Raw genomic sequence first — 57671 nt, 5'->3', positions numbered from 1 at the left:
TTGTCCGGGTGGTAGCTGAAGGCCGGGCCCGAGGTGTCCAGGATCGAGTAGTCCTCACCTCGGCGCAGCCGCAGCGTCACCTCACCGGTGATCGCCGTGCCGACCCAGCGCTGCAGCGACTCTCGCAGCATCAGCGCCTGCGGGTCGAGCCAGCGGCCCTCGTACATCAGCCTGCCGAGCCGTCGTCCCTCGTTGTGGTAGCTCGCCAGGGTGTCCTCGTTGTGGATCGCGTTGACCAGCCGTTCGTACGCCGCGTGCAGCAGTGCCATCCCGGGCGCCTCGTAGATGCCCCGGCTCTTGGCCTCGATCACCCGGTTCTCGATCTGGTCGGACATGCCCATGCCGTGCCGCCCGCCGATCGTGTTCGCCTCCATCACCAGGTCGACCGGGGTGGCGAACTCCTTGCCGTTGATCGTCACCGGACGGCCCTGGTCGAAGCCGATGGTCACGACCTCGGTGGGGATCTCGACCTCGGGGTCCCAGAACCGCACGCCCATGATCGGGTCCACGGTCTCGATGCCGGTGTCGAGGTGCTCCAGGGTCTTGGCCTCGTGGGTGGCGCCCCAGATGTTGGCGTCGGTCGAGTACGCCTTCTCGGTGCTGTCACGGTAGGGCAGGTCGTGGGCGAGCAGCCACTCCGACATCTCCTTGCGGCCACCGAGCTCGGAGACGAAGTCCGCGTCGAGCCAGGGCTTGTAGATGCGCAGGTGGGGGTTCGCGAGCAGGCCGTACCGGTAGAACCGCTCGATGTCGTTGCCCTTGAACGTCGAGCCGTCGCCCCAGATCTGCACGTCGTCGTCGATCATCGCCCGGACCAGGAGGGTCCCGGTGACGGCCCGGCCGAGCGGCGTGGTGTTGAAGTAGGGGCGCCCGGCCGAGCGGATGTGGAACGCGCCGCAGGTGAGCGCGGCCAGGCCCTCCTCGACCAGGGCCGCGCGGCAGTCGACCAGGCGCGCGATCTCGGCGCCGTACGCCAGGGCGCGGCCGGGCACCGAGGCGATGTCGGGCTCGTCGTACTGGCCGATGTCGGCGGTGTAGGTGCACGGGACGGCACCCTTGTCGCGCATCCACGCGACGGCGACCGAGGTGTCGAGGCCGCCGGAGAAGGCGATGCCGACGCGCTCGCCGGTGGGCAAGGAGGTGAGAACCTTGGACATGGAACAAGAGTATGCGTCACGACGCATGACTATGCAAAATCCGGCCGGTCCCGTCTCACCAGGCGGTCCGGTTTTTGCCGAACATATTGAATATCGAGAGGTTTTCGCCGTCGGCCGATCGACGGCGGGGCGAGGGAGGACCGGCGGTGCTCGCGCCGCGCGTGACGTCGGGACCACGCGGACGCGAGCCGCGCCGGAGGGAGTGACCTGATCCTGATGGGGAGGTCAGCGCCCGGGTCCGCGGTTCCACCGGCCGCCGATCACGGCGACGGGTGGCTGGTGAGGTAACCGCCCATGGCGCGGAAGAAGTCGGTGGCGCGGTGCTCCCGGCCGTCGCCGGTACGGATCCGCTCCACCACCACCCCGTGCTCGGTGCCGCCGCGCGCGCCGGGACCGCAGACGATCGCCACCCCTTCGCCGTCCGGGCGGAACACCCGGCCGGGCGTGCCGCCCAGGCGGAGCCTCGACACCGAGGCGGCCAGGATCCCGATGCGTTCGCCGTTGAAGTAGGCGAACGTGTTGGGATAGGGGTCCGCCTGGGCCCGGACCAGGTTCACGATGTCCCTCGCCGGCCACGTCCAGTGGATCCTGCTGTCCTCGACCGAGCGTTTGTGGAAGAACGTGGCGTCGGCCGGATCCTGCTTGGTCCAGTCCGTCCGGCCCGAGTCGATGAGGGCGACGGCCTCCAGGGCCATCGGCGCGAACAGCTTCACCGTCTTGTGGAACAGGTCGGTGACGGTGTCGTCGTCCTCGACCGGGACCCGGCGCTGCAGCACGATGTCGCCGAGGTCGAATTTCTCGTTCATGAAGTGGACGGTGACGCCGACCTCGCGCTCACCGTTGATCAGGGCCCAGTTGAGCGGCGCGAAGCCCCCGTAGCGGGGCAGCAGCGCGTCGTGGATGTTGATCGCGCCGTGCTTGGCCAGGCCGTAGATGTGCGGCGCCACCCAGGTGCGCCAGTCGGAGGAGACCACCAGGTCGGGACCCAGCCCACGCAGCCGTTCGGCCACCTCCCCGTCGTTGGCGTACCGGCGTTCCAGCACGGGGATGCCGTGTTTCGCCGCGAGATCCGCCACCGAGTCGTCCCAGATGGTCTCGTACGCGTGGTCGCTCGCCGGGTGGGTGATGACGAGCGGGACCTCGTGCTCGGCCACCAGGGCCTCCAGGACCCGGTGACCCCATGTTTGGTAGCCCATGAAGACAAGACGCACGCCCTCTGTCCTTTCCGTTCCGTTCCGTTGATGAAGAGTGGAGTCGGGCCCGGCTACCCCTTCTCCCCCGGCCCGGTACGCAGTGCCCTGACCTCGCGGGTGAGCAGGAGCGGCAGGCACACCAGGGCCGCCAGCGAGCCGAGGACCCACAGCATCGGCCGGACGCCGAACACGTCGCCGAGCACACCGCCGGCGGCGGCGCCCAGCGGGAGCGTGCCCCACACCGCGAACCGCATGGACGCGTTCATCCGGCCCTGCAGCTCCGTCGGGGTGATCGCCTGCCGCAGGCTGACCTGGTTGATGTTGTAGACCGCGATTCCCGCCAGCATCAGCCCGATCGCGACGGAGACGAGCAGCGAACCGGCGCCCGGTCCCGCGGAGGCGATGAGCAGGATCGGCAGGACCGCCAGCAGCGCGGCCCCGACCAGCGTCGGCCCCAGCCCCAGGGCCCTGACCACCCGCGCGCTGACCATCGCGCCGAGCAGGGCGCCCGCGTTGCCCAGGGTCAGGATGAGCCCGAGTGTGCCGGGCGTGAGGCCGAGGTCGTCGAGCGCGAACACGACCAGCAGCGCGGTGAGCGCGCCACCGAGGCCGATCAGGTTCATCAGTCCCGTGCACACGGCGATCGCTCGCAGCGTGCGGTTGCCGAAGACGAACCGCAGCCCCTCGCCGATCTCGGCGGCCATCCTCCGCCTCGGGGCGGGCTCGGGTCCGGTGGCCGCGGGACGGCGGGTGATCATGCCGACCAGTACGGCCGACACCAGGTAGCCGACCACGTTGAACAGCAGCACGAGCGGGGCGACCAGCACGTGGACGAGCAGCCCGCCGAGGCTCGGTCCTCCCAGGTACGCGATCGACCGGGACACCTCCAGCCTGGTGTTGCCCGCGGGAATGTCCTCGGTCTCGACCACGGAGGGCAGGAACGCCTGGTCGGCGATGTCGAAGAACACCGTCTGCACCCCGACCAGCAGGCCGACGACCAGCATCAGCCCGATGCTCAGCATGTCGAACAGGTAGGCGAGCGGCAGGGTCGCGAGGACCACCATCCGCCCGACGTCGGTGAGGATCAGGATGCGGCGCCGGTCCCAGCGGTCCACCCACACGCCCGCAGGCAGCGCGACCAGCAGGAACGGCAGGGTTTCCGCGGCCGCGAGCAGGCCGACCTGGGTCGTGGACGCGTCGAGCACGGTCAGCGCGATCACCGGGATGGCGAAGAAGGTGATCTGCGAGCCGATCTGGCTGACCGTCTGGGCCGCCCACAGCAGGGTGAAGTCACGGTGACGCCAGAGACTTCGCCGGTCCGCGGTGGGCGTGGCCTTGCTGTCCATGGTGGGGGGTGTCCCTTTCTCCGTCGGCTTCTCTTCCGGCCTCTTCGTAGGCCCGACAGCTTCTCTTCCAGCCTCTTCGTGGATCCGACAGCTTCTCTTCCGGCTTCTTCGTGGATCCGTCGGCTCCTCTTCCGGCTTTTTCGTGGGTCTGTTGGCTTCTCTTCCGGCTTTTTCGTGGGTCCGCTCAGCCGGTGGCCAGGTGCTCGCGCAGCGAGCGCGGGCGCATGTCGGTCCACACCAGCTCGATCCGGTCGAGGCAGGTGTCGCGGTCGCCGACGGTCCCCTCCTCGGTCCATCCGGGGGGCAGGGCACGTCCGACGGGCCAGATCGAGTACTGGTCCTCGTCGTTGCGGACGACGCGGTAGTCGGTGGGATCGGTCATGGACACTCCTCTTGTCTGTTCGGGGATGTGAGCGTGTCTTGCCTGTTCAGGAAGGTGGGTGTGTCTTGTCTGTTCAGGGATTTGGGCGTGTCGCGGACAGCAGGTCGGCGACCGGCCGGTCCAGCCCGTCGGCCAGGGTGTCGAGTACGCGCCTGACGTGGTGCAGCAGCTCCACGGCGCGCTCGTCCGACACCTGCTCGCGGTAGTAGCTCACCTTCAGCAGCAGGGCGGGGTCCGGCCAGACGACCAGCCGCAGCGTCTCGTCTCCGGGGGCGCCGTTGGCGATCGGGTTCCAGCCCGCGAGCCGCGACTGCAGCCGCCCGTCGAACGGGAAGTTCTCGACGACGATCTCCGAGTCGTACAGCCGGTCGGCGTCGTCGATCCCGCACCAGCGCTGGACGTCCAGGGGCGAGACGTACTCGAACCCGGCCGCCTCCGCGTGGTTGTCCTGCAGACCGCGCAGCCAGTCCCGGCAGCGGGCCGCGTGGTCCACGACGACCCGGCTGGGCAGCCGGTTGTTGAGGCAGCCCACGATGTCCTCCGCGCCGCCGACCGCGTCGGTGCGGCCCGAGACGACGGTGCCGAAGACGAGGTCTCCGGTGCCGAGCGCGTGGCCGAGCGCGATCGCGTACGCGCCCTGTACCAGGGTGTGCAGGGTCAGCCCCGTTTCGGCCGCCCGCCGGTTCAGCAGGGCCGTGCGCCCGGCGGGCAGCCAGACGCGCTGGTCGGCGTGGATCGCACCACCGTCACCGGGCCCGCCTTCACCAGAACCGGGACCGAGCCCGCCGTCGCCACAATCCGGGCCGAGCCCGGTGGCGCCGGAACCCGGGCCGAGTCCGGTGGTGACCAGCCCGCGCGGTGCTCCGGCGAGCCTGCCGGTCCAGTACGACCGGGCGGCGGCCTCGTCACGCTCCTGCCACCAGCGGGCGATCACACCGGGCTCAGGCCGGGTGGCCAGGGTGACCGGCTCGCCCGCGCGGAACCCGTCGTGCAGGTCGAACAGGTCCCGCAGCAGCGCCGAGAACGACCAGCCGTCGAGGGCCAGGTAGCAGTAGTCCCACACCAGGAAGGCGGCCCCCGGCCCCCGGTCGAACACGGTCAGCTCGACCTGGCAGCGGCGCAGCGGATCGGCCGGGGTGCTCCTGACGACCTCCAGGTGCCGGTCGACCGCGAGGACCGCCTCGGCCGTGCCGAGCCCGCCGAGGTCCTCGCGGCGCACGCGGAGCGCGGCGTTGCGGTGCACCACCTGCAGGTCCCCGCCGTCGTACGCGCGCAGCGAGGTGCGCAGGGCCGGATGGTGCTCGACCAGCGCGTTCCACGCCAGGACCAGCAGGTCCACGTCGACGTCCGTGCCGCTGACGTCGAACGCCTCGTACACCCGGTACATCCCGGGCCGGGGCCGGTGCCGCAGCCGGTTGAGCCCCCAGCGCTGCATCGGCCCGGCCCGCTCGATCCGCTCGGCGTCGAGCAGCCCGGCCAGCAGCGCCGACCGGCTCGCGCCGTCGATGCCGAGATGGGCGGTCTCGGGCAGCCGGAACCTCCGGGGGGCCGGTCCGGCCTCGGTCACCGGCGGCTCGCTCTCCCCCGGCGTCCAGGTCGCGCCGAGCGCCCCGGCCAGCTCGCGGACCGTCTGGTGGGCGAACACGTCCCGCGCGGTGAACGGCATCCCCTCGGCCCTGGCCAGGGAGACCACCCGGATGCTGGAGATCGAGTTGCCGCCGACGGCGAAGAAGTTGTCGTCGGCCGAGAGGTCCTCGCGGCCGAGCACCTCCCGCCAGACGCGCAGGAGCGCCGCCTGCCCGGCGTCCATCGGCTCCGGCCCGCCCGTGGCCGGTCCCCGCTCCCGCCCCTGTTCCCGTCCCCGTCCCCGGACGGGCTCCGGCAGCGCGCTCGGCACGAGCTTGCCCCCGGCCGTACGCGGCAGATCGGCCAGCTCGACCAGGTAGGCGGGAACCTGGTAGCCCGGTATCCGCTCGACGAGGAAGCGTCGCAGGTCGTCGGTGTCGAGCGTGCCGCCGGGCCGGGCGACCACGTAGGCGATCACCTCGTGTGAGCCGTCGGTGCGCACCGCGCGGGCGGCCACCTCCTCGACGTCGGGGTGGGCGGCGACCGCCACCTCGACCTCCCTCAGCTCGACCCGGTGACCGCGTACCTTGACCTGGCCGTCGACCCGGCCGACGAAGCGCAGCACGCCGTCGGCGTCGACCTTGGCCCGGTCGCCGGTGCGGTACATCCGCGCGCCCGGCTCGCCGCCGAACGGGTCGGGCACGAACCGCAGCGCCGTCGCGGCGGGCAGGCCGAGATAGTCCCTGGCCAGGCACGGGCCCGCGACGTACAGCTCACCGGCCAGGCCGGGCGCGACCGGCCACATCTCCGCGTCGAGCACGTAGGCGCGCATGCCGCGCATCGGCAGGCCGATGGGCACCACGGGGCCGAGCCCGCCGTCGCTCACCGAGCCGGTGTGGGTGATCGAGGTGATCAGGGTCTCGGTGAGGCCGTAGGCGTTCACCACCGGCACGTCGGTACGCTCGGACCAGCGTTCGAGGTCGGCCACGTAGCCCGCCTCCGCGCCGATCACCACGGTGCGCAGCGCCGGGGGCAGCGGACGCGGGCGGCGTTCCAGGTCGCGCGCCCACTCGGCCCAGTAGGAGCTGGTGAAGTCGGCCAGCGTGCCGCCGCCGTCGGCGAGCACCCGTTCCAGGTCCACCGGGGCGATCCTGTTGTCCTCCAGCAGCAGCACCCCGCCGCCGACGCACCACACCGGCACCGTCTCCTCGAAGCAGACGTCGAAGGTGAGCGCGGCGAACTGCAGGAACACGTCGTCGGCGGTGATCGCGAGCCGCTCGGCGAAGATGCTCGCGTAGAACGCGAGCGCGTCGTGGCCGACCGCCACCGGTTTGGGAAGCCCGGTCGATCCGGAGGTGAACAGCACGTACGCCAGCGCGTTGAGAAGGGTCGCGGGCGCTCCCGCGTCTCCCTCCCCCGCGCCGCCGACGTCCAGGTCACCTGCCTCCGGGCCTCCCACCCCCACGCCACCGGCCTTCGCGCCACCGGCAGTGTCGATCCCGTCCAGGTCCAGCCAGGCGAGTTCGGTGGCGAGGTCGAGCCGCTGCGCGACCTCCTTGGCCGCCTCCGCGGACCCGGCCAGCCCGAGGCGCACCCCGGCCGCCTCCGTCATCGCGCGCAGCCGCCGGTCGGGCAGGGACAGGTCGAGCGGGACGACGGCCGCGCCCGCGTACCAGGTGCCGAGCACCGCGACCGCCCAGCCCACCCCGCGCGGCAGGGCGAGCAGCACGGTGTCGTCCGGTCCCGCGCCCGCCGCGCGGATCCGCGCGGCCAGGCTCCTGGCCCTGCCGTCGAGCTCGCGGTAGGTCACCTCGACGCCCTGGCAGGTCCTGGCCGCGACGGCGTCCGGGCACAGGGCGGCCCGTTCGGAGATCTGCAGCGGCACCGGCACCCGGGTCGGCAGGACCGGCCCCTCCGCCTCGACCGGCCCGAACAGCAGGCTTCCGCTCCCGCCCGCGTCCAGGTCGCGCACCAGCCGAACGTCCCCGTCGCCTTCGTCCGTCCCGTCGGCCACGAAGGACTCCAGCAGGGCCAGGTAGGATCCGGCCAGCGCGGCCACCGTACCCTCGTCGAACAGGTCCGTACGGTACTCCCAGTCGGCGACGACTCCCCCGGCGGTGACCTCCACCCCGAGGCCCAGCTCGAACTTGGCGTTCGTGCACGGCGTCGCCATCCGTTCGGCGGTGAGACCGGCGCCGAACCCGGGGGCGGTCGCGTCGAGCTGGTCGAGGCCGCACACCACCTGCACGATCGGCGCGTACGCCGTCGAGCGCGGGACCCGCAGCCGGTCCACCAGCTCCTCGAAGCCGACACCGCCGTGGCGCATCGTCTCCAGCACCCTGGCCCGTACCTGGTCGAGCAGGTCGGCGACGGTGTCGCCGGTGCCGACGCGCAGCCGCAGCGGGACGGTGGTGACGAACATGCCGACGGTGTCCGCGTCGTCCATCGACGTCCGCCCCGACGACGGCGAGCCGATCACCAGGTCGCGCTGCCCGGTCAGCCGGGCCAGCAGGACCGCGTACGCGGCGAGCACCACCATGTACGGCGTGACGCGCCACCGCGCGCAGGCGGCGACGAGCCGCCGCCACAGCCGGGGCGGGATCGTCCGGCGCAGCGCGGCGCCCGCGCTGCCGCCGCCCTCCGGCCGTGGCCGGTCCGCTGGCAGGTCGACGACCTCGGGAGCGTCGCGCAGCGCGTCCTCCCAGTACCGCAGGGTCTCCTCGCGGCCGGGCGGCACGGTCGTGTCCCGGCCGAACCAGGACGCGGGAGCGGGGAGATCTGCCTCGGTCCCGTCCGCGAGCGCGCGGTAGAGCAGGCCGAGGTCGCGGTACAGCACCCGCAGGGACAGGCCGTCGCACACCAGGTGGTGCGCCACCAGGACCAGCACGTGGTCGTCGGCGGACAGCCGCAGCAGGGCCGCGCGCAGCAGCGGGCCACGAGACAGGTCGAACGGCCTGTCCACCTCGTGGGCGAGCCTGGCCCGCGCCATCTCCCGCGCGGTATGCGGCGAGTGCGAGAAGTCCACCACCGGCATCGCGAGCACGACCGGCCCGGTGTCCTCCAGGAAGGGCCGCTCGCCCGCGACGACATGGCCGCGCAGGACCGGGTACCGGTCGAGCAGGGCCGTCAGCGCCCGGTGCAGCACCCCGGAGTCGAGCGGGCCGCGCACCCGCAGGGAGGTGTTGATGTGGTACAGCGCCGCCCCGCCGTCCGGCTGGACCGTACGCTCCCACTGCTCGCCGAACCAGAGCCCGAGCTGCGCCGGGGTCAGCGGCGCCCGGACCGGCGCGCCGGTCATGCCCGGACCTCTTCCGCGGGCGGGGTCACGGCGAGGTGGCCGACGAGCTCGGCGACCGTCGGGTGGGCGAAGAAGTCGGCGACCGGGAGGTCCACGCCGGTCGACGCCTTGAGCCGGTGGCGGATCCGCAGCACCGCGAGCGAGTGCCCGCCCAGGAGGAACAGGTTGTCGTGCCGGTTGACCTGGGGCACGTTGAGGATCTCCGCCCAGATGCCGCTCATGGTACGTTCCAGCTCCGCCCGCGACGCCCGGTCCCGGCCCGCCACCTCGCCCGCCGCCTCGCCCGCCGCCTCGCCGCCGGTGAGCGGTCCCGTGCCGTACGACGGTCTCGTGTCGTGTGACGGTTCTGTGCCATGCGACGGCTCCGTGTCGTGCGACGGTCCCGTGTTGTGCGGCGGTTCCGGCAGCCGTGCGCGGTCGATCTTGCCGGAGGTGGTCAGCGGGATCTCGTCGAGCACGACGTAGACGCGCGGCACCAGCCCCGGGGGCAGCTTGCTCGCGGCGTGCGCGGCGAGAGCCCCCACCGGCGGCGGCTCGCCCGTCGCGGGCCGCACGTAGGCGACCAGGGTCTGCGCGGGGGACTCGCCGCGTACCACGACGTAGGCCGCCGCGACGGCCGGGTGGGTGCCGAGCACCTGCTCGATCTCGCCGAGCTCGACGCGCAGGCCGCGGATCTTGACCTGCTGGTCGCGCCTGCCGAGGTATTCGAGCCTGCCGTCCAGCGCCCACCGCGCGCGGTCGCCGGTGAGGTAGAGCCGCCCGCCCGGCCGGGGGCCGTACGGGTCGGGGACGAACCGCTCGGCGGTGAGGCGGGGGCGGCCGAGGTAGCCGTCGCAGACGCCGTCACCGCCGATGGCGAGCTCGCCCTCGACGCCGCGCGGCAGCAGGCGCCCGCCGGGGTCCGCGACGTGGACCTCGACGCCGGGCCCTGGGGCGCCGAGCGGCCAGGGTCGGCCGGGCTCCGCGGTCACCGGGCCGCCGGTGACGAACACCGTCGCCTCGGTCGGGCCGTACAGGTTGCGGACCATCGGCACGCCCGCCTCCTCAAGCAGCCGTACGAGCGGCGCGGTGCCCGCCTCGCCGCCCAGGTTCACCGAGCGCACGCCCGCCGGGATCGCGCCCTCGCGCAGCAGCTCGGAGAGCATGCCGGGGACGACGTTGGCCTGCGTGGGGACCAGGCGCGCGGGCAGCGAGGGCAGCGCGAACAGGTCGTCGACAAGCACGATCGTCCCTCCGGCCGCCAGCGTCGGCAGGATCTCGTACACCGAGACGTCGAACGTCAGGGCGGTGGCGGCGAGCGTGCGCTCCATCAGCCCGTCCGGGGTCTCCGCGAGGGCCCAGCGCACGAAGTGGCCGAGGTTGGCGTGCGTCACCCGGCACCCCTTGGGGAGGCCCGTACTGCCCGAGGTGTACATGACCCACGCGGTCGAGGCGGGGTGCGCGGGCCGGAACGGGGGGCTGTCCGCGGGTTCGAGCGCCGAAACAGGGGGCGCGGCGTCGGCGGGTTCGAGCCCGGTGACGTCGATCGGCTCCCAGTCCCCCGGGGGCAGCAGGTGCGCCGTACCCGCGTCGACGAGGACCCGGCGCGCACCGGAGTCCTCAAGCATGTACGCGAGGCGGTCGGCCGGGTGGGCGGGGTCGAGCGGCAGGTAGCCCCGGCCGGAGAGCAGCGTGCCCAGCAGCGAGACCAGCGCCGACGGTGTGCGGCGCAGCAGGATGCCGACCGGCGCGCCGGTGCCCGCGCCGGACTCGTCGAGCGTCCGGGCGACGGACCGGGCCCGCCCGGCGACCTCCGCGTAGCTCAGCGTCCCGGCCGTCGTGCTGATCGCGGGCGCGTCCGGAGTGCGCGCGACCGAGGCGGCGAACAGGTCGGCGAAGGGCGTCGCAGGCGCGGCCGGACGGCCGGTTCCCAGGGCGAGCAGCCCGGCCAGGCTCCCCGGGCCGACCAGGTCCACCTCGCCGAGGCGGGCGCCGGGGTTCTCGGCCATCGTGGCGAGCAGGTGCAGGTAGGAGTCCGCCACCTCGGCGATGAACTCCCTGGCGAACAGGTCGCTGTTGTACTCCCACAGCAGGGTGACCCGGCCGTCGAGGCGGCCGTCCGCGCCAGGCTCCGCCTCGGCCCTGGGGATGACGACCACGTTGAGGTCGACCTTCGCCGAGCCGTTGTCGCGCTCGTAGACCGTCGCCGAGCAGCCGGGCAGTTCCAGGTCGGGCATCCTGGCGTCGTTGGCGCTGAACATGATCTGGAAGTAGGGGTTGGCCGCCGGGTCGCGGTCGGGGTTGAGCGCGCGCACCAGTTCCAGGAAGGGCAGCTCCTGGTTGGCCGTGGCCGCGCGCACGGTCGCGGTACTGCGGCGCAGCAGTTCCGCGAAGGTGGGGTCGCCGCCCGCGTCGCAGCGCAGCACGACCGCGTTGACGAACATGCCGATGACGTCCTCGGTCTCGGCGAGCTGGCGGTTGCCGAACGCCGAGCCGACCGCGAGGTCGTCCTGGCGGGTGTAGCGCCACAGCGTGGCGTAGAAGCCCGCGAGCATGGCGCTGAACAGCGTGGTGTGGTGGGTCCTGGCCAGCTCGCGGAGCGCGGCGACGGTCCGCGCCGACACCTCCAGCCGGACCATGCCGCCCTCGAAGCCCTGCGGTCTCGAACGGGCCCTGGTGGTGGGCAGCGACACCGCGGGCGGGCTGCCGGCCAGTGTCGCGGCCCAGTGTTCCCGCTGTCGCCGCATGACCTCACCGGCCAGCGCCCGCCGCTGCCAGCGCGCGTAGTCGGCGTACCGGAACTCGATCTCGGGCAGCCCGGCCGGTTCCCCGGTGACCTCGGCGGTGTAGGCGGCGCGCAGTTCCCGCATCAGCAGGCCGAAGGACCAGCCGTCGTGGACGAAGTGGTGCTCCACCAGGATGATCTCGTGGGTGGCCGGTCCGAGCCGTACCACCGTCCAGCGCACCAGCGGCAGCTCGCCGAGGTCGAACGGCGTGGTCATGTCGCGGACGACGAGCTCCTCCACCCTGGCCCGCCGCTCGGGCTCCGGCACGCCGGACAGGTCGACGAGGTGGACCGGCATCGGGCCCTCGGCGTGCACGCGCTGGTACGGCACCCCGTCGTCGTCGTGGAAGGTGGTCCGGAAGATCGATTGGCGGGCGGTGATGACACCGGCCGCGCGCCGCAGCGCGTCGAGGTCGAGATCGCCCTCCACGCGCATCGTCGTCTGCGCGTGGTAGGCGATGTTGCCGGGGGCGAGCCGGTCGAGGAACCAGACCTGTTGCTGCTGCGCGGTGAGCGGTACGCGGTCGTCGTCGCCGCCGCGCTCCATCGGAGGCAGGGCGGTGGGGACGGTGTCCGCGCCGGGGCCTCCCCGGTCGACGAGCGCGGCGAGCGCGGCGACCGTCGGGTGTTCCATCAGGTCGGCGACGGTGATCTCGGCCGGCCAGCGGGCGCGGATCCGGTTGGTGATCCGTACGGCGGCGAGGGAGTGGCCGCCGAGGTCGAAGAACGAGTCGTCGGCGCCGATCCGGTCGACGCCCAGCGTCCGGCTCCACATCCGGGCCAGCTCGGCCTCGGTATCGGTGACCGGCACGCGGAAGGGCACGTCGTCGGCGCGTCGCCACAGCTGGGACTTGGGCAGGGCGTCGGCGTCGATCTTCCCGCTGGGCAGCAGCGGGAGCGCGTCGACGACGACGTAGCGGCTGGGGAGGTGGCCGGTGGGCAGGGACCGCGCCAGGTGCTCGCGGAGCCTTCCCGCGGTGGGCACGCGGTGGGAGTCGACCGGCACGACGTAGGCGATCAGCCGGGTGTCGCCGTCGTCGCCGGTCTCGGCGCGCGCGTGGGCCGCGGTGACCTCGGGGTGGGAGCACAGGTGCCGGACGACCTCCCCGGGGTGCACCCGCTGGCCCCGGATCTTCACCAGGTCGTCGGCCCGGCCGAGGATCCGCAGCACTCCGCCCGCGTCGAGGACGCCGCGGTCGCCGGTGCGGTACAGGCGCGCTCCCACACGCCCCGACCAGGGGTCGGGGACGAACCTGTCGGCGGTGAGCCGGGGGTCGCCCCGGTAGCCGAGCGCCACCCCCGCCCCGCCGACGTGGACCTCTCCGGGCCGTCCGGCCGGGACCGGCTCCAGGTTCTCGTCGAGCAGGAGGATCTCGGTGCCCGGGACGGCCGTGCCGACGGGCAGGGTCGCCCCGTCGGTGCCCGCGTCGGCGTCGGCTCCGGTGAGCGGGTGCGTCGTCGAGGTCACCGTCGTCTCGGTGAGACCGTACGCGTTGATCGTCTCGACCCGGCTGAACCGGCGCCAGGTGGCGAGCGTCGCGGCGCGGCCCATGTCGCTGCCGATGACGAGCAGGCGCAGCGAGGGGGGTACGGCGCCGCCGCCCTGGTCGAGGTCGCGGACCCACTGCTCCCAGTAGGGGGTGGGGAGGTTGGCGACGGTGACCCGCTCGCGGGCGAGGAGGCCGGTGAGCTGCTCCGTGGTGATCGCCGAGGTCGGCGCGAGCACGAGCGTGGCCCCGGCCAGCAGGGTGGGGAAGATCTCCTCAAGGGCCACGTCGAAGCTGACGGTGGCGAACTGGAGGACCCGGTCCTCACCGGTCAGCGCGTACACCGCCCGGACGGCCCGCGCGTGGGCGCCGAGCGCGCGGTGCGGGACCTCGACGGCCTTCTGCGTTCCGGTGGTGCCCGAGGTGAACAGCACGTAGGCGAGCTGCTCGCCGTGCGGGAAGGGCCTGGCGAACGGTCCGGCGAACGGCCCGGAGCCGGGCTCGGCTCGCTGAGCGCGGTCGAGCTCGGAGAGCGTCCCGGCCTCGGACTCGCCGGGCTCGGCTCGCTGACCGGGGTGCGTCCTGGCCTCGGATTCGCCGGAGTCGAGGAGCGTCCGGACACCGGCCCGTTCGGCGACGGTGGCGCCCGCCGCGTCGGTGAGGCACAGGTCGGCGGTGGCGAGCATGCGCAGCCTGCGGTCGAGCGGCAACCCCGGGTCGACCGGCAGGAAGGCGGCGCCGGACAGCAGGACGCCGGTCAGCGCGGCGATCAGCCCCTCCCCCCTGGGCAGCATGATCGCGACCACCGTCTGCGCTCCGGTGGGGCCGAACGGGTCGCCGACGCGCGACGCGACGCTCAGCGCCCGTTCCCGCAGCTGCCGGTAGGTCAGTTCCGCCGAGCCCGCCCGTACGGCGATCCGCTCGCCACCCGTCCTCAACGACTCGGCGAGGACGGCGCACAGCGGGTGGGAGGAAACATCGGCGTCGTGGGGCTTGGGGTGGGGGTAGGGCTTGGGGTCCACACAGTCTCCCTGGTCGTCAACCGCGCTCAAGCAACGCCGGGCATGTGAGGACGGCACGCGGGGCTCGGAGAATGAGCCGTGCGCGGCGTTGAGCCGCCTCACCGGGCATCGGAGAACCGCCGCCCGAATCTCTGGATGTTCCCTGGTCTGTTTCGGCGGCCCCACACACACCGAACCAAGGCATGAAAACCCGGATCTGCTCGGACACTCATCAGCTGAGTTACGTCCGATCGCGACGCGGATAACGTCCGGGATACCTGTCGTTTACCCGCCGCACTTTCATTTCCAGAGCCATAGCAGAGCACAGCGGTTGTCACCTAACAACCCCGCAATACCTTCTTGTTATTCTGGCCGCACGTCGGAAAAATGGGCCTTGTCGTTCGTTCGAAATTGTTGTACCGATCCCCCCGCCCCGAGTCGGCGAACCGGCATGTGACGATGTTTTCGCAGATGGAAGCCTTGAGGTGGGTAACGCTCCCGAACGGGAGGCCGCGGTTCCCGGCGGGCCGTGCGGCGGAGAGATCACGCCGCCGCACGGCCCGGCTGCCCGGCGCACGAGCGGCGCCCCTACCGAAGGGCGGCGCGGAAAAATGGAACCGTCCATTGACGCGGGCAGATTTCCTGGTGCATCATTCAGGCGTCGTCAGGCCGTTATTGATGATTTTTCGCCGACGCCGTGATTCTTATATCCATCGCGCCATTCTCCGGGGTGCGTAACACGGTGACAGCCCGACTCCCGAGAGCGAATAGCGCTGGTCAGGCTGCCATCCCTTAGTCGGAATTTCACGATCAAAGGAACGGGCATTGACTGACAAGTTATGGGGCGGCCGCTTTGACGAGGACATCACCAGGGACGTTCTCGACTACACGCTCACCGTGGACGTCGACGAACGGCTCGTCTTCGCCGACCTGTGGCAGGACATCGCGCACGTGCTGATGCTGGGCGCCCGGGGAATCGTCACCGGCGAGGTGACGCGGGCGCTGCTCGGCTCGCTGCTGCGGCTGTGGGACCAGAGCGAACGCGGGGAGCTGAAACTGCGCCCCGAGCTTGAGGACGTCCACTTCAACATCGAGCAGAAGGTCATCGAGGATCTGGGGCGTGAGGTCGGCGGCCACCTGCAGACCGCGCGCTCCCGCAACGACCAGGTGTCCACGGACACCCGCATGTACCTGCGGCGGGTCCAGCTCGACGCGGTCGAGGCGAACCTGGAGCTGGTCGGCGAGCTGCTCGGCTTCCCCGAGGAGGAGCTGCTCGCGATCCTGCCCGGCTACACCCACGGCCAGGCCGCCCAGCCGATCTCCGTCGCCTTCTGGAAGACCGCGCACGCGAGCATGCTCCTGCGTGACGTACGGCGGCTGCGCGGCGCGTTCGACCGGACGGACGAGTCCCCCCTGGGCGCCTGCGCGCTGGCCGGCACGTCCTTCGCGATCGACCGCGAGCTCACCGCCCGGCTGCTCGGGTTCGGCGGCGTGCTCGGCCACGCGCTGGACGCCACCAGCGCCCGCGACCACCTCATCGAGAGCGCCTCGGCCTTCGCGATCGGCGGCAACAACCTGTCCCGCATGGCCGAGGAGATCGTGATGTGGAGCGGGCACGAGTACAGCCTGGTCGAGGTCTCCGACGCCTACGCCACCGGCAGCTCGATCATGCCCCAGAAGAAGAACCCGGTCGTCGCCGAGCTGGCCAGGGGACGCACCGGGCGGACGGTGGGCACCCTCGTCCAGCTCCTCACCATGTCCAAGGGGGTGACCCTCGGCTACAGCTGCGACCTCCAGGAGGACAAGCCGTACCTGTGGCACGCCATCGACACCTACCTCTCGACCCTGCGCATCGTGGCCGGGCAGACCCGGGGGCTGCGGTTCGACACCGCCCGGGGTGAGGAGCTGTGCTGGGACAACTTCTCCACGGCCACGGAGCTGGCCAACCACCTGGTCGCCGACCGGGGGCTCGCGTTCCGCGAGGCGCACCACGTCGGCGGCGCGCTCGTCTCCGCCCTCCTCAAGCGGGGCGCGACGCTGCGGGACACGGCCGCCGGGGCGGAGATCCTCGCCGGGCTCGGCCATCCCGTCGCCGAACCCGTGCTCGCCCGCCTCCTCGCCCCCCGGACCGCGGTGGCCGGCTACACCAGCCCCGGCGGCACCTCCCCGCGGAGTGTCGTGATCGTGCGCGCCGAACTGCGCGCGGCGGTGACCGCCCACACCGCCTGGCTCGACAGGACACGGCGAAGGATCCACGGCGCGTACGAGGCCGCCTTCGACGCGGCCCGCGACGTCGCGGGCGGAGCCGACGTCGGCAGGGCCCTCGGCCGCGTCGCCCCCGACCTGCCCACGCTCGACGGAGACCTGTCATGAAGATCGTTCTGGCCTACTCCGGCGGCCTCGACACGTCCGTGGCCCTGCACTGGCTCAGGCGGCGCCACGACGCCGAGATCATCGCGTTCTGCGCGGACATCGGCCAGTTGGAGCCGCTGGAGACCGTACGGGAACGGGCGCTGCGCACCGGCGCCTCGAAGGTCTACGTGGAGCCGCTCACCGACAGGTACCTGAGGGACTTCGCGCTGCCCGCGCTGCAGGCGCACGCGCGTTACGAGAACAAGTACCTGCTGGCCGCGCCGCTCTCCCGGCCGCTGATCGCCCAGCGCATGGTCGAGATCGCCCGCGCCGAGGGCGCCGACGCCGTGGCGCACGGCGCCACCGGCAAGGGCAACGACCAGGTGCGGTTCTACACCAGCGTGACCGCCCTCGATCCGGGGCTGCGGGTGCTGGCGCCGGTCATCGACTGGGAGCTGACCACCCGCGAGACGGAGCTCGCCTACGCGCGGGAGCACGGCATCGAGGTGTCGGTCAGCAAGGAGAACCCGTACAGCATCGACACCAACATCTGGGGCACCAGCATCGAGTGCGGTGAGCTCGACGACATCGACCGGCCTCCGCCCGGCCACGCCTGGCAGCTCACCGCCGACCCCAGGACCGCCCCCGACCGGGCCGAGCGGGTCACGGTGGGTTTCGAGGCCGGGGTCCCCGTCTCCCTCGACGGCGACAAGCTGGAGCCGGTCGACCTGGTGTCCCGCCTGACGGCGACCGCCGCCCGCCACGGGGTGGGACGCGTCGACATCGTCGAGAGCCGGATCGTGGGGTTCAAGACCCGCGGCATCTACGAGGCACCGGCGGCGACCGTGCTGATGGCCGCGCACGAGGAACTGGAGGCGATCGTCCTCGACCGTGAGACGCTGCACCACAAGCAGGGTCTCGCGCACCGCTACGCCGAACTCGCCTACTACGGCTACTGGTTCTCCGACCTGCGCCGCGCCCTGGACGGTTTCGTCGCCACGCTGCAGCCGAGGGTGACGGGCGAGGTGACCGTCGAGCTCTACAAGGGGACCTGCTCCGTCGTCGCTCGCCGCTCGCCGAACTCCCGCTACAGCGACGCGCTGGCCACCTACGAGGCGGGAGACACCTTCGACCACCGGTCGGGCGCGGGTTTCGCGTACGTGTGGTCGCTACCGCTCAGAGGCTCCTCACACTGACCCCACGACTCACACTGACCACGCGACCCACGCTGACCCCGCGACTCACACTGACCCCATGACCCACGCTGACCCCACGACCCACGCTGACCGCGCAGCTCGCGCTGACCCCGCGACCCGCGCTGCCCCCGCGCCGGTCCCCGGTGAGCGCCGAGCCGGTCCTCAGTGGGAGACGGTCAGCACGATCTTGCCGGTGGTACGGCCGGTCTCGCCCCGCTCGTGCGCCTCGGCCGCCCGCTCCAGCGGCAGGACGGTGTCGATCTCGACGCGCAGCCGTCCTTCGGCCACGAGCCCGGCGACGGCCCGCATCCCGGCGTGGTCGGGTTCGACGAGCGTGAACCCGGAGCGGACGCCGAGCCTCTCGGCCTCGTCGGCGGGCGGGACGTCGGCGGGCGAGGAGAGCGACACGAGGACGCCCCCCGCGCGCAGCACCCGCAGGGAACGCGACCCGTAGTCGCCGCCGACGGTGTCGAGGACCACGTCGACGTCGCGGACCGTCCCGGCGAAGTCGGCCCGGGTGTAGTCGATCACCTCGTCCGCGCCGAGGCCGCGCAGGAACGGGTGCTTGGCCTCCCGCGCGGTGCCGATCACGTACGCGCCGCGCGCCTTGGCGATCTGCACGGCCAGGTGGCCGACACCACCGGCGGCGGCGTGGATCAGCACGCGCTGCCCGGCCCGCAGGTCCGCGGTCTCGGTCAGGCTCTGCCACGCGGTCAGCGCCGCGAGCGGCAGGGCGGCGGCCCGTACGTGGTCGACGGCCGCGGGCCTGCGGGCGAAGTGGCGCGCGGGGGCGGCGACGTACTGCGCGTAGGCGCCCGCCTGGTGCGGGAACCTGGGCATGCCGAACACCTCGTCGCCCGGCCGGAAGAGCGTCACCCCGAGCCCGGTGGCCTCGACCACCCCGGACACGTCGTAGCCGAGGATGACCGGCTCGCCCCAGAGCCCGAGCCCTCCGGCGGCCCTGGCCTTCCAGTCGGTCGGGTTGACCCCGGCCGCGTGCACCCGGACCAGGATCTCCCCCGGTCCCGGGCTCGGGCGGTCCACCTCGATCTCGGCGAGGACCTCAGGCCCGCCCCAGGACCGGGGGCTCATCGCGCGCATCCGTACGGCGGGGGTGCTGTCGTTCATCGATCGTCCTGTTCCGTTCGCCGGGGCCGCACGCTGTCGTGCGGCCGGTCACCAGAGTGCGCGACGGACGGGTGGGACCGGCACTGGCTCGATGGCCATCATGTGACAGGATCTGGCCATGCACCGCGTCGTCGTCCTCGCCCTCGAAGGTGTCATCCCGTTCGAGCTGAGCATCCCCGCACGCATCTTCGGCAGCGCCGAGCGGCCGGACGGCGGGCCGCTCTACGAGGTGATCGTCTGCACTCTGGACGGGCGGCCGGTCGGCAGCGACGCGGGATTCTCCATCGCCGTCCGGCACGACGCGACGGCGCTGGCCACGGCCGACACGCTGATCATCCCGCCCTCCGGCGCGCTCGACGCGATCCGCGAGTACGAGTGCCTGCCCGGACCGCTGGCGGACGCCCTGGCGCTCGTCCGGCCGGGCACCCGCGTCGTGTCGATCTGCACGGCGTCGTACGTGCTGGCCGCCGCCGGTCTCCTCGACGGCCGGACCGTCACCACCCACTGGAGGGTCGCCGAGCACTTCCAGCGGACCTTTCCCCGGGTCAAGGTGGACCGCGACGTGCTGTTCGTGGACGACGGCGACGTCCTCACCTCGGCGGGGGTCGCCGCGGGGGTGGACCTGTGCCTGCACCTGGTACGCCGCGACCACGGCAGCGCGGTGGCCAACCAGGTGGCCCGCCACTGCGTCGTCCCGCCGTGGCGCGAAGGCGGGCAGGCCCAGTACGTCGAGCGGCCCGTCCCCGAGGCGTCGGCGGCCACCACCACCCCGACCCGCGTCTGGGCGCTCGAGCACCTGCACCGGCCGCTGTCACTGTCGGAGCTCGCCGGACACGCCCGGATGAGCGTACGCACCTTCACCAGGCGTTTCCGGGCCGAGGTGGGCGTGACCCCGGGCCGGTGGCTGAGTGCCCAGCGCGTGGAGCTGGCCCGGCGGCTGCTGGAGACCAGCGACCTGCCGATCGACCACGTCGCCGACCGGGCGGGGTTCGGCACCGCCAACTCGCTCCGCCAGCACCTGCGCGCCGCCCTCGGCACCTCCCCCGCGGCCTACCGCCGCACCTTCCACCAGGCCGTACAACCAACTGGCAGGATTTATCCCCATATAGGGGACAGAGATAATTAACGGGACGTCGTCAGGACACCGGTAGCATGGCGCTCCGACGACACGGCCCTCCACACGTCGCAGGGGAGCATGTTGTGGCAGGACGCCTCGCCTTCGCGCGGGCGCGAGTAGCCTCCGCGTGGGCACGCCTCGCCTCCGGGCCCGCGCGGGTCGTCTCCGGGCCTGCGCGGGAAGACGGCTCCGGGGACCGGGCGGCCGGGCTCGCCCCCCGGCTGGCGCTCCTCGTCGTCACGGTGGTGTTCGCCGGTTTCGTCGTGAACGCCTTCCAGTACGTGATCGCCACGAGCACGACGTTCGGCCACGTCGCGCCGGCCGCGTTCTGCCTGGTCGTGATGATGGTCCTGCAGCTGGGGCTGTTCAGCAATCCGCGCGTGGACACCCGGGGCGGGTGGGGCTACGCGGCGTTGCTCGCGCAGGCCGTCGTGACGCTGGCGCCCCTCGCGTTCTACGGCAGGGGCTGGACCGGCATGCAGGGCTTCCTCGCCGGTGACGCGCTGCTCCTCCTGCGCCCGATCGCGGGCTGGCCGGTGTTCGGCGTGATCGCGCTGGCCACCGGGCTCTTCCAGTACCGGATCACCGGGGCGACGCCGGAGGCCCTCTACATCACGAACCTGACCGCGGTGATCGGCCTCGTCGTCTACGGCCTGTCCCGGCTGCTGTCGCTGGTGCGGGAGCTGGACGAGGTCCGCTCCGACCTCGCGGGCCTCGCCGTGGCCCGCGAGCGCCTGCGCTTCGCACGCGACCTGCACGACCTGCTCGGCTTCTCGCTGTCCGCCATCACGCTGAAGACCGAGCTGGCCCAGCGCCTGATCCCCTCGCGGCCGGACCGGGCCCTGCGGGAGCTCTCCGAGATCCTCGACGTCTCCCGGCAGGCCCTGTCCGACGTCCGCGCCGTGGCCTCCTCCTACCGCGACCTGTCCCTCGACGACGAGATGGCCTCGGCCCGCTCCGTCCTCGCCGCGGCCGGGATCGCCGTCACCGTACGGCGCGAACAGGGCGATCTGCCCCCGAGGGTCCGTACCGCGCTCGCCACCGTACTGCGCGAGGGGGTCACCAACCTGCTGCGGCACAGCGAGGCCGGGACCTGCGGCCTCACCGTCGCCCGCGACGGGCGCGCCGTGTCCATCGAGATCGTCAACGACGGCGTCCGCGACGCCGCCGATCCCACCGGCCACGGCAGCGGCATCGGCAACCTCACCTCCCGCGTCGAGGCGCTGGGCGGCACCCTGACCTCGGCCTCGGGCCCGGACGGGACCTACCGCCTGCACGCCGTCATCCCACTGCGCGACGGGGACGACGGCGAGGACGACGACGTCCCCGCCACCGGCTCGCGGCGCGGGCGCCCCCGATACGATCCCGGTCCCGCCATGGCGCCCCGGCTGGGCCTGGCCGTCGCCACCGCGGTGTTCATCGGCTACGCGGTCAACGCCACGCTCTTCGTCGCGGTCGCGGGGCTGGGCCCCGGCGGCGTGTTCGTCGCCGAGAGCTGTGTGCTCGTCTCCCTGGGCCTGGTGCTCGGCTTCTTCAGCCGCCCGGCCGCCCGCGTACGGTCACCGCTGGGCCTCGCGCTGCTGGCCGCGCAGGCCGTGGTCACCTACCTGCCGGTCGCGCTGTTCGGTGACCCCTACCTCGGCCTGCCCGGCCTGCTGGCGGGCAGCCTGCTGCTCGCCCTGCCCACCCGGTTCGGCCTCCCCCTCTTCCTCGTCGTCATGACGAGCACGGGCGGCGCCCACCTCCTGCTGGGCGGCGACCCGATCAGCGTCACCTACGGCTTCCTGGTGACCATCAACCACGGCCTGGTGGTCTTCGCCCTGTCCCGCCTGCGCTCGATGGTGCGGGACCTGCACGAGGCCCGCTCCGAGCTGGCCGACCTGGCCGTCACCCGCGAACGCCTGCGCTTCGCGGGTGACCTGAACGACCTGCTCGGCGTCTCGCTGTCCGCGATCACGCTGAAGTCCGAGCTGACCCACCGGCTGGTGGACCGCGATCCCCCCCGGGCCCTGCGGGAGCTCTCCGAGATCCTCGGCATCTCCCGGCAGGCCCTGTCCGACGTCCGCGCGGTGGCCTCCTCCTACCGCGAGCCGCCGCTCGACGGGGAGATCGCGTCCGCGCGGGCCCTGCTCACCGCGATGGACATCGAGGAGCCGCCGGACGCCCGGGGCGGGCGGTGACTCCCCGGGCGCTGGAGAAAGGCGCTCACGACCCCTCGTTCACCCCGATGGCGGCGGCGGGGCAGACGGCGGCGGCCTCGCGGACCGAGGTGTGCCGGTCCGCGTCCGGCTCGGGGTCGAGCAGGACGACGACGCCGTCGTCGTCACGCTGGTCGAACACCTCCGGCGCGATCAGCACGCACTGACCGGCACCGCAGCACTTGTCCTCGTCCACGGTGACCCTCATACCGGGCTCCTCTCTGTCGGCCGGGGGTGGCGGTGCCGGGTCACCAGCGGACCGGGACCGTACGCAGGCCGCCGACGGCGAGCCCCTCCACCCGCTCCAGCTCCTCCACCGGGACGGCCAGCTCCAGGGTCGGGAGCCTGCGCAGCAGCACTTCGAGCACGACCTGCAGCTCGGTGCGGGCCAGTGCCTGGCCCAGGCAGGAGTGGGCACCCGCGCCGAAGGCCAGGTGCGGGTTCGGGCTGCGGGTCAGGTCCATCTCGGCGGCGGCCTCGAAGACGCCCTCGTCCCGGTTGGCCGCGGCCATGCTGCACACCACGGTGGTGCCGCGGGGCAGGGTCGTACCGCTGACCTCGGTCTCCTCGCGCAGGTAGCGCGGCAGGCCGAAGCCGGAGTTGGCGTCGAGCCGCAGCGTCTCCTCCACCGCCGTACGGATCAGTGACGGGTCGGCGAGCAGCCGCTCCCACCGGCCTCGGTCGGCCAGCAGCATGGAGACCATCTTGCCGATCATGTTGGCGGTGGTCTCGTGCCCGGCGACCAGCAGGCCCATGCCGGTGACCAGGATCTGGAGGTCCGACAGCCCGCCGTCCTCGGGGCCACCGGCCGCGATCAGCTCGCTCAGCAGGTCCTCGCCCCGCTCGGCGCGCTTGGCGGCGACGTGGTCGGACATGTACTGGAAGAACTCCGCCTGGGCGGCCTCGACCTCGGCCCTGCCGTAGCGGGTGAGGTTGAGCAGGGTGTCCGACCAGTACGAGAACCGGTCCCGGTCCTCCGCCAGCACGCCGAGCATGTCGCAGATGACGTAGACCGGGAGCGGGAAGCCCAGGTCGGCCCTGAGGTCGCCGGGCTGTCCGCGCTCGACCATGTCGTCGACGAGCCGCTCGGCGATCCGGGTCATCCCCGGCCGCAGGGCGGCCATCCGCTTGGCGGTGAACCACTTGCCGACCAGGCGCCGCCAGTGCTGGTGCTCGTCACCTCCATCCGGGATGATCTGCGCCATCTCGCTGTTGAACACCCCGCCTCCCTCCACCGACAACCGCGCCGCGTCGGGGGCGTTGAGCTGGCGGGTGAAGCGCGGGTCGGCGAGCACCTTCCTGACGTCCTCGTAGCGGGTCAGCAGCGTCGCCCGGTCGCCGCTGGGCAGCGTCACGTGCGCCACCGGGCACCGGCCGCGCAGCTCGGCCCATTCCGCGGGCGGCTCCAGCGCCGCGTCGTTGGGGATCGGGTAGCGCAGAACCTGCTCGTTGACACTCACGCGCGTCTCCTTGCGAATGGATGGGTTGACCAGGCCGTACCACTTCTCACCCGCGCGCCCGTCCCGGCCGGAGGGCCGGTGATCGCGATGCTTCCGGACGGGCTCGCCGGGTGGCGCTCCGGTGCGGGGCGGCGGCGGCCCGGATCGCGCGTGTCCGCATGTGACGCGGTCCTTTCCGTCGTCCTGCACCATCACGCTACCCTACACATGTCGGGAAACCTACATGTGTCGTTTGACGGTAAAGTGAAAGGCGTGGCCACGACCAAGAACAGCAACGTCCCCTCGGGCGACCGGCGCGTGCGCCGTACCCACACGGCCCTGGCACGCGCGCTGATCCAGCTCGTCGAGGAGCACGACCTTCCCCGGATCACCGTCGCCGACGTCGCCGAACGCGCCGGGGTGAGCCGCTCGACCTTCTACGACCACTACCGCGACGTCCACGAGCTGGCCGAGGTCGCCTGCACCGCGATGATCGACGGACTGATCGGCTCCCTGCCCGCCCCCGGTCCCGAGGCGGCGGACCCGGTGCCGGAGGCGACCCAGTCGCTGGAGGCGTTCTTCGCCAGCCTCGCCGGGCACGCCGGGCTCTACCGCGCCCTGCTGGGGCCGCAGGGCAGCGCGCGCGTCGTCGACCACATCCGCCGCCGCATCGCCACGGCCGTCTACGACCGCATCCACCAGGACGCCGCCGACACTCTCCCCGAGCCCGAGGGCTCGCCGCAGGACACCCCGCACAACGTCCCTGCCGCGTTCGCCGCCGGGGCGCTCATCGGTGTGGCCGCCGACTGGCTCCAGCGCGGATGCCCGCGTCCTCCGGCCGAGATGGCCGCGCTGACCTGGCCGCTCTTCGGCGCGCTCTACCATCTCGACGCCGGTACCCCCACCTGAGCGACGCCCCCTCCTCTCGCGAAGATCTCCCGCGAAAACGATTTGCGGCCCACCGTCCCCGGCCAGCATGCTGAACGTCATGTTGATCAGGGACGCGACGTCCGGCGACTGGCCCGCGATCTGGCCCTTCCTCCATCGGATCGTGGCCGCCGGTGAGACCTTCACCTGGGATCGCGACGTCAGCGAGGAGCGGGCACGGGCGATGTGGCTTCTGGAGCCTCCCGGCCGCACGGTCGTCGCCACCGACGCCGACGGGACCGTCCTGGGCACGGCCAAGATGAACCCCAACCACATGGGGCCCGCCTCGCACATCTCCAGCGCGAGCTTCATGGTCGATCCCGGGCACGCCGGGCGCGGTGTCGGCCGGGCCCTGGGCGAGCACGTCCTGGACTGGGCGCGCGCCGAGGGCTACCGGGCGATGCAGTTCAACGCCGTCGTGGAGACCAACACCCGGGCGGTGGCGCTGTGGCGCTCACTCGGCTTCGAGGTGCTGGCGACCCTGCCGGAGGGCTTCCACCACCCGGCCGAGGGCTACGTCGGGCTGCACATCATGTACAGGTCCCTCTGATCGCGTCGGCCGGACGGTGACCGGCTCCAGGGTCAGCCGAGTCGAGGTCAGCCGAGATCGAAGAAGATCGTCTCCTTCTCGCCCTGGAGGTGGATGTCGAAGCGGTGGACGCCCTCGCGCTCCGGCGTGGCCAGCAGCGTGTGCGCGCGCTCGGGGGGCAGTGTGTCGAGGAAGTCGTCGTGGGCGAGGTAGACACGGGTGTAGAGGTGGTGCAGCAGGCCGCGGGCGAACACGCACACGCTGATGTAGCCGTTGCCGGGCACGAGGGTGCGCAGCGCCCAGCGGCCGTCGGCGTCGGTGGGGACCCGGCCGAAGCCGGTGAAGTCGACACCGTTCCTGCCGAGGACCGCGCCGTTCACCGGGTCGCGGCGCAGCGTGCCGGGCGCGCCGGTGAGATCCCCGGACGGGGCTGCCTGCCAGAACTCCAGCAGCGCGTCCGGCACCGGGGCGCCCGCGCCGTCGTAGACGTACCCGTGCACGGTGATCCCGCCGGTCGCGATGTCACCGCCGCCGGGGAACGGGAGCGCGTAACCGTAGAAGGGGCCGACGGTCTGCGAGGGGGTGGAGTTCATCGGCCCTCCTCCGTCCAGGTGGCGGCGGGGCCGTCCAGGACGATGTCCCACCGGTAGCCGAGGGACCACTCGGGGACGGACAGGTCGTGCTCGTAGGCGGCGACCAGCCGCTGCCGGGCTCGCTCGTCGGTGACGGAGTTGAGGATGGGGTCGTACGGGAAGAGCGGGTCGTTCGGGAAGTACATCTGGGTGACCAGGCGCTGCGCGAAGGCGGTGCCGAAGACCGAGAAGTGGATGTGCGCGGGACGCCAGGCGTTGACGTGGTTGCGCCACGGGTAGGCGCCGGGCTTGATCGTGGTGAAGGCGTAGCCGCCGTCGCCGTCGGTGAGGCAGCGGCCGACCCCGGTGAAGTTGGGGTCGAGCGGGGCCGGATGGTCGTCGCGCTGGTGCGGGTAGCGGCCGGAGGCGTTGGCCTGCCATATCTCCACGAGCTGGCCGCGCACCGGGCGCCCGTTCCTGTCGAGGACGCGGCCGTGCACGGTGACGCGCTCGCCCAGCGGCTCGCCGAGGTGCTGCCTGGTCAGGTCGGCGTCGAGCGCGGTGACGTCGGTGACGCCGAAGACCGGCCCGGCGAGCTCGGCCGCGTCCGGGTCCTTGAGCGCGATCAGCGGCTGGCGGGGATGGCGGAGCGCGGTGCTGCGGTAGGGGCCGTAGTCACGGGACGGGTGGTGCGTCTCCGGGCCTTCGCCGCCGGTCCCGGGCCCGCGGAGCGCCGCGATCTCGAGGTCGATGTCGGCTTGCGTGGGAGGTGTTGGCATGAACTCCTGCCTTCGGGGAACGACGGCCGGGCCCCGGCCTGAGCCGGACGCCGGGACCTTGATGACGTGGGCGGCCGGGTCGTCGGGACCCCGGCGGCCGAGGGGCGCGCACGGCGTCCGCGAACACCCTCGCCTCCGCGTCCGTACGGACGTGAGGAGTCCTCCCGCGTCCGTACGGATTCCACGGATTCCACGGATTTTTGTGGAGCCCGCGGATTCTGTGGATCCCGTGGACCCTGTGGATCCCGCGGATTCTGTGGATTCTGTGGATTTCGTGGGTCCTGTGGATTTCGTATGGGTGAAGAGCCCCCCGTCCGTACGGACGGGGAACGATCCTCACCCTCTCACCTCCGCGTCCGTACGGTCGCGCAGTTCCGCCGGGCTCACCCCGGGCGCGGTCTCCACCAGCACCAGCCCCTCCCCCGTGACGTCGAGGACGCCGAGGTCGGTGATGATCCGGTGGACGCACGCCTTCCCCGTGAGGGGCAGCGAGCACTTCTCGACGATCTTCGGCGAGCCGTCCTTGGCGGTGTGCTCCATGATCACGATGACCCTGCGGGCGCCGTGGACCAGGTCCATCGCGCCGCCCATTCCCTTGACGAGCCTGCCGGGGACCATCCAGTTGGCCAGGTCGCCGCGGGCCGAGACCTGCATCGCGCCCAGCACCGCCACGTCGATGTGACCGCCGCGGATCATGCCGAACGACAGCGAGGAGTCGAAGAACGACGCGCCGGGGAGCACGGTCACGGTCTCCTTGCCCGCGTTGACCAGGTCGGGGTCGACGGCGTCCGGCTCCGGGTAGGGACCGACGCCGAGGATGCCGTTCTCCGAGTGCAGGATCACGTCCACCTCCGCCGGCAGGAAGGAGGGGATGCGGGTGGGCAGGCCGATGCCGAGGTTGACGTAGTCGCCGTCGCGCAGCTCGGCCGCCGCGCGCGCGACCATCCGGTCACGGCTCCAGCTCACGGGGTGGTCCCCCCTCGGGACGCGAGGGCCTGCGACTCGCCGCCCCCGGCTTCCCCTCGGGATACGGGGGCTTGCGGCTCGCCGCCCCCGGTCTCCGTCCGGGAGGTGGTACGCCGTTCGACGGCCTTGTCGGCGGCCTGCTCCGGGGTGAGCCGCACCACGCGCTGGACGAACACGCCGGGCAGGTGGACCTCGTCGGGGTCGAGCTCGGTCAGCTCCTCGACCTCGGCGACCGTGATCCGCCCGGCCATCGCGGCCAGCGGGTTGAAGTTCCTGGCGGCCTTGCCGAACACGAGGTTGCCGTACCGGTCACCCTTCGCCGCCCGTACCAGCGCGAAGTCGGTGGTGATGCCGTGCTCCAGCACGTAGGCCCGGCCGTCGAACTCGCGTACCTCCTTGGGTGGCGAGGCGAGCACCACCGAACCGTCCCGGCCGTGCCGCAGCGGCAGCCCGCCGTCGGCGACCGGCGTGCCGACCCCGGCCGGGGTGTAGAAGGCGGGGATGCCGCAGCCGCCCGCGCGCAGCCGCTCGGCCAGGCTGCCCTGCGGGGTCAGCTCCACCTCCAGCTCCCCGCTCAGGTACTGCCGGGCGAACTCCCTGTTGTCACCGATGTAGGAGGCCGTCACCCGGCCGATCCTTCCGGCCGCCAGCAGGACGCCCAGGCCGCCGCCGTCCACGCCGCAGTTGTTCGACACCACGCCGATGCCGCGCACGCCCGTGTCGTACAGGGCCTGGATCAGCACGTTCGGGATGCCGCTCAGGCCGAACCCGCCCACCGCGAACGAGGCGCCGTCGCGCACGTCCGCCAGCGCCTCCGCGGCGGTGGCGATCACCTTGTCTCTGCGCACGACGCTCCGTTCGGCGATGGTCGGTGATGGTCGGCCACGTGTTCGCTCTACGAACTTTAGTTCACTAATGTGCGTTCGAGTATGTGTATCGGTGACTGTCCTGTCAAAACGCCCTCGTCGACTGAATTGATGGAATGAACGGAAGCGGCCGACCCCCTGGAACACGGGCCGGGTGACCGCCCGCAAGAACCCGGCGTCGAGGCGCACCCCGGCCGCGCGAGGGTGCCATGTCTTCGTGTGACCGGCGAACGTACCGGGGTTTCCGTGCGGCCGGTGAACGTGCCGAGCAGGTGCCGTCCCCACTCACCACGATCATGGACTTGCCGCGAACCACCGGGGTATTCTGCACAGCCGGAGACTCACCGCGATTCCCCCGGAATCGAGGACACGTCGAGCTGCGGCTCCACCCTGGGATTCTCATCGCCCCTATGAGGGGTCGCGACATGAACCGCCAGATTCCACCGTTGTGGTACTCGCCTCATCGCCCCCGTGGGGGTCGCAACCCGTGCTCGTGAGCACACTCCTCGATGAGGAACCGCCGCTCCGAGAACCTCCGGCACGTTCGCCCGTCAGTCCATCTCGACGTCGTCGAGGAGCCGGAGGAGGCGTGAGAGGACGCGGACGCAGCCGGTGACGTCGGCGGCGGTCAGGTCGTCGCCGACGTGGCCGAGCATCGCGCGCTCGCGGGCGATCACCGCGTCGATGACGGCCTCGCCCTCGCCGGTCAGCCGGATGAGAGAGGATCTCCGGTGCGCCGGATTCGGGACGGACTCGACGAGCTGACGGGCAGCCGCCTCGTTGACCATCCGTTGCACGAACTGGCGGCTCAGCGCCTGGGTCCTGCCCATCCTCGGGACGGTCATCGGCCCGTGTTTGCGGAGCATGTTCAGCACGGCCCGGACACCGACCGACAGCCCCTCGCCCGGCACGTCCTGCTCCACCTTGCGCTGGGCCCGCCGGTACAGCGGCCCGACCAAGTCGAACACCTCGGCCAACCGGTCGGCCAGCTCACCCGGCGCCAGATCCCGCTCTGTCTCGTTCACCCAGCCATCATGACACCTTAGTTGTCATTTTGCCGAAAAAATGACACCTTAGGTGTCATGAGTGACCTGTTCTGGCGCGAAACCGGCTCCGGCCGACCCCTTGTCCTGCTGCACGGCGGCTTCCTCGACCACGGCATGTGGGACGAGCAGCTCCCCGCCCTCGCCCCGCACTACCGCGTCATCACCCCCGACGCCCGAGGCCACGGCCGGTCCCCCAACGCCACCGAGCCGTTCCGCCACACCGACGACCTCGCCGCGCTGCTCCGCCACCTCGGCACCGGCCCCGCGATCCTCGTCGGCGTGTCCATGGGAGCCTCCATGGCGGTGGACACCGCCCTGGAGCACCCCGACCTGGTCAGCGCCCTGGTCGTCAGCGGCGCCGGGACCAGCGAGCCGTACTTCACCGACCCCTGGACCACCCGGACCCTCGCCACCTGGACCACCGCGATGGCCGCCGGTGACCTGGAGTCCTCGGTCGAGGCGTTCCTGCTGCTCGCGGCGGGCCCGCACCGGACGCTCGACGACATCGACCCCGGCGTCGTACGCCGCCTGCGCCACATGACCACGCACACCATGGGCAAACACACCCGCGACGAACCCGACCTGCTCGTCCCGATACGCGACACCTGGGCCCGCGCCGCCACGATCAGTGTCCCCGTGCTGGCCGTCCACGGCACGATCGACTCCCCCGACCACATCGGCATGGCCGAACGCCTCATCGGCACCGTCGCCGACGGCCGCGCGGCCTCCGTCGACGGTGCCGCCCACTACCCCGGCATGGAACGCCCCGACGTCTTCAACAAGATCCTCGCGGACTTCCTGCGCACCCTGTGAGATCTCCCGTACGACCACCGGGGCCGAGCCAAAAAGCGGGGGCGGGGGCAGGCGGGGGCGGGCGACCGGTGATCGTCGCGCCGCCCCCGCCTCGGCGGTCTCACCGCCCCTTGGGCACGATGGGAGCATGACCACCACCGTTCCCGGAGCCGGAACACGACGGGCGACCCCCCGTACGAGCCGAAACGGACCGTCGTCCACCGGATCCCACCCGTACCGTACGGCCGGGCCGTGATGGCGGAACGTACCGCGGTGATCGTCGGCGGCGGGATCGGCGGGCTGGCGGCGGCGGTCGCGCTGAGCCGCCGGGGCTGGCGGGTCGAGGTCTGCGAGCGGGCCCCGGAGTTCACCGAGATCGGCGCCGGTCTGTCCCTGTGGCCCAACGCGCTGCGGGCCCTGGCCGCGCTGGGGCTGGGCGACCGGGTCAGGGAGCTGGGCGCGGTCGAGGCCGGTGGCGGCGTGCGCGACCGGGCGGGCCGCTGGCTGGCGCGGACCGACAACGCCGAGCTCGAACGGCGCTTCGGGATGCCGCTGGTCGTGGCACACCGCGCCGACCTGGTACGGACCCTCGTCGAGGCGCTGCCGGGAGAGACACTGCGACCGGCGACCACGGTCACCGGGATCCATGACGACGGCGACGCGGTGGTGGCCGAACACGACGGCGGGCACCTCCGCGCCGACGTGCTGGTCGGCGCCGACGGCCTGCGCAGCACGGTGCGCTCCCTCGGGTGGCCCACCGCGAGACCGCCCCGGTACGCCGGATACACCGCCTGGCGCATGATCACCGAGCCGCTGCCCGCCCCGCTCACCGACGGTGCCGCGAACTGGGGCAGGGGCGAGCGGTTCGGGTACACCTCGATGCCCGGCGGCCGGGTCTACTGCTTCGCCACCGCCACGGTGCCCGCCGGGGGCGCCGGTCCGGACGGCGAGTGGGCCGAGCTGCGCCGCCGGTTCGGGACCTGGGCCGAACCGATCCCCACCCTGCTGGACGCGGTTCCCGAGACCGGCGTGCTGCGGCACGACATCTACGACCTGCCGTCGCTGCCCGGCTACGTCAGCGGCCGGGTGGCCCTGCTCGGTGACGCGGCCCACGCGATGACGCCCAACCTGGGGCAGGGCGCCTGCCAGGCCCTGGAGGACGCCGTCGTGCTGGCCTCCTGCCTCGACCGGGCGCCGGACATCGCCTCGGGCCTGGCCGACTACGACCTGCGGCGCAGGTCCAGAACCCAGGACGTGGTACGCCGGTCCGCCCGCCTGGGAGCCGTCGGGCAGTGGTCGTGGCCACCGGCCGCCACGGCCCGTGACCTCGCCGCCAGGCTGACGCCGGGTTCGGCGACCCTGCGGTCCATGACACCGATCCTCGGCTGGAAACCCTGATGCCCGACTGGACGTATCACCCGCTGCGCGGCCTCGCGGGCGCCCTGCTCGGTCCGCGACGGTCACAACGGGCCGCTCTGCGGGCGTTGGCGACCCTGACCTCGCTGCCCGGCGGGCGCGGGGTGATAGCGGGCGCGTTCGGTCACCGGGCGCCTCCGGCCGTGCTGTCCGGGACCGTCGCCGGGGTCGGCGTGACGACACGGCTGGGCGCGGTGGTGCCGCCGTCGGCGGCACGCGACGCCGTCCGCGCGCTGCCGACCCAGGGAGCCGGTTTGGTCGTGGTGGCGCCGGTCGGCCGGGCCGACGTCGGCCTGGTGCGTGAGGCGGCCGCCGGTCGCGAATGCCCGGTGTTCGCGCGGACGAGCGACCCCGAGACGGCGGCGGCGCTCACTCCGTACGTCGACGCGGTGCTGACCGACGACGCGCACGTGACCCGGATGACCACTCCGGCCGTCGCCGACGCGCTGGCGGCGCTGCGGGACGACACCGGGGCCGTGCTGGCGACCCCTGCGGTCCTGGTGGAGGCGGGGCCCGGCTGGTTCCAGCGGGTGGCCGAGGCGGCCACGCCCACGGACCCGGCGCCGGGTCCGTGGGAGGTGGGTCGCGATCCCCGGTGCTGGCCCGCCTGGTGGTGGGGCATGTGGGTGGGCATCGGGATGATCTGCGCGGGCCTGGGCGCGGCCGCCATCGCCCTCGGCCCGGTCCTGCTCTGGTACGACCGGGACCTCCTCGGCCTGGACCTCCGGCAGCTGCACGACGTCAACCACAACCTGGTGGGCTTCCTGCGGCACGACAGGATCACCATGGCCGGCACGATGGTGGCGGCCGGGGTCCTCTACACCGGGCTGGCCGCCGGTGGGATCCGGCGCGGGTGGCCGTGGGCCAGGAACGCCCTCCTGGCCTCGGGGGTCATCGCGTTCTCCACCCTGCTCCACTTCCTGGGGTTCGGATTCGTGGAGCCGCTGCACGCCGCGGTCACGGTCGCGCTCGTCCCGATGTTCGTCCTCGCCGTCCGCCGGGCCCCCACCCGTCCGCGGTGGACCTCGATGGCGGAGGGGCCGGAACCCGAGCGGATGAGGGCGCTGCTGGGCCAGCTCCTGCTGATCGTCACGGGGGTGGGGCTGTTCACCGGCGGGGCGGTCGTGTCCGTCGTGGGGCTCACCCACGTGTTCGTCCCCAGCGACCTGGTCTTCCTGCACACCGCGCCCGGCGACCTGCACGCCGCCGCCGGTCCTCGGCTGCTGCCGTTCGTCGCGCACGACCGGGCGGGGTTCGGCGGTGCATTGACGGCCGCCGCCGTCGCCATCACGCTGCTGGGCGCCTGGGGATGGCGCCGCGGTGAGGCATGGGTCTGGTGGTCGCTGGCGTCGGCCGCGCTGGCGGGGTTCGTGCCCCCCGTACTGGTGCACTGGACGGTCGGCTACACCGACTTCTGGCACCTCGCCCCCGTCTACTTCGGGACCTGCCTGACCACGGCCGCCCTGCTCCTGGCCCGCCCCTACCTGTGCGCACGCCAGCCTGATGGCGGCGTCACGGGGTCGGCTTCAGACGGATCAGGGCGACGCCGTACGCGACGATCCAGACGACCCACATCAGCCAGCCGACGAGCCCGAGGGGACCGGCGTGGTCGATGACCAGCGGCGTGAGGGTGGCCGAGCCGAACAGCAGCGCGGCCGACGCCAGCCCCAGAGGGCCTGCCAGGGCCGGATGAGACCGGCGCGCAGTCCGGCGACGGACAGGCCGAGGAGGACGAGTGCCAGGAAGGCGCCGTTGAGGGTGAACAGCGCGTCGTGCAGCACCCCCCGGTCGTGCGGTCCGCCGTCGACGTCTACGCGGCCATGTGCGACATCGACACCTACACCACGCTCACCACCGAACGCGGCTGGTCACCCGGCGACGTCGAGCGCTGGTGGGGCGAGGCACTACTCCGCCACCGGCTCATCGTCCTCGGGACGCCCCGTGTAACCGATCGTTTCAGGACGACTTTTTGATCGTTCTCGATGAGGAAGTGACCACGAAGACCGGCCATTGGCTCGCACCCGGCATCAACCCCGGCGAGGTCATCGACTGGAACCACCGAGTCGGGGACGGGTTGATCGATCGGTGCACGGACCAGGTCCATCGAGTCTCACGATGACGTAGGTAACAGCGGCAACCGCGACGCCCTCAACGATCCTGGGCGACGCTCTTCCTTTCTTCCGGGCCGCTTCCCCGAGATGGACGAGGCAACAGCGCGGGTGAAACGACTGAAACCGGGAGTCTCCACGCCTCTTTGCGTAGGGACCTCCGGCCAGGTGCGAACGGCCATGCGCGGTGAGGAGTCCCGACGGGTTGAAACCAGACCACGTGACCAGTGTGAAGCGGAACATGTTCCGCTTCACGGTTAGCTGCGGTATGCCAGCCACTCATGGGCGGCACGGGCCATCCGCTTGACCCAGGGCGCCGCGTCGTTGTTCGCGATCTCGCCCCACAGCCGCACATTCGCCCGTGCGAAGACTTCCACCCCGTCCTCCGGCGCTTCGCACCACGCAGGGGTTTCTTCCACGACCCGTTCCGCTTCCTCCGCGGTATGACCACTCGCCATCAGACGCAGGATGAGACACGCCGGATCGATCCATCCCGCACCTCTCGTGGGCCACGCCCAGTCAATGAGCAGGGCTTTCCCACCTGCCATCAATACGTTGAGAGGGTTGTAGTCGGTGTGCAGCAGCCGATCGCCTTTGAACCACTCCACCTCTCCAGGATCGGCGACGTAGGTCCGCCACCGATGCTCAGCTAGCTTCACCGGCACATCAGGGCAGACAAGCTCGCCAAGCGCCGTCATGGTGTCCACAAGACGGGGAAGATCCGGCGATCCAGGCAAAAAATCAGCGTGACGGCCATCAATGGCTTCGAACCCAAGAACGTCCCACTCACCGTCAACCCGCCACAGCAGGCGAGGAGACAGCCCGCAGACGTAGGGGTTGATCACCGCCTCCATCTCTTGGGTCCACCGACGCGGGTAGTCCCGGTGTAGCCCTTTGATGAACACCTTCCCCGAGGCCGTATCCAACAGCGCCGCAATCGCGGAGTTGAGCCCTTCGGACACTGTTCGCGACGACCACACCGCACCGGCGTGTTTCTCAACGGCAGTCCTGGTTTGGCCCGGAAGGTCGTCCCAGTGGATGCGCTCCACCGCCATAGCTCTCCGTTCCTCGCGTCGAAGGGCCGCCCCACGGTCATGGTAGGGGCGGCCCTCACCCGAACACCTTCTAGTAGGGCTGATCATCACCGGCAGAGCAGGAACACTTGTTGGAGTCGACGAGTGTGTCCAGGTCCGCGATGAACTCAACCTCTGGTCTGTCGGCGGGTCGGGCCCCGATCTCGACGAAGATGACGGTCATTGGTCTTTCACCTCCTCCCGTTCTCGGTGCTGGCAGTAGTTCCGCAGGGGCGACCTCGCCTTGCGGTAGAGGGCGACGAGCGGCATGCAGGTCCCACACGAGCCGCTCAGCGTGCAGCCGGTGCATCCGCCCTGCCTCAGCAGCAGCGAATCGGCGATAGTGCCCAGCCTGGCCAGCCCTCCCACGCCCTCGTCCATCAACGGGATCTGCGGATCGCGGCCGATCTTGCAAATACTGGCCATGCCGTGCGGATCAACGTGGAAGAAGGTGTGTCCCGCCTGGCAGCCGGTGAACGGTTTGCGCTCACGCAGGTGCTTCACTGACTGCGACGGGAGGGTTTCCGAGCCGCCGTAGATGGTCGGCGACATGTTCATGAAGGCCGCGTGCGGGATTCCCCAGTCATCGGCCATCGCCTGCATCTGTTCCAGCTCGTGTCCGTTCGTGTTGGTCACGATCAGGCTGAGTTTCAGAGGGAGACCGGCCTCACGCGCCGCTGCCAGTCCCTTGGTGAACAGCCGGTAGGCCCCCCGGCGTCGGGTCAGCCCGTCGTAGCTGGCTTCGGTCGCTCCGTACATGCTCAAAGTGATGTCGTGCGGCCGATGGGTGGTGAGCAGTTCCAGGATCTTCGGGTTCGCCAGTCGAGAGCCGTTGGACAGGATGGTCAGCATCATGCCGAGTTCGTAAGCCAGGCCGTACACGTCGGGGAACAGCTTGTCGATCATCGGTTCGCCGCCGGTGAGCTGGAGCCACAGCACTCCGGCGTCCCGCAGGATGTGAAGCAGTTTCTCGCGCTCAGGCCATGACAACCCCTGAAACCTCTTCAGACCCAGGTAGCAGTGCTCGCAGTCGTAGTTACAGCCCAGGTTGAGTTCGTATGTCGCGCGCACATATCCATAGGGGGACTCGCGCCGGATGAGCGTCGTCTCAGCGAACGGGCGAAGCGTGGCGTCCCGCCCCCAGGTCTCGGTGACGGCATCGGTGAACCACGCGGGCCAAAACGCTGTTTCGGTGAGTTCCCGATACTTGCCCTCGGAGATCTTCAGGCCCTGCGGACTGCCGGGACGCAGTACCAGATACTCACCGAGGAACGGGCTCACGATGAGGTGGTGCGTGGTGGTCATCTGTCCTCCGGGCTGTTCTCTTGTCGTGACTGGTCTTCCAGCGATTGGCCCCCGACACCACGGGTGCCAGCCGTTACGCCACCCCCGCCGCCTTCATGTCCGCATCTCGAACCAGACCGCACAGACGACGCACAGCCCATCCCAACGCTGGAGCATCGCCTCTACCGCGCTGTGGAAAACCTCCCGGCTCACCGCGCCGCCGCCTCACGGATACGCTGCGCCACTCTCACGTCAAGAGCGTCGATCCGCTGACTCCGCCCCCACGAGAAAAACCACCTCCCGCCGTACACGAGGGCGGGTCCGCTCTTTTATAAGCCTGGATGAGACCGAGAGCTACGCCATGCCTCTTAGTACAGACAGGAGGAGCGTCGCGACTCTTGGGCGTAAGCCGTAACCTCTGCTGTACGGAGCGGAGAAGCACTCATAGGGCGAGCATCGCTGCGGGCAGTGGCCCTGGTTAATGCCGTAGCACTGGCAGCACTGGGATTATTCTTCTCACGACTATCTGTGCGGTAGCACTTCCGCGCCTAACCTAACGTTATGAGACAGGACCAAGACCGTCCCTCGCTTCAGTTCTGGTCCACGCCCGCCGTAGCAGCCGCTCTCGCGGAGTGCGACATTCCCGCCGTCCTCGCTGAGGTGCAGCGGGTCAACGGATGGACGCAGGACCAACTGGCCGAGACGGTCGGCTACTCCCAGAGCTGGGTTTCCAAAGTACTGCGGAATCGTCAGCCGCTCACAGTGGACCAGGTCCGGGAAATATCAGTCCGAATCGGACTTCCACTTCATTTGCTCCGATTCGGTGCCCGAGGGGATGACGATCCAACGAAACGCAGAGACTTCGGCAAGGCAGTAGCTTTCACGGCTCTCGCAGCCCTACCCCTGCCTAAACGTGCGGAGGTAGACGAAACCACCGCCCCCACTTTGACCGGCATCACCGGCGCTCAACGGCGCCTGGAGGCAACGACGCCCGCTAATGAGCTAACCCGAGGAGCCGTAGCCCATGTGAATCTGGCGAACCGTGTCCTCGGACGCGCCGCCCAATCCGACTTTGCCAATGACATCCGTGCGGTGATGAGCGAAGCCGCTGGTTTCGCCGCATGGCTTCATGCCGACACGCACGACATCGGCACCTCGCGCACCTACTACCGTTTGGCGATCGACAGCGCCCGTCAGGCCGAACACTCTCTGTTGGCGGCTTACATGATCGGCAGTCTGGCCGCCTTCGAGATCGACGCCGATGATCCCATTCTGGCGCTAAACCTACTCGCCCAAGCGCGGAGGGAACTAGGTGAACAGCCACCGGCAACCGCACGAGCATGGCTGTACAGCATTGAGGCATTCGGCCACGCGACCGCCCATGATGCCCCCGCCGCTGTAGCCGCATTACGAGAGGCCGAATCCGCGGTGATTGCCGGCGAACGGGCAGCAGCACCGCCGTGGCCTTGGGTCTTTCCGTTCGATGACGCGAAGCTCGCGGGCTATCGCGCACTGGTCATGGTGCGACTCGGCCGTGCGGACGAAGCCGTGACCGCTTTCGCCGAGTCGTTGTCATCGGCCCAACCGGCCATCAAGCAACGTGGAGTGCTCATGACGGAGATCGCCACCGCCAAGGCCATCTCCGGGGACTATGACGAAGCTTTTCACCTGGTATCAAATGCCCTGACGGTAGGGATCACCTACGGCTCGGAGCGGATCATTCAACGTGCCAGACGGTTCCGCCGAACCTACGGCGGTCCGATGACAGGCAGCGCCCGCGCGTTCGACGAGCGTCTTCGCGCGACTCTCCTTTAGAAAGAAGGCCATGAGCCGTATCGCCGTCTCCGGACACCGGAGCCTTTCCCTTACGACCACTACCCTGATCGACGATGCCGTTCGCTCACTGCTCGCCGAACATGCCCCCATGATCACGGGCCTGTCATGTCTCGCGGACGGAGCCGACCAGATTTTCGCCCGAGCCGTCGTCGACCTGGGTGGAGTGCTGGAGGTCGTGATCCCCGCCAGGCAGTATCGGGAAGGACTACCCGCCGAGGCGCACCAGGAGTACGACGCGTTACTCGTCAGAGCCGAGCGGGTTCACGCGATGGATTTCATCGAGTCCACGTCTGAGTCACACATGGTGGCCAGTCGTTTCATGCTCGATCATGCTGATGAGCTACTCGCCGTCTGGGACGGCAAGCCTGCCAGGGGATACGGCGGAACGGCGGATGTCGTAACCGAAGCCAAAGAGCGAGGGCTGACGATTCATGTCATCTGGCCTGAAGGTGCTCAGCGCTAACGCTTACGTCTGTTTCGCGTAGCGCGTACAGGTGAGTGACCCCGCCACCCAATTGTCCAGGGCTCCCGGAACCCGTCAAGCACGGCTGTGACCGTAGGACAACCAGCCTGCGTGGAAGGTCACCGGGAACACGTGCACACAAAGCCGCACTCGACAGAACCCGGTCGCAGTCCCGGTGTCAGCAGCTATGAGGGTTGGGGGAGGTGTGGAATCTCGCATGGTGCCGACCGTTCCAAACAGCCGGACATGGGCAACGCGCCGACGCTCCGGCCAGGTCGCGCCCTAGACACCTGGCATGAAAAAATCCCCGCAAGAACCCTTGACCTGCGGATATATACAACGATCCGACTAAAAAAAGATGCACCCTAACTCGATAGTCGGCTTGCCCACTATCGAGTTGTGACATAACTTCGGCGACCCTTTTGTGGTCCCGCTGATGCCCTTTTCGTGAGCGATTCCAATGGCTCAGGGGACGAGAACGGCGCGACCCGCTACCAGTACGCCCTCGTGGTCTTCGCGGGCTGATCCCGCCCGCCGTCGGCCCGGCCGGACCAGCCCCAGCGGGCATGAGGCCGCCCGGTACTAGCTCCTGGCCCGGGGTTGGGCGCGGACGTGCATGCGCTCGCCCTGGGGCCCGAAGATGCTGAGGATCTCGACGGCCCCGGCCCCCGCGCTGCCGAACCAGTGCGGGAGCCGGGTGTCGAACTCGGCGACCTGGCCCGCGGCCAGGACAAGGTCGTGATCGGCCAGAACGAGCCTCAGCCGGCCGGACAGCACGTAGAGCCACTCGTAGCCGTCGTGAACCCGCGGCTCGGGCTCGGTCTGGTCGGCGGGGACGAGGATCTTCCAGGCGGCGGCGCCTCCCGGCTGGCGGGTGAGCGGGACCACGATCCGGCCGTGCGCGCGGCGAGGCGTGAGACGGATCCGGGGATCGCCCACCTCGGGCGTGCCGACCAGCTCGTCCAGCGGCACCTGGTGGGCCTGGGCGATGGGGAACAGCAGCTCCAGGCTCGGTTTGCGCTGCCCGGACTCCAGACGCGACAGCGTGCTCTTCGAGATCCCGGTCGCCTCGGACAGCGCGGCGAGGGTGATCTCCCGCTGGGTCCTGAGCCGCCTGAGGCGGGGCCCGACCTCGGACAGGGCCTGAGCGATCTTGTCCATACCGTCAATTGTTGCAGGTACGGCAACCAGGTTTGCCGATCGAGCCTCCTCGTCTCTCTTCCGGCGGTACGGCGGCCGCGGGCGTGACGGCGTTCCCTTCGAGCCTCCCTTTCGATGACATGGCGGCGGGTGTGACGGCATTCCCCTCGCCCCTCTCGGCGGCACAGGGACAGGCGTGACGGTGTTCCCTTCGAGCCTCCCTCTCGGTTACGTGGCGGCGTTCCCTCTGGTCGGGTGGCAGGTCGGAGGCCCGTTCCAGGGGCCGCGCGGGTGCCGGGCGCCGGGAGCGCCCCCGCGGGCCGACGTGGCGGGCGCGCTGTCCCGCCGGGAAAACGGTGCCCGCGTGGCGTACGGCTTTCGCACCCGCGACCGGTGTCGGCTGATCTAAGGTGGCGATGCCTCATCACATGATCCACGGGTGATATGGGGTGATCTCCCCCCTCATGCTGTGAAAGCCGAGGTCGAGGAGAAAAGCCCCATGTCTCGCAGACATGCCGCCACCGCCGGATGCGTCCTGGCGATCATCACGCTCACCCTCGCCGCCGTACCGGCCGGCGCCGACCAGCGGAGGAGCGTCCCTCCGGGGGCAGCCGTACCGGTCGTCCACGAGACGCCGGGTGCGCAGCCGCCGCCGGCCGTCCTGGAGGCCATCCAGCGCGACCTCGACCTGTCTCCCCAGCAGGCCCGCGCCCGCGTGGCCAACGAGGCCCGCCTGATACCGATCGCGGCGCGGCTGAGCAGGAGCCTCGGGTCCCGCTTCGGCGGCGCCTGGCTTCGCGCGAAGACCGCCAACATCCTGGTGGTCGCCACCACCAGCGTCGCCGACATTCCCCGGATCCTCGCCGCGGGCGCCCAGGCCGAGGTCGTCTCGAAGTCGCTGGCGGAACTCTCGGAGATCAAGAGAAGGCTCGACGTCACGTTGCCTCCGAAGCCGCTCGTGTCGAGCGTGCGCTACGTCGACATCAAGCGCAACAAGGCGGTCGTCCTGGCCTCCGAGCCCGTCCAGGCGCAGAGCTACGTCCTGAGCTCCGGTGTGGAGGAGAACTCGGTGGTCGTGCTGCCCTCCTCCGAGACCCCCCTGCCCCTGTACGACCTGGTGGGCGGCACCGCCTACTACATCGGCGCCACCAGCCGCTGCTCGGTCGGTTTCTCCGTACGCAAGGGCGCTCAGCAGGGTTTCATCAGCGCCGGCCACTGCGGCAAAACGGGCGAGACCACGACCGGCTTCAACCGCGTCGCCCAGGGCACCTTCCAGGACTCGGCCTTCCCGGGCAGCGACTACTCCTGGGTCGCGGCCAACGGCAACTGGACGGCGACCCCGGCGGTGGACAACGGCGAGGGCGGCACCGTTCCCGTCGCCGGTTCCCAGGTCGCCATCGAGGGGGCCTCGGTCTGCCGGTCCGGATCCACCACCGACTGGCACTGCGGTCTCATCCAGCAGCGCGACGCCAGCGTCACCTACCCGCAGGGCACCGTCTCACAGCTGGTCCGCACCAGCGTCTGCGCGGAACCCGGGGACTCGGGCGGCTCCTTCATCGCCATCGACCAGGCCCAGGGCGTCACCTCCGGCGGTTCTGGCGACTGCAGCCAGGGCGGCACCACCTACTTCCAGCCGATCGGTGAGATCCTCACCGCCTACGGCCTGAGCCTGGTGACCACCTCGGGCACCCAGCCACCTCCCGCGACCGGTTGCACCGGCTACCCGAACACCTACACCGGCACCCTGGCCGCCGGCCAGTCGGCCTACCAGCCCAAGAACCTCTACTACCACTCCGGCGCGGGGGTCCACTCCGGTTGCCTGAAGGGGCCCGCCGGTGCCGACTTCGACCTGTCCCTGCAGAGGTGGAACGGTACGGCCTGGCTGACCGTCGCCAGCTCGACCGGCCCCGGCCCGGACACGCGGATCAACTACACCGGTACGACCGGCTACTACCGCTACCGGGTGGTCTCCGTGACCGGCTCCGGCTCCTACACCCTGGGATTCAGGGCACCGGCCCCCTGATCCGGCACGCGCCCCGCCTCTCCGCCTCCCCGTGAACCGCCCGCCCGTCCTGCTCATGACCGCTCGACGGGCGGGCGGCGGTGAGGGTCGCGGGGCCGGGCGCAGGGTCTCAGTTTTAGCGGATCTCGCGCTTCAGCGGGTCTCGCGCTTCAGCGGGGCCAGGTCCAGTCGCGGATCTCGGCCGGGTCCTCGCCGTACTCGCGGGTGTGGGCGCGGGCGCGCAGCCGGGCGTCGGTCATGTGCTGGCGCAGGTGCGCCGACCGCTCGGCCAGCCCGGGAACCCGGTCGATGACGTCCATGACCAGGTGGAACCGGTCGATGTCGTTGAGCATGGCCATGTCGAACGGCGTGGTCGTGGTGCCCTCCTCCTTGTAGCCGCGTACGTGGATGTTCTCGTGGCCGTTGCGGCGGTAGGTCAGGCGGTGGATCAGCCACGGGTAGCCGTGGAAGTTGAAGATGACCGGCCGGTCGGCGGTGAACAGCGTGTCGAACTCGGCGTCCGGCATGCCGTGCGGGTGCTCGGTCGGCGGCTGCAGCCGCATCAGGTCCACCACGTTGACCACCCGGACCCGCAGCTCGGGCAGGTGTTCGCGCAGCAGGGCGGCGGCGGCCAGGGTCTCCAGGGTGGGCACGTCACCGGCGCAGGCCAGCACCACGTCCGGCTCGGTCCCGGCATCCGTGCTGGCCCACTCCAGGACGCCCAGGCCGCGCGTGCAGTGCGCGATCGCCTCGTCCATCGGCAGCAGGTCCAGCACCGGCTGCTTCCCGGCCACGATCACGTTCACGTAGTCGCGCGAGCGCAGGCAGTGGTCGGCCGTCGACAGCAGCGTGTTGGCGTCCGGCGGCAGGTAGACCCGTACCACCTCGGCCTTCTTGTTCATCACCACGTCCAGGAAGCCGGGGTCCTGGTGGGAGAAGCCGTTGTGGTCCTGGCGCCACACGTGCGAGGACAAAAGGTAGTTCAGCGAGGCGACCGGCCGCCGCCAGGGGATCTTGCGCGAGGACTCCAGCCACTTGGCGTGCTGGTTGAACATCGCGTCGATGATGTGGATGAACGCCTCGTAGCAGTTGAACAGCCCGTGGCGGCCGGTCAGCAGGTAACCCTCCAGCCAGCCCTGGCACAGGTGCTCGCTGAGCACCTCCATCACCCGGCCGCCCGATCCCAGGTGCTCGTCGGTCGGGAGCGTCTCGGCGTTCCAGGCCCGGTCGGTGACCTCGAAGACCGCCTGCAGCCGGTTGGAGGCGGTCTCGTCGGGGCCCATCAGCCGGAAGGTGTCGGGGTTGGCGGCGATGACGTCGCGCAGGAAGGTGCCCAGCACCCGGGTGGGCTCGCTCGTGGCGGCGGCGGGCGACTTGACCTCGACCGCGTGCTCGCGGAAGTCGGGCAGCGCCAGCGGCCGCAGCAGTTCGCCGCCGTTGGCGTGCGGGTTCGCGCTCATCCGCAGCGGCCCCTCGGGCACCGTACGCAGGATCTCGGCCACCGGCCGCCCGTCGGCGTCGAACAGCTCCTCGGGCCGGTAGGAGCCCATCCACTCCTGGAGCATCGCCAGGTGCTCGGGGTTGTCGCGTACCCCCGACAGCGGCACCTGGTGGGAGCGCCAGGTGCCCTCCACCGGCAGGCCGTCGACCTCCTTCGGCCCGGTCCACCCCTTGGGGGTCCGCAGGATGATCATCGGGGGCCGGCCGCCCTCGGCGATCTGGTCGAACACCGTCTCCAGGGTCTCGGCCATGATCTGGTGCACGGCCTCGGGCTCGTCCCCGGCCACGAGGTGCGGGCGGTATCCGTAGCCCTCCATGAGCTTGACCAGCTCGCCTTCGGGGATGCGGGCCAGCACGGTCGGGTTGGCGATCTTGTAGCCGTTCAGGTGCAGGATGGGCAGTACGGCGCCGTCGCGGCCCGGGGCGTGGAACTTGTTGGAGTGCCAGCTCGCCGCGAGCGGTCCGGTCTCGGCCTCGCCGTCGCCGATGACGCAGGCCACCACCAGGTCCGGGTTGTCGAACGCGGCCCCGTAGGCGTGGGCCAGGGAGTAGCCGAGCTCGCCGCCCTCGTGGATGGAGCCGGGCGTCTCGGGCGCCACGTGGCTGGGGATGCCACCGGGGAAGGAGAACTGCCGGAACAGCCGCCGCATCCCCTCGGCGTCCTGCGTGATGTCCGGATATTTCTCGGTATATGAGCCCTCCAGCCAGGAGTGCGCCACCGCAGCCGGGCCGCCGTGCCCGGGACCGGCGATGTAGATCATGTCCTGGTCGCGTTCGGCGATGATCCGGTTCAGGTGGGCGAAGCAGAAATTCAGCCCCGGCGTGGTCCCCCAGTGCCCCAGCAGCCGGGGCTTGATGTGCTCGGGCCGCAGCGGCTCGGCCAGCAGCGGGTTGTCCAGCAGATAGATCTGGCCGACCGACAGGTAGTTGGCCGCGCGCCAGTAGGCGTCGACGTGCGCGAGTGCGTCCATACATCGACAGTTCCTCGACTGAGGCGTTCGAACCCCGGCACGGCGAACGCGTTCACCCGGCACGGGCCGAGCGCATACGTACGCGGGCGTATGTGGGACGCACGGGGACGAGACGCGCGAGGCCGCCGGGTGGCTGCTTTCTATCGGATCGCATCACCGCCACCAACAGTCCCTCTCGCCCCACTACCGTGTTGGGGTGGAATGTACGAAGATCTCCGAATGAGCCGAGAGCGCCGTAGAGGTGCGTTCGAGGTTGCTGTGGTTCCCGCCACCGGGAACGTCGGGAGTGAACGATGAGGTTTGTCGGGTTTCGGGATGGGCGTCAGGTCCGGGTGGGCGTGCTGACCGGTGGCGACCGGGTGGCGCCGCTGGCCGAGGTGGACGAGTTCTACGAGGACCTGCCCGGCTGGACCGCCAGGGCGCGCGAGCTGGCCGGTGGCGAGCCGGGATCGTTCGGGTACGCGCCGGCCGAGCTGATCCTGGCCCCGGCGGTGACCGGTTGCGCGCGGGTGGTGTGCGTCGGGCTGAACTACCGGGCGCACGCCGCCGAGGGTGGCTTCCCGATCCCGGAGACACCCGCGGTCTTCGGGCGGTGGACGGTGTCGCTCGCGGTCGACGGGACGCCGGTGCCGGTGCCGCCGGACGAGCCGGGCCTGGACTGGGAGGTCGAGCTGGTCGCGGTGGTCGGTACGGAGATGCGGTGCGTGGACGAGGAGACCGCGCTCGCCGGGGTGTTCGGCTACGCGACCTTCAACGACCTGAGCGCCCGCCGGGCACAGCGGCTGACCGCGCAGTGGACGCTCGGCAAGAACTCCGACCACAGCGGGCCGATCGGCCCGGTGGTGACCGCCGACGAGGTGGGCGACCCGGCGAACGGGCTCCGGCTGGTGACCCGGGTCAACGGCGAGGTCGTCCAGGAGGGCGACACCAGGGACATGATCTTCCCGGTCGGGCGGGTGCTGGCACACCTGAGCCGGACCATGACGCTGCACCCCGGCGACCTGGTGGCGACCGGCACTCCCGCCGGGGTGGGGCACGCGCGCACCCCACCGCGCTTCCTGCGGCCCGGGGACGTGGTCGAGGTGGAGATCGACCGGCTGGGACCGGTACGCAACCCGATCGTGGCCTGGCCGGAGAGCTGACCGATGTCACATACCTCGCATTCCAGCCACCCTCCCCGGGACTCCACGACATCGCAGACCTCGCGTTCCAGCCATCCTCCCCGGGACTCCACGGCTCCGCCCGAGCACTCGACGAACCCCACGACATCGCAGACCTCGCGTTCCGACCACCCTCCCCAGGGCTCCACGGCTTCACCCGAGCACTCGACGAACCCCACGACGTCGCAGACCTCGCGTTCCGACCGCTCTCCCCGGGGCTCCACGACATCGCGGCTCTCGCGTTCCGACCACCCTTCCCAGGACTCCGCGACATCGCGGCTCTCGCACTCCGGTCACCCCCGGGAGCACCCCGGCCACCCGGGAGGCGCCCTCACCCCCCGTTCGGGGCTGGAGGATCGGCCGGGGGACTTCAACGTCACCCTGATCACCTTCGCCGCGATGGCGCTGTACGACGCCCTGGACGGCGAGCAGCGGGCACGGGCGCTGCTGCCCTTCGGCGACGCGGACCGGCCGAACTGGAACTTCCTGCCCGCCTCGGGACGCGCCGGGGTGCCGCTGCGGGACCTGAGCTTCGACCAGGGCATCCTGGCGCACCGGCTGATCGCCCAGTCCTGCTCGGAGCGGGCGTACGCGCAGGTGGTGCAGGTGATCTCGCTGGAGCACGTGCTGCGCGAGCTGAACCTGGAGCGGTTCGGGCACGTGGCCAGGGAGTTCCGCAACCCGGGGATGTACTTCCTGACGTTCTTCGGCCAGCCCAACCCCGACTCGGTGTGGGGATGGCGGCTGGTGGGCCACCACCTGTCGCTGAACTTCACGATCGTCAACCAGGACCACCTCGCGGTGACGCCGTTCCTGCTGGGCTCGGAACCGGCTCGCTTCGGCCCGTACCGGGTGCTGGGCGAGGAGGAGGACCTGGGGTTCGCGCTGCTGCGCTCGCTGGACGACGGGCAGCGGGAGCGGGCGATCATCCACCCGGTGCCCCCGGCGGACTTCGTCACCCGTACGGTGCCGAAGATCGGCGAGGTGGAGCTGCCCGACCCGCACGGGGTCGGCCGCCGGGACGCGATGATCACCGAGGCCGACCGGCAGGCCCTGCGCTACCTCAGGTCGCACCCGCGCGGGATCGCCGCCTCCGACCTGACCTCCCGGCAGCGGCGCGCGTTCGACGAGCTGCTGGAGTGCTATCTCGACCGGGCCAGGCCCGGCCAGGTGGCCGCCGAGATGGACCGCGTCCGCGCCGCCGGTGACGGCGACCTGCACTTCGCCTGGGCCGGGGCCGACGACTACGGGCTCGGCCACTACTACCGGATCCAGGGCCCGGTCACGTTGATCGAGTTCGACAACACCGAGGACGACGCCAACCACGCCCACAGCGTGTGGCGCGACCCGGACAACGACTTCGGCGAGGACCTGCTGATGAGACACCTCATCGAGGAACACCGCGGTGCCGCGGGGTGAGACGCCGCCCGACGAGAGGAACACCTGAGTGAAGATCGCCATTGTCGGTGGAGGCCTCGGCGGGCTGGCCACCGCCCTGATGCTGCGCCAGGCCGGTGTCGAGGCCGTCGTGTACGAGCAGACCGCCGAGCCGCGCGAGGTCGGCGCGGGAATCGTGGTGGGCCCCAACATGGTCCGCCCCCTGGTACGGGCCGGGCTCGGCGAGCGGCTGGCGTCCTTCGCCGTCCCGCTAGAGGCCGCCTGGGAGTTCAGGCGCTGGGAGGACGGCCGGGTGCTGTCCTCCCAGCCGATGGGCGAGGAGTGCCGGAGGCTGTACGGCACCGACTGCTACGTCGCGCACCGGGCCGACCTGCTCGACATGCTGCTGAAGGCGCTGCCCGCGGACGCGGTCAGGACGGACCGGCGGCTGGAGATGCTGCAGCAGGACCACGACGAGGTCGAGCTGACCTTCACCGACTCCAGGGGCGTGAAGACGGCGGTGCTCGCCGACGCGGTGATCGGCGCGGACGGCATCCACTCGGCCGTCCGGCCCAACGTCGTCGACGAGGAGCCGCCGCGCTTCTCCGGGCTGTGCGCCTACCGGTGCCTGGTCGACGCCGACCGGGCGCCGGAGCTGGCGCTGCGCCGGGTGCAGACGCTCTGGCTGGGCCCGGGGCGCCACTTCGTCCACTACCCCATCCGGGACAGGAAGCTGATCAACGTCGTCGCGATCGTGCCCGCGGGCGAGTGGCGCGTCGAGTCGTGGACGGCCGACGGGCGGATCGAGGACCTGGCGCGCGAGTTCGAGACCTGGGACCCCCGGCTGGGTCAGCTGGTCGCCGCGGCCACCGAGACCAAGCGCTGGGCCCTGTACGACCGCAGCCCCCTGGAACGCTGGACGTCGGGGCGGGTGGCCCTGCTGGGTGACGCCGCCCACTCGATGCTGCCCTTCTTCGGCCAGGGCGCGGCCCAGGCGGTCGAGGACGCGGTGGTTCTCACGAGCTGCCTGCGCGACGCCTCCCGCGAGACGGTGGCGAAGGCGCTGGTCCGCTACGAGGAGATCCGCGGGCCCCGGGCCTCGCGGGTGCAGCTGATGAGCCGGGGCCGCGAGGTGCAGAACCACCTGCCCGACGGGCCCGCCCAGCTGGAGCGCGACGCGGCCCTGGCGGGCAGTGACCCGCTCCGGCAGAGCGCCTGGCTCTACGGCCACGACCCCGAGACCGCCATCGCGGGCTGAGCAGCGGGCCTGACGGGCGGGCGGTGCGGCGGCACGGCCCGCCCGTCGGGCAGCAGCTCGCCGGTGTCCTCGAAGAGCACCACCCCGTTGCAGAGCAGGCTCCAGCCCTGCTCGGGGTGGGAGGCGATCGGCCTCGCGGCCTCCCTGCCGGGCGCGTACGCGGAGGGACAGGGTGTTTCGTGCGGGCACATGGCGTACCTCACCGGTCTGCGCTGGTCTGCCTCGCGGCGGTGTTCCGCCACCGTCTCCTTCGCAGGATGCGGCACCGGGGGCGCCCTGTCCCGGTACAAATCCGCACAGGGGCCCCTCACTCTGTCTTGCGCACCCCTCCCAGGAAGCGGTGGGCGATCACCACGAGGGCGAGGAAGAGCCCGCTGACCACCTGCTGGAAGGAGGCGTTGAGGTTGCCGACCTGGTTGATCAGGTTCTGGATCACGCCGAGCAGCAGCGCCCCGGCGATCGTGCCGCCGAGGGCTCCGGCTCCCCCGGTGAGCAGGGTGCCGCCGATGACGACGGCGGCGATCACGTCGAGCTCCAGCCCGATGCCGAGGATCGTCACCCCCGACGACAGCCTGGCCGCGTTGAGCGCTCCGGCCAGCCCCGCCAGCAGCCCCGACATGAGATAGACGGCGACCTTGGTGCGGACGACCGGCACGCCCATGAGGCTGGCGGCGTCCTCGCTCCCGCCGATGGCGTAGACGTTCTGCCCGAAGCCGGTACGCTGCAGCAGGACCATCCCCATGCCGAGCAGGACGGCGGCGACGAGCACCGGGTAGCCGACGTTCAGGACGGAGCCCTGGCCGAGCAGCGCGAAGGACGGGTCCTCGACCAGGTAGGTCGCGGCGCCCTCGTCGGAGACGGCCAGCATCAGCCCCCGCGCGGCCAGCAGCCCGGCCAGGGTGACGATGAACGGCGCCATCCCGGTCCTCGCGATGATCAGCCCGTGGACCAGGCCGAACAGCCCGGACACCACGAGCGGCAGGGCGAGCGCCACGAGGAGCCCGTACTGGGAGCCGTACGCCGCCAGGACGCCGCCGAGCACGAACAGCGACCCCACCGACAGGTCGATGCCGCCGGAGATGATGACGAAGGTCATGCCGATCGCGATGATCGCCAGGAACGAGGAGGATGTGGCGATGTTGCCGACGTTCGCCACCGTGGCGAAGGAGTCGAAGGCGAGCGAGCCGACGAGCGCGAGCACGGCGAGCACGATCAGCGCGCCGTGCCTGCGGAAGATCCTCCCGGCGCGCTCACGGCGGGCCTCGGTCTCCGCCGGAACCGTGGTGAGGGTCATCGGCGCTCCCTGGCGGCGTAGACGGCGGCGAGAATGATCACGGCCTGGGCCATCTGGGTCCAGGACTGCGGCAGGTTGTGCTTGATCAGTGTGGCCTGAAGCAGCTGCATGAGCAGCGCGCCCATCACCGTTCCCAGTACGCGGACCCGGCCGCCGCTCAGCGGGGTGCCTCCCACCACCACGGCGGTGATGGCCGACAGCTCCATGAACAGGCCCAGCGAGGTGGGGTCGCTGGCCTGCAGCCGGGAGCTGGCCAGGATCCCGGCGATCGCGGCGAGCACGCCGGAGATGACGTAGACCAGCAGCAGGATGCGCCTGACCGGGAGCCCGGCCAGCTCGCTGGCCACCCGGTTGCCGCCGACGGCGGCCACCTGGCGCCCGAAGGTGCTCTTGCGGACGACGAACAGCACGATGAGGGTGAGCGCCACCGCCACCAGCACGACGTACGGCACGCCGAGCACCGACTCGCTGCCCAGGGCGGTGAGCGCGGGGTTGCCGATCTCCTTCAGCTGCGGCAGCAGAACGTTGGCCAGCCCGCGTATCCCGACGAGCAGCGCGAGCGTCGCCACGATCGGCTGCACCCCGACCACGGCGACGAGCGTGCCGCCGACGGCCCCGACGACCGCCCCCGCGAGGATCGCCATGAGCATCGCGGGCCAGGCGCCGTAGCCGAGGTAGAGGGCGATCACCGACGCCGACAGCGCCATGACGGAGCCGACCGACAGGTCGATGCCCTCGGTGCCGATGACCAGGGCCATGCCCAGGGAGACCACGACGACGGGGGCGACCTGGAGGAGCTGGGTGCGGAAGTTGCCGACCGCGAGGAAGTTGGGGGTGAAGGCGGCGTTGAACAGCACCAGGACGACGACGGCGACGTAGACGCCGTACCGCTGCAGCCATGACAACAGCTCCGCCCTGCCGGGCAACGCGCGGACGGCGACCGTCCCGGCCTTCACCGGGAAACCTCCGTCGGCCGGACGACCACGGACACGACAGCCTCCACCGGCCGGACCATCACGGACACGACAGCCTTCATCGGAAAACCTCCACCGATGGGGCGATCACGGGCACGACAGCTTCATCGAAGGACCTCATCGGCGTGGCGACCACGGACACGACGGACCTCATCGGGGGACCTCCACCGGCCGGGCGATCATGGACATGATCGCCTCCTCGCTCACCTCGGTGCCGTGCAGCTCGCCCTGGACGGCGCCGTCGCGCAGCACCACGACCCGGTCGCAGCCCTCGACGATCTCCTCCAGGTCGGAGGAGATGAGCAGGACGGCCAGGCCGTCCACGGCCAGCTCGTCGATGAGCATCTGCACCTCGGCCTTGGCGCCGACGTCGACGCCCCGGGTGGGCTCGTCCAGCAGCAGCACCCTGGGACTCATGGCGAGCCAGCGGGCCAGCAGCACCTTCTGCTGGTTGCCGCCGGACAGCTCGCCGACCGGCTGGCCGGGGCTCGCCGCCTTGATCCTCAGCCGTTTCACGAAGGTCTCCACGATCCTGTCGACGCGGCGGTCGGAGACGATGCCCGCCCGCGAGAGCCTGGGCAGCGCGGCCAGCGCGATGTTCTCCCGCACCGACAGGGTCGGGATGATCCCCTCGGCCTTGCGGTCCTCGGGCAGCAGGCTGATGCCCGCGCGAATCGCCGCGGAGACCGAGCCGGTGCGCAGCGGTACGCCCGCCACGACGACCTCCCCGGAGTCCACCCTGAGGGCGCCCGCGATCGCCTTGGCGGTCTCGCTGCGCCCGGCACCGAGCAGGCCGCCCAGGCCGACGACCTCGCCGGGCCGCAGTTCCAGGGAGACGCCGTCGAGCAGGTGCCTGCGGGTGAGCCCGGTCGCGGTGAGCACCGGCGGGTCCTGCTCGTCCTGGGGGTGGGAGCCGCTGAACTTGGTGGCGCCCTCGGCCCGCACCTCCGACAGCTTGCGCCCGAGCATGAGCGAGACCAGGCGCAGGCGTTCCAGCTCGGCCATCCTGCCGGTGTGGACGAGCCTGCCGTCGCGCAGCACGGTGACCCGGTCGCAGATCTGGTAGAGCTCGTCCAGCCGGTGGCTGACGTAGATCACCGAGCGACCCTGGTCGCGCAGCCCCCTGATCACCTCGAAGAGCCTGCCGACCTCGCGCGGCTCCAGCGAGGAGGTGGGCTCGTCCATGATGACGACCTGGGCGTCGACGGAGACGGCACGGGCCAGGGCGACCATCTGCTGGGTGCCCATGCCCAGGGAGCCGAGGGGGCGGCGGACGTCGACATCGACGCCGTACCCCTTGAGGATCTCCCTGGCCCGCTCGTGTACGGCCCCGAAGTCGATGAGCCGGAACCGGTTCCTGGGCTCGCGCCCGAGGAACAGGTTGCGCGCCACGCTCATGGAGGGGACCAGGTTGACCTCCTGGTAGATCGTGGAGATACCGGCCCGTTGCGCGTCGAGGGGGCTGGAGAAGCCCACCACCTCGTCGCGGTATCTCACCTGGCCCGCGTCGGCCTGGTAGACGCCGGTCAGCACCTTGATCAATGTCGACTTGCCCGCGCCGTTCTCTCCCACCAGGGCGTGCACCTCGCCCCTGCCGAGGGTGAACGACACGTGGTCCAGCGCGCGGACGCCGGGAAAGACCTTCAGCACCCCGGCGGCTTCCAGGACTCGGCCGGTCGTGGCCACAGGGCTCCTCTCCTCAGATCTCCCCGATCTTCCCGAGGGGCCCGGGGCGGCGACGCTCCGGGCCGGGTTCGGATGATCGGGTTCGGTGATCGGGCTCAACGGCCGGACCCGGTGACAGGGGTCCGGTGATCAGTAGGCCTCGGAGAGGGAGCTCTCCGCGTTGGCCTTGTCGTACTCGCGGTCGGAGATGATGACCTTCTCCGGGATGGCCTGGCCGTCGAGGAACTTCTGGGCGGTCGCGAAGGCCAGGGCCCCGAAGCGGGGGTTGGACTCGACCACGCCGACCAGCCAGCCGTCGGCGATGGCCTGGACCGCGCCGCGGGTGCCGTCGATGGAGACGATCTGGACGTCGCCCGCCTTCTTGCCCGCGCCCTTGAGCGCCGTGACGGCACCCAGCGCCATCTCGTCGTTCTCGGCGTAGATGCCGTCGATGTCGGGGTTGGACTGGATGAGCTGCTCGGTGACCTGCTGGCCCTTCTCGCGGGCGAACTCACCGGTCTGCTCGAAGGTGATCTCGATGTCGGGCGCCACCTCCTTGATGCGGTCCTTGAAGCCGCTGGTCCGCTCGGTGGTGACGTTGTTGCCCGGCGCGCCGAGCAGGATGGCCACCTTGCCCTTGTTACCCAGCGCCCTGGCCATCTGGTCGGCGGCGCGCTTGCCCTGCTCGACGAAGTCGGAGCCGATGAAGGTCAGGTAGTCCTTGCAGGGTACGGCGTTGATCTTGCGGTCGATCGTGATGATCGGCACCTTCTTGGCGGCGGCCTGCTGCAGGACCGGCTCCCAGCCGTCGGAGTTGAGCGGGGCGATCACCAGCAGCCGCGCGCCCTGGGCGATGAGCTGCTGTACGTCGCTGATCTGCTTGGAGAACTGCGACTGCGCGTTGGTGACCTTGAGGTTGGCGATCCCGAGTTTGGCGGCCTCGTCCTTGATCGACTTCGTCTCGGCGATCCGGAAGGGGTTGGCCTCCTTCTCCGACTGGGAGAAGCCGACCACGGTGGTCTTGAGGTCGAACCTCTGGGCACCGAAGGCGTCGATGGTGCACCCGGCGCCCGCGTCGGCGGCCGGGGTCTGGACGACCTGGCCACCCTGGGTGCCGGAACCGCTCGGCGCGGCGGCGGTCTCCTCGCCCTTCGCGCAACCTGACGTGACGAGGACGGCGGCGGCCAGCAGCGCGGCGACTCTTCCCGGACGACTCGTGAGCAGGGTCATGGTGCCCTCCTGGACAGGACGATGGAACGTCGATGCGCTCGATGTTCATCCGGCCAGGAAACAAATCCGTAAAGAAATGGACATCACTGGGTCACGATTGATCGAATTCGGTCAGATTCGGTCACCGACCTGTCGAAATTCCGATCTTTCCCGATCGTCAGATCCGGGCGACGTGGATCCGCACCCCCCGCCCGGTCAGGTCGTCCAGCACCTCGCGGGGCGCCTCGTCGTCGGTGATCAGGTGGGTGATCTCCTCGGTCGGCACGGTCTGCACCATCGTGTCGACCCCGACCTTGGTGTGGTCGATCAGCACGACCACCTCCTCCGCCGCCGCGGCCAGGGCCCGGTCGACGCTGGCGACCTGCATGTTGGGCGTGGACAGGCCCCGCTCCGCGGTCAGCCCGTTGCCGGAGATGAAGGCCCTGCGCACCCGCAGCCCGGCCAGGGAACGCTCGGCGGCGCTGCCGACCAGGGCGTGGATGGAGCCGCGCAGGGTGCCGCCGGTCATCACCACCTCGACCCGGGGCGAGTCGGTGAGCGCCTGCGCGACCAGCAGGGAGTTGGTCACCACGGCCAGCTCCGTCACCCGGGCCAGGCGGCGGGCGAAGTCCTGGGTGGTGGTGCCCGCGCCGACCACGATCGCGTCGCCGTCCTCGACCAGCGAGACCGCGAGGTCGGCGATGGCCCGCTTCTCCGCGGCCGCCGTCTGCATCTTCTGCGAGTACGTCGGCTCGCGGGACAGCTCACCGGGGAGCGTGGCGCCGCCGTGGTGCCGGTTGAGCAGGCCCTCGGCCTCCAGCGCCCGCAGATCGCGGCGGACCGTCACCTCGGACGACTGCACCGACTGGGCAAGATCCCGGAGGGAGACCGCGCCGTTGGCACGAACCAGCTCAAGGATGCGCTGACGGCGCTCCGCGGCGAACACGGGACGACGATACTCCGCCTGGCCCGAACTCTCTCCCCCACTTTTCACGACCGACCCCATCTGCTTCGAACCACGTGATCTGAGCCGATCATAATCGGTCGTCGAGCGACAACCTGGGCCGGGAGCAGGGTTTCTTCCCGCTCACGGGCATGCTCCCCGAGCCGGGCATCGTGGAACCCCGCCGGGACGACGCCGCCCCGGTCACCGCGGAAGAGCGGGAAAGGACGGGCGCCCCGGTCACCGTACGAACGCCTTCATGCGCCTTGTGCACCCTCATGCGCCTTGTGCGCCTTCGCGCCGCCGAGGTCCCGCCGCCTGCCGGGGGCGAAGCCTGCCGCCGTGTTTCAGGAAGGCCGTACCTACCTGTCGGTGGCGTTCCGGCGAGGTCCGTCGGCGCGCTCCGGGTGGGCCACGCTCATCTACCGGCCTCGGCGCGCAGCTCGGCGAGGAGCTCGCCCTGCTCGGCGAGAACCTCGGCCAGGATCGATCGCGCCACGGACATCAGGTCGGCCAGGTCACGGGTGGACAGGGCGTAGACGACGGTGGCGCCGTCCCGGGTGGCGGTCACGACTCCCGCGCGGCGCAGCACGGCGAGCTGCTGGGAGAGGTTGGAGGCCTCGACGTCGATGGCGCTCAGGAGGTCCCGCACCGGCAGGGGGCCGTCCTGGAGAAGCTCCAGCACCTGGACGCGGACCGGATGGCCGATGGTACGGAAGAGTTCGGCCTTGGCCTGGTGCAGCGGCACCGGCATGATCACACAGCTCCGGTGGCAGGCCCGCCACCGGCGTACCGTACGTCGACGCCGTGCTGGTCGGCGATGCGCAGCAGGTTTTCCAGCCGCCCGGACAGGACATCGATCGCGTGATCGTCGAAGGCCTGGCGCATGAGCTCCAGCTCGCCGTCGACATCGGCGATGCGTGCCCGTAGCTCCGCCGCGAACTCGCTCATGTCCCCCCACCTCCCGTGGATCAGGTCACTCCCCGGCGTCTGGTTTATCGGCACACCATTCCTCATGATGTGGCAAATTGCATAATTCTTCAAATCGTAATGACGTTGGCTATGATGGCGAAGGCCGTTTTCCAACAGGGCCCGCGGCCGGTTCGAGCCCGATCGATGACGGATCGACCGCGAAGCGGGATACTTGGTACGGCTACCGCAGGCTGACCTGCGGCGTCAGAGCGCGCCAGCCGGCGATGCGACAGTGACGAGAGGCCGAGCACGGCCTGCGCGAGGGAGTACAGCCAATGGGACGGGGCCGAGCCAAGGCTAAGCAGACGAAGGTTGCGCGCGAGCTGAAGTACAGCAGCCACAGCATGGATCTTGACCGGTTGCGCAAGGAGCTTGGCGCCGGTGACGATCCCGCGCCGGAGAGCGAGGCCGACGACCCCACCGGTGAGCCGACCGGCAGGTAACACCGCGGGCGGGCCATGACCCCCGCCCGGCCGCCGTGGCGCCGGTGGAGCTCGCGGAGCTCGACTCCGGGGTCCCACGGCCCCGGTCGCGTGGCGCTGCCCGCGAGGGTTCCCCCGGCACATCGACCGGCATGCCGATTGACGTACTCGATTGACACGCCGATCGGCCGGTGAACGCCCGTGGGGCGTCCGCCGCCCGAGGGCGAATTCCGCGCAACATCCGGCAACATCATTGAGGCACCCGCCCGGGGCTGCCTACCGTCACGGTTGTGCGTACCGCAACGCCGCGGTCACGCACTCCCGGTCAGCGCGTCGACGGAGAGCTCTGGCGGGTCCCACACATCCCATGGTGACCGGCTACCCTTCCCCCGCCGGGCACCGGGATCTGCCAGGTCACACGCCGTGGCCCCGGGACGAATCGCCGATCGCGCGAGGGCGTGCCTCGCGCGGGCGGAAAGTCTCCCCGGGCCACGGCCACCATTGCCCACACCGAGCCCCGGAGTCCTTTGGGTCTCCGGGGCTCGGCGGGCCTCCGGGGCTCCGCCCGGCCCGCGGAGATCTCCAGCTCTCGGGGGCTCCGGCCTCGGCGGGCCTTCGGCCCTCCGCCCGGCCCGCCGAACCGCGCCACAGGGCACAGAAACCTCCAGCCCTCCGGATCCTGGCTCTTCACCTGACCCGCCGAGCCACGCTACGGCGGGTCCCGGCTCTTCGCCCGGCCCGCCGAACCGCGCCACGGGCCGACACATGTCCCGACCTGTCCGGTTATGCTGGCTGGTCCAATGGACCCGAGCGGGTGGAGTTCCCGATGACGATCTCCTGGCGGACGGCCGAGGCCGCCCCGCGAGCCGTGCCCGGCGGCGACGGGCCGCGGCACGCGCGGGCCGGGACCTTCCCGCCGGAGGAACGGTGACGAACCGCTACGGGCCCCAGTTCGGGCCCGACATCACCTTCCTCGGCGTCGAGCGATGCTCGCTGGAGGACCCCGCGAGCTACGCGGGTGCCGACATCGTGATCGTGGGGGCGCCGTTCGACGGCGGCACCTCGCATCGGCCCGGCGCGCGCTTCGGGCCGCAGGCGATCCGGATGACCGACTACCTGCCGCACGACGGGGCGCGTCCCAGCCTGGCGCTGCGTACCGACGGGCTGCGCGACCTGCGCGTCCTGGACGCGGGCGACGTCGAGATGCCGCCCGGCGACATCCTGGCGTCGCTGGCCGCCCTGGAGGCCGCCGTCGAGAAGGTCGCCCGCTCGGGGGCCATCCCGGTAATTCTGGGCGGTGACCACTCGATCGCCTTCCCCGACGCCAAGGGGGTGGCGAACGTCCTCGGGCACGGCCGGATCTCCATGATCCACTTTGATGCCCACGCGGACACCGGGGACATCGAGTTCGGTTCGCTGTGGGGACACGGGCAGCCGATGCGCAGGCTCATCGAGTCGGGGGCGCTGCGCGGCGACCGGTTCCTGCAGATCGGCCTGCGCGGTTATTGGCCGCCGCCGGAGACGCTGGACTGGATGGCGGACCGGGCGATGCGCTCGTACGAGATGACCGAGATCGTGCGTCGCGGCCTGGACGAGTGCCTGACCGAGGCTTTCGCCATCGCCGTCGACGAGTGCGACGGCGTGTTCCTGTCCGTCGACATCGACGTGTGCGATCCGGGCCACGCGCCGGGCACGGGAACCCCGGAGCCCGGCGGCATCACCGCGCGCCAGCTCCTGGACTCCGTACGGCGCGTCTGCCTGGAGCTGCCGGTCGTGGGCGTCGACGTCGTGGAGGTCAGCCCGCCCTACGACCACGCCGACATCACCGCCGCGCTGGCCAACCGCGTGGTCCTTGAGGCGTTGAGCGCCATCGCCAGGCGGCGGCGCGACGCCCGGGACGGGACCGCGTGGAACCCGCTGCTGCCGCTGCTCGCCGAGCGCCCTGACCGCGGGTCCGGTCCGCTCGACCGGCCGGACCGCTGACCCGGGGCCACCCGGTCCTTCAACGGTCGTCACCGGATGGGCCTCCGGCGGTCGCCGCGGGCTCTAGCGGGTTCTCGGGCGGTTGCCCCACTTGGGCTTGCGGAACAGGTCGCGGCGCTCCAGCAGGTAGACGAGCTTCGAGGCCGCGGTCCTGACGGCCTCCTCGTGGCGGTGGCGCTTCTGCGGGACGACGGCGCTCCAGCGTTCGAGCAGGAGGGCGATCTCCTCGGCGAGCTCGCCGATCACCCGGTAGCGGGTGCTGAAGGCGTAGAGGTCGCCGTGCACCTCGTTCACCAGGTCCTCGTCGACCCGGTGGGCGAGCGGCCTGACCCTCCTGAGGATCCCGGCCTCCATCGCCGGGGTGACCGGTGCCCGGCGGGCGTCGCCCTCGGGCACCATGATGAGGGCCCGGACCCGCGCGACGGCCAGGGCGCGCTCGGCCTGCGGGGTCGCGGGGTGCTCGGCGAGGTCCAGGAGGCGGCGGAGGGTCTCCTGCGTCTTGTCGTCGAACATGGAAAAC

Annotated in this window: 45 protein-coding genes (1 of these 45 running past the window's edge); 18 read left to right on the top strand and 27 right to left on the bottom strand. The window is 71.1% G+C overall.

The genetic code is table 11. The features are described 5' to 3' along the window. From argG to ACW9TB_RS20215, 6 genes are all read right to left on the bottom strand, one after another. Positions 1 to 1157, bottom strand: partial view of an argininosuccinate synthase gene (gene argG / locus ACW9TB_RS20240; RefSeq protein ID WP_472749576.1) — the 5' portion only. The gene continues 292 nt to the left of window position 1, outside the view; the window shows 1157 of its 1449 coding nt (coding positions 1–1157); its start codon is at positions 1155 to 1157; the stop codon falls past the left edge of the window. A gap of 260 nt (positions 1158 to 1417) precedes the next feature. Next, positions 1418 to 2368, bottom strand: coding sequence for a methionyl-tRNA formyltransferase (locus tag ACW9TB_RS20235; RefSeq protein ID WP_472749575.1), 951 nt, complete (start codon positions 2366 to 2368; stop codon positions 1418 to 1420). 53 nt (positions 2369 to 2421) lie between these two features. Beyond that, positions 2422 to 3696 (bottom strand): MFS transporter, encoded by a 1275-nt coding sequence (locus ACW9TB_RS20230; RefSeq protein WP_472749574.1) that lies wholly within the window; start codon positions 3694 to 3696, stop codon positions 2422 to 2424. Positions 3697 to 3880: 184 nt separating this feature from the next. Further along, on the bottom strand, positions 3881 to 4078 hold the full coding sequence (locus tag ACW9TB_RS20225) for an MbtH family protein (protein WP_472749573.1): 198 nt from the start codon (positions 4076 to 4078) through the stop codon (positions 3881 to 3883). Positions 4079 to 4151: 73 nt separating this feature from the next. Further along, on the bottom strand, positions 4152 to 8942 hold the full coding sequence (locus ACW9TB_RS20220) for a non-ribosomal peptide synthetase (protein ID WP_472749572.1): 4791 nt from the start codon (positions 8940 to 8942) through the stop codon (positions 4152 to 4154). Beyond that, entirely contained in the window at positions 8939 to 14215 is a 5277-nt protein-coding gene (locus ACW9TB_RS20215; RefSeq protein ID WP_472749571.1) for an amino acid adenylation domain-containing protein, read from the bottom strand. Before ACW9TB_RS20215 ends, ACW9TB_RS20220 begins: the two co-directional genes overlap by 4 nt. An 804-nt stretch (positions 14216 to 15019) precedes the next feature. Here ACW9TB_RS20215 and argH point away from each other — a divergent pair. Beyond that, positions 15020 to 16567 (top strand): argininosuccinate lyase, encoded by a 1548-nt coding sequence (argH, locus tag ACW9TB_RS20210; protein WP_472749570.1) that lies wholly within the window; start codon positions 15020 to 15022, stop codon positions 16565 to 16567. After that, complete coding sequence (locus tag ACW9TB_RS20205; protein WP_472749569.1) at positions 16564 to 17742, top strand: argininosuccinate synthase; 1179 nt, start codon at positions 16564 to 16566, stop codon at positions 17740 to 17742. Before argH ends, ACW9TB_RS20205 begins: the two co-directional genes overlap by 4 nt. Before the next feature lie 162 nt (positions 17743 to 17904). On the opposite strand, the gene ACW9TB_RS20200 is transcribed toward ACW9TB_RS20205, so the two are convergent. After that, positions 17905 to 18870, bottom strand: coding sequence for an NADP-dependent oxidoreductase (locus ACW9TB_RS20200; RefSeq protein WP_472749568.1), 966 nt, complete (start codon positions 18868 to 18870; stop codon positions 17905 to 17907). Between the two features lie 118 nt (positions 18871 to 18988). Between ACW9TB_RS20200 and ACW9TB_RS20195 the strand changes: the two genes are divergently transcribed. Both ACW9TB_RS20195 and ACW9TB_RS20190 read left to right on the top strand, forming a co-directional pair. Further along, the gene (locus tag ACW9TB_RS20195; RefSeq protein WP_472749567.1) at positions 18989 to 19996 is read left to right on the top strand and encodes a GlxA family transcriptional regulator; all 1008 of its coding nucleotides are present in this window, start codon (positions 18989 to 18991) and stop codon (positions 19994 to 19996) included. A 74-nt stretch (positions 19997 to 20070) separates the two neighbouring features. Beyond that, positions 20071 to 22167 carry a sensor histidine kinase gene (locus ACW9TB_RS20190; protein ID WP_472749566.1) on the top strand — a complete coding sequence of 699 codons (2097 nt, stop codon included), beginning with the start codon at positions 20071 to 20073 and terminating at the stop codon, positions 22165 to 22167. Positions 22168 to 22192: 25 nt separating this feature from the next. Here ACW9TB_RS20190 and ACW9TB_RS20185 read toward each other — a convergent pair whose 3' ends face one another. Both ACW9TB_RS20185 and ACW9TB_RS20180 read right to left on the bottom strand, forming a co-directional pair. Continuing rightward, positions 22193 to 22393 carry a ferredoxin gene (locus tag ACW9TB_RS20185; RefSeq protein ID WP_472749565.1) on the bottom strand — a complete coding sequence of 67 codons (201 nt, stop codon included), beginning with the start codon at positions 22391 to 22393 and terminating at the stop codon, positions 22193 to 22195. 40 nt (positions 22394 to 22433) lie between these two features. Beyond that, the gene (locus ACW9TB_RS20180; protein WP_472749564.1) at positions 22434 to 23645 is read right to left on the bottom strand and encodes a cytochrome P450; all 1212 of its coding nucleotides are present in this window, start codon (positions 23643 to 23645) and stop codon (positions 22434 to 22436) included. A gap of 252 nt (positions 23646 to 23897) precedes the next feature. Between ACW9TB_RS20180 and ACW9TB_RS20175 the strand changes: the two genes are divergently transcribed. Beyond that, positions 23898 to 24533 (top strand): TetR/AcrR family transcriptional regulator, encoded by a 636-nt coding sequence (locus tag ACW9TB_RS20175; RefSeq protein ID WP_472749563.1) that lies wholly within the window; start codon positions 23898 to 23900, stop codon positions 24531 to 24533. 79 nt (positions 24534 to 24612) lie between these two features. Beyond that, a complete protein-coding gene (locus ACW9TB_RS20170) occupies positions 24613 to 25101 on the top strand; it encodes a GNAT family N-acetyltransferase (RefSeq protein ID WP_472749562.1) in 489 nt (162 codons plus the stop codon). Between the two features lie 47 nt (positions 25102 to 25148). On the opposite strand, the gene pcaG is transcribed toward ACW9TB_RS20170, so the two are convergent. From pcaG to ACW9TB_RS20145, 5 genes are all read right to left on the bottom strand, one after another. Then, entirely contained in the window at positions 25149 to 25673 is a 525-nt protein-coding gene (gene pcaG / locus ACW9TB_RS20165; RefSeq protein WP_472749561.1) for a protocatechuate 3,4-dioxygenase subunit alpha, read from the bottom strand. Continuing rightward, positions 25670 to 26431 (bottom strand): protocatechuate 3,4-dioxygenase subunit beta, encoded by a 762-nt coding sequence (gene pcaH / locus ACW9TB_RS20160; protein WP_472749560.1) that lies wholly within the window; start codon positions 26429 to 26431, stop codon positions 25670 to 25672. Before pcaH ends, pcaG begins: the two co-directional genes overlap by 4 nt. Positions 26432 to 26767: 336 nt before the next feature. Then, positions 26768 to 27397 (bottom strand): CoA transferase subunit B, encoded by a 630-nt coding sequence (locus ACW9TB_RS20155; RefSeq protein ID WP_472749559.1) that lies wholly within the window; start codon positions 27395 to 27397, stop codon positions 26768 to 26770. After that, the gene (locus tag ACW9TB_RS20150) at positions 27394 to 28245 is read right to left on the bottom strand and encodes a CoA transferase subunit A (protein ID WP_472749558.1); all 852 of its coding nucleotides are present in this window, start codon (positions 28243 to 28245) and stop codon (positions 27394 to 27396) included. The genes ACW9TB_RS20155 and ACW9TB_RS20150 overlap by 4 nt, the downstream gene beginning before the upstream one ends. 569 nt (positions 28246 to 28814) lie before the next feature. Next, on the bottom strand, positions 28815 to 29288 hold the full coding sequence (locus tag ACW9TB_RS20145) for a MarR family winged helix-turn-helix transcriptional regulator (RefSeq protein WP_472749557.1): 474 nt from the start codon (positions 29286 to 29288) through the stop codon (positions 28815 to 28817). Between the two features lie 57 nt (positions 29289 to 29345). Between ACW9TB_RS20145 and ACW9TB_RS20140 the strand changes: the two genes are divergently transcribed. The 4 genes from ACW9TB_RS20140 (at position 29346) to ACW9TB_RS20125 (ending at position 33490) form a co-directional block, all read left to right on the top strand. After that, positions 29346 to 30122: an alpha/beta fold hydrolase gene (locus tag ACW9TB_RS20140; protein WP_472749556.1), complete on the top strand. Its 777-nt coding sequence runs from the start codon at positions 29346 to 29348 to the stop codon at positions 30120 to 30122. Positions 30123 to 30356: 234 nt separating this feature from the next. After that, positions 30357 to 31499, top strand: a complete 1143-nt coding sequence (locus tag ACW9TB_RS20135) for an FAD-dependent monooxygenase (protein ID WP_472749555.1) — start codon at positions 30357 to 30359, stop codon at positions 31497 to 31499. Further along, a complete protein-coding gene (locus ACW9TB_RS20130; RefSeq protein ID WP_472749554.1) occupies positions 31499 to 33133 on the top strand; it encodes a hypothetical protein in 1635 nt (544 codons plus the stop codon). The genes ACW9TB_RS20135 and ACW9TB_RS20130 overlap by 1 nt, the downstream gene beginning before the upstream one ends. 156 nt (positions 33134 to 33289) lie before the next feature. Continuing rightward, positions 33290 to 33490 (top strand): hypothetical protein, encoded by a 201-nt coding sequence (locus tag ACW9TB_RS20125; protein ID WP_472749553.1) that lies wholly within the window; start codon positions 33290 to 33292, stop codon positions 33488 to 33490. A gap of 392 nt (positions 33491 to 33882) precedes the next feature. On the opposite strand, the gene ACW9TB_RS20120 is transcribed toward ACW9TB_RS20125, so the two are convergent. Beyond that, entirely contained in the window at positions 33883 to 34680 is a 798-nt protein-coding gene (locus tag ACW9TB_RS20120; RefSeq protein ID WP_472749552.1) for a hypothetical protein, read from the bottom strand. Positions 34681 to 34878: 198 nt separating this feature from the next. Further along, complete coding sequence (locus tag ACW9TB_RS20115; RefSeq protein WP_472749551.1) at positions 34879 to 36003, bottom strand: radical SAM protein; 1125 nt, start codon at positions 36001 to 36003, stop codon at positions 34879 to 34881. Between the two features lie 1005 nt (positions 36004 to 37008). Between ACW9TB_RS20115 and ACW9TB_RS20110 the strand changes: the two genes are divergently transcribed. Together ACW9TB_RS20110 and ACW9TB_RS20105 are read left to right on the top strand one after the other, a co-directional pair. Beyond that, positions 37009 to 37797, top strand: a complete 789-nt coding sequence (locus ACW9TB_RS20110; protein WP_472749550.1) for a hypothetical protein — start codon at positions 37009 to 37011, stop codon at positions 37795 to 37797. 10 nt (positions 37798 to 37807) lie between these two features. Continuing rightward, positions 37808 to 38281 carry a hypothetical protein gene (locus ACW9TB_RS20105; protein ID WP_472749549.1) on the top strand — a complete coding sequence of 158 codons (474 nt, stop codon included), beginning with the start codon at positions 37808 to 37810 and terminating at the stop codon, positions 38279 to 38281. Positions 38282 to 38863: 582 nt separating this feature from the next. Here the strand turns inward: ACW9TB_RS20105 and ACW9TB_RS20100 are convergent. Continuing rightward, a complete protein-coding gene (locus ACW9TB_RS20100) occupies positions 38864 to 39442 on the bottom strand; it encodes a helix-turn-helix domain-containing protein (RefSeq protein ID WP_472749548.1) in 579 nt (192 codons plus the stop codon). 478 nt (positions 39443 to 39920) lie between these two features. Between ACW9TB_RS20100 and ACW9TB_RS20095 the strand changes: the two genes are divergently transcribed. After that, a complete protein-coding gene (locus ACW9TB_RS20095; RefSeq protein WP_472749547.1) occupies positions 39921 to 41444 on the top strand; it encodes a S1 family peptidase in 1524 nt (507 codons plus the stop codon). A 149-nt stretch (positions 41445 to 41593) separates the two neighbouring features. Here ACW9TB_RS20095 and ACW9TB_RS20090 read toward each other — a convergent pair whose 3' ends face one another. Continuing rightward, entirely contained in the window at positions 41594 to 43957 is a 2364-nt protein-coding gene (locus tag ACW9TB_RS20090; protein WP_472749546.1) for a phosphoketolase family protein, read from the bottom strand. 230 nt (positions 43958 to 44187) lie between these two features. On the opposite strand from ACW9TB_RS20090, the gene ACW9TB_RS20085 reads away from it, so the two are divergent. From ACW9TB_RS20085 to ACW9TB_RS20075, 3 genes are read left to right on the top strand one after another with little or no spacing between them, the layout of a single operon-like run. Continuing rightward, on the top strand, positions 44188 to 45036 hold the full coding sequence (locus ACW9TB_RS20085) for a fumarylacetoacetate hydrolase family protein (RefSeq protein ID WP_472749545.1): 849 nt from the start codon (positions 44188 to 44190) through the stop codon (positions 45034 to 45036). Positions 45037 to 45039: 3 nt separating this feature from the next. Continuing rightward, positions 45040 to 46473: a DUF3500 domain-containing protein gene (locus ACW9TB_RS20080; protein WP_472749544.1), complete on the top strand. Its 1434-nt coding sequence runs from the start codon at positions 45040 to 45042 to the stop codon at positions 46471 to 46473. A 28-nt stretch (positions 46474 to 46501) separates the two neighbouring features. Continuing rightward, positions 46502 to 47689 carry an FAD-dependent monooxygenase gene (locus ACW9TB_RS20075; RefSeq protein WP_472749543.1) on the top strand — a complete coding sequence of 396 codons (1188 nt, stop codon included), beginning with the start codon at positions 46502 to 46504 and terminating at the stop codon, positions 47687 to 47689. On the opposite strand, the gene ACW9TB_RS20070 is transcribed toward ACW9TB_RS20075, so the two are convergent. The 8 genes from ACW9TB_RS20070 to ACW9TB_RS20035 form a co-directional block, all read right to left on the bottom strand. Continuing rightward, complete coding sequence (locus ACW9TB_RS20070; RefSeq protein WP_472749643.1) at positions 47653 to 47880, bottom strand: DUF5999 family protein; 228 nt, start codon at positions 47878 to 47880, stop codon at positions 47653 to 47655. The two genes, ACW9TB_RS20075 and ACW9TB_RS20070, sit on opposite strands and share 37 nt — an antisense overlap. A gap of 116 nt (positions 47881 to 47996) precedes the next feature. Beyond that, positions 47997 to 48983 carry an ABC transporter permease gene (locus ACW9TB_RS20065; RefSeq protein WP_472749542.1) on the bottom strand — a complete coding sequence of 329 codons (987 nt, stop codon included), beginning with the start codon at positions 48981 to 48983 and terminating at the stop codon, positions 47997 to 47999. Continuing rightward, on the bottom strand, positions 48980 to 49939 hold the full coding sequence (locus ACW9TB_RS20060; RefSeq protein ID WP_472749541.1) for an ABC transporter permease: 960 nt from the start codon (positions 49937 to 49939) through the stop codon (positions 48980 to 48982). The genes ACW9TB_RS20065 and ACW9TB_RS20060 overlap by 4 nt, the downstream gene beginning before the upstream one ends. Positions 49940 to 50107: 168 nt before the next feature. Continuing rightward, complete coding sequence (locus tag ACW9TB_RS20055; protein WP_472749540.1) at positions 50108 to 51643, bottom strand: sugar ABC transporter ATP-binding protein; 1536 nt, start codon at positions 51641 to 51643, stop codon at positions 50108 to 50110. A gap of 129 nt (positions 51644 to 51772) precedes the next feature. Beyond that, positions 51773 to 52852, bottom strand: a complete 1080-nt coding sequence (locus ACW9TB_RS20050) for an ABC transporter substrate-binding protein (protein ID WP_472749539.1) — start codon at positions 52850 to 52852, stop codon at positions 51773 to 51775. Positions 52853 to 53009: 157 nt separating this feature from the next. Continuing rightward, positions 53010 to 53837: a DeoR/GlpR family DNA-binding transcription regulator gene (locus ACW9TB_RS20045; protein WP_389911379.1), complete on the bottom strand. Its 828-nt coding sequence runs from the start codon at positions 53835 to 53837 to the stop codon at positions 53010 to 53012. A 355-nt stretch (positions 53838 to 54192) separates the two neighbouring features. After that, positions 54193 to 54528, bottom strand: a complete 336-nt coding sequence (locus tag ACW9TB_RS20040; protein WP_472749538.1) for an ArsR/SmtB family transcription factor — start codon at positions 54526 to 54528, stop codon at positions 54193 to 54195. 2 nt (positions 54529 to 54530) lie between these two features. Beyond that, a complete protein-coding gene (locus ACW9TB_RS20035) occupies positions 54531 to 54725 on the bottom strand; it encodes a hypothetical protein (RefSeq protein WP_472749537.1) in 195 nt (64 codons plus the stop codon). Positions 54726 to 55021: 296 nt separating this feature from the next. On the opposite strand from ACW9TB_RS20035, the gene ACW9TB_RS20030 reads away from it, so the two are divergent. Together ACW9TB_RS20030 and speB are read left to right on the top strand one after the other, a co-directional pair. After that, positions 55022 to 55189 carry a DUF3073 domain-containing protein gene (locus ACW9TB_RS20030; protein WP_350946212.1) on the top strand — a complete coding sequence of 56 codons (168 nt, stop codon included), beginning with the start codon at positions 55022 to 55024 and terminating at the stop codon, positions 55187 to 55189. Between the two features lie 906 nt (positions 55190 to 56095). After that, positions 56096 to 57151 carry an agmatinase gene (gene speB, locus ACW9TB_RS20025; protein WP_472749536.1) on the top strand — a complete coding sequence of 352 codons (1056 nt, stop codon included), beginning with the start codon at positions 56096 to 56098 and terminating at the stop codon, positions 57149 to 57151. A 63-nt stretch (positions 57152 to 57214) separates the two neighbouring features. Here the strand turns inward: speB and ACW9TB_RS20020 are convergent, their stop codons facing one another. After that, on the bottom strand, positions 57215 to 57664 hold the full coding sequence (locus ACW9TB_RS20020) for a hypothetical protein (RefSeq protein WP_472749535.1): 450 nt from the start codon (positions 57662 to 57664) through the stop codon (positions 57215 to 57217). Between the last annotated feature and the right edge of the window lie 7 nt (positions 57665 to 57671).

The sequence above is a fragment of the Streptosporangium sp. H13245 genome, from assembly GCF_055690525.1.
This window is presented reverse-complemented; position numbering and strand designations above follow the sequence as displayed.

Coding starts and splice junctions, on each gene's coding strand:
- ACW9TB_RS20230 (WP_472749574.1), bottom strand. CDS start 3,696: ATGGACAGCAAGGCCACGCCCACCGCGGACCGGCGAAGTCTCTGGCGT.
- ACW9TB_RS20225 (WP_472749573.1), bottom strand. CDS start 4,078: ATGACCGATCCCACCGACTACCGCGTCGTCCGCAACGACGAGGACCAG.
- ACW9TB_RS20220 (WP_472749572.1), bottom strand. CDS start 8,942: ATGACCGGCGCGCCGGTCCGGGCGCCGCTGACCCCGGCGCAGCTCGGG.
- ACW9TB_RS20205 (WP_472749569.1), top strand. CDS start 16,564: ATGAAGATCGTTCTGGCCTACTCCGGCGGCCTCGACACGTCCGTGGCC.
- ACW9TB_RS20200 (WP_472749568.1), bottom strand. CDS start 18,870: ATGAACGACAGCACCCCCGCCGTACGGATGCGCGCGATGAGCCCCCGG.
- ACW9TB_RS20195 (WP_472749567.1), top strand. CDS start 18,989: ATGCACCGCGTCGTCGTCCTCGCCCTCGAAGGTGTCATCCCGTTCGAG.
- ACW9TB_RS20185 (WP_472749565.1), bottom strand. CDS start 22,393: ATGAGGGTCACCGTGGACGAGGACAAGTGCTGCGGTGCCGGTCAGTGC.
- ACW9TB_RS20170 (WP_472749562.1), top strand. CDS start 24,613: ATGTTGATCAGGGACGCGACGTCCGGCGACTGGCCCGCGATCTGGCCC.
- pcaG (WP_472749561.1), bottom strand. CDS start 25,673: ATGAACTCCACCCCCTCGCAGACCGTCGGCCCCTTCTACGGTTACGCG.
- pcaH (WP_472749560.1), bottom strand. CDS start 26,431: ATGCCAACACCTCCCACGCAAGCCGACATCGACCTCGAGATCGCGGCG.
- ACW9TB_RS20140 (WP_472749556.1), top strand. CDS start 29,346: ATGAGTGACCTGTTCTGGCGCGAAACCGGCTCCGGCCGACCCCTTGTC.
- ACW9TB_RS20135 (WP_472749555.1), top strand. CDS start 30,357: ATGGCGGAACGTACCGCGGTGATCGTCGGCGGCGGGATCGGCGGGCTG.
- ACW9TB_RS20130 (WP_472749554.1), top strand. CDS start 31,499: ATGCCCGACTGGACGTATCACCCGCTGCGCGGCCTCGCGGGCGCCCTG.
- ACW9TB_RS20120 (WP_472749552.1), bottom strand. CDS start 34,680: ATGGCGGTGGAGCGCATCCACTGGGACGACCTTCCGGGCCAAACCAGG.
- ACW9TB_RS20115 (WP_472749551.1), bottom strand. CDS start 36,003: ATGACCACCACGCACCACCTCATCGTGAGCCCGTTCCTCGGTGAGTAT.
- ACW9TB_RS20105 (WP_472749549.1), top strand. CDS start 37,808: ATGAGCCGTATCGCCGTCTCCGGACACCGGAGCCTTTCCCTTACGACC.
- ACW9TB_RS20100 (WP_472749548.1), bottom strand. CDS start 39,442: ATGGACAAGATCGCTCAGGCCCTGTCCGAGGTCGGGCCCCGCCTCAGG.
- ACW9TB_RS20095 (WP_472749547.1), top strand. CDS start 39,921: ATGTCTCGCAGACATGCCGCCACCGCCGGATGCGTCCTGGCGATCATC.
- ACW9TB_RS20085 (WP_472749545.1), top strand. CDS start 44,188: ATGAGGTTTGTCGGGTTTCGGGATGGGCGTCAGGTCCGGGTGGGCGTG.
- ACW9TB_RS20080 (WP_472749544.1), top strand. CDS start 45,040: ATGTCACATACCTCGCATTCCAGCCACCCTCCCCGGGACTCCACGACA.
- ACW9TB_RS20070 (WP_472749643.1), bottom strand. CDS start 47,880: ATGTGCCCGCACGAAACACCCTGTCCCTCCGCGTACGCGCCCGGCAGG.
- ACW9TB_RS20065 (WP_472749542.1), bottom strand. CDS start 48,983: ATGACCCTCACCACGGTTCCGGCGGAGACCGAGGCCCGCCGTGAGCGC.
- ACW9TB_RS20050 (WP_472749539.1), bottom strand. CDS start 52,852: ATGACCCTGCTCACGAGTCGTCCGGGAAGAGTCGCCGCGCTGCTGGCC.
- ACW9TB_RS20045 (WP_389911379.1), bottom strand. CDS start 53,837: ATGGGGTCGGTCGTGAAAAGTGGGGGAGAGAGTTCGGGCCAGGCGGAG.
- ACW9TB_RS20040 (WP_472749538.1), bottom strand. CDS start 54,528: ATGCCGGTGCCGCTGCACCAGGCCAAGGCCGAACTCTTCCGTACCATC.
- ACW9TB_RS20035 (WP_472749537.1), bottom strand. CDS start 54,725: ATGAGCGAGTTCGCGGCGGAGCTACGGGCACGCATCGCCGATGTCGAC.
- ACW9TB_RS20030 (WP_350946212.1), top strand. CDS start 55,022: ATGGGACGGGGCCGAGCCAAGGCTAAGCAGACGAAGGTTGCGCGCGAG.
- ACW9TB_RS20020 (WP_472749535.1), bottom strand. CDS start 57,664: ATGTTCGACGACAAGACGCAGGAGACCCTCCGCCGCCTCCTGGACCTC.